A 57,301-nucleotide genomic window follows, 5' to 3' on the forward strand; every position below is an offset into this window, starting at 1 on the left:
TGACGTTGGTAGTCTCGCCGTTGCTGGCGTTGATGCAGGATCAACTGGCCTTTTTGCAGCGACACGGTATTTCCGCTGGCAGCATCGATTCGGCGCAGAGTCGCGATGATGCCAGTGACGTGATGGCCCGCGCCCGCTCGGGTGAATTGAAGATTTTGATGATCTCGGTGGAGCGCTTGAAAAACGAGCGCTTTCGCAACTTTCTGCAGCAGGTGCCAATCTCGCTGCTGGTGGTGGACGAGGCGCATTGCATCTCGGAGTGGGGCCATAACTTCCGCCCCGATTATCTCAAGCTGCCGGACTATCAGCGCCAGTTCAACATCCCGCAAACTTTGCTACTGACGGCCACCGCAACACCGAAAGTCATCGCCGACATGCAGGCCAAATTCGCTATCGCCGCTGACGATGTGGTGACCACCGGCTTCTACCGGCCCAACCTCAATCTGCTGGTCGAGCCGGTACGTGGCCAGGACAAGCGCCGGCGGCTGGTCGAGTGGATGACCGAGCGTGCGGGGCAGCCGAGCATCGTCTACGTGACCTTGCAGAAAACTGCTGAGCACATCGCTGAACACCTTGAGCGCAACGGCATTCAGGCCGAGGCGTATCACGCGGGTTTAGCCCACGACAAACGCGAGGCGATCCAGAAGCGCTTCATGGCCGGGCAATCCAATTGCATCGTCGCGACCATCGCATTCGGCATGGGCATCGACAAGAGTGACATCCGCAATGTCGTGCACTTCGACCTGCCCAAATCCATCGAAAACTACAGTCAGGAAATTGGCCGCGCCGGGCGCGACGGGCAGCCGTCGGATTGTCTGGTATTGGCTAATCGCGACAGCCTCAATGTGCTGGAAAACTTCGTCTACGGCGATACGCCGGAGCGCGATGGCATTCGCTATGTACTCGATGAGCTAAAGGCCTCGGTGCCGGAAGGGCAGTGGGAGTTTCTGCTCGGGCCATTGGCTGATCAAAGCAACATTCGTGCACTGCCGCTGAAGACCTTGCTGGTGCAACTGGAACTGCGCGGTTTGATCGCGCCGCGCTACGCCTATTACGCCGAATACCGTTTCAAATACCTGTTGGAACCCGAAGCGCTGCTTGAGCGCTTCGACGGTGAGCGCAGGGATTTTGTCGGCGCAATCATTCAGACCTCGGCGCGCGCGCGCACCTGGGCCACGGTGAATTTCGAGGCGATGTATTCGCAGTATTCCGCCGAGCGCAATCGAGTGGTGAAGGCGCTGGATTACTTCCAGGAGAAGGGTTGGGTCGAGCTTGAAAGCAAGCAGATGACCGAGGTCTACAGCCTGCTGCACAGCGACTTCGACAGCGATGCCCTGAGTGCCGAGCTGCATGAGTATTTCACCCGGCATGAGCAGGCCGAAGTGGCGCGCATCCACGCCATGCTTGAAGTGTTCGCCACCGAACGCTGCCTGGGCAATCGCCTGGCCAAGTATTTCGGTGATCACAATGCGCCCGAGCAATGCGGGCATTGCTCGGTGTGTCATGGCCAGGTGGCGCGGTTGCCGGCACCACCGGAGTTGCCAGCACTTGTGGATAAAAACTTCGCGGCGCTGTGTGGTGATTTTATCCACAGGCATGAGCAGTACACCGGGGTGATTCCAACGGCTGAGCGGTTGACGCGATTTTTGTGTGGGATCAGCGTGCCGCTGTTCACCAAGCTCAAGGCGCGGACGATTACCGGGTTTGCCGCATTGGAGGAGTATCCCTATGCCGAAGTCCGCAGCTGGGCGCAAGAGCACCTCTGATCCTTGTAGGAACTGCCGAAGGCTGCGATCTCTTGCTCTTGAAAAAATCAGCATCAAAAGATCGCGGCCTTCGGCAGCTCCTACATTAAGTGTCATCAGGGAAGGGGCTCTATCCATCCGCTGAATGTCGATCATCACGGTAATAAACTTCAAAAAACGTCGATGGCTGACTAAGGTGAGACCAGCCTTTGGATCGCCAACAAGAGAACAACATGAGCCAGACAACCTTCGATATTCAGCAAGCCGCGGTGATCGGCGCGGGCACCATGGGCCGGGGCATTGTCATGTGCCTGGCCAATGCCGGCGTGACGGTACAATGGGTGGATAACAATCCACAGATGCTTGAGCAGGCACTCGCCACTGTGGCCGAGACTTATGCACACAACGTGCGCCAGGGACGGATTGATCAGGCCGAGGCGGATGCGCGTCTGGCGCGGGTCAGTGCGGCGGCGGATTATGCGGCGATTCGCAATGTCGATCTGGTGATCGAGGCGGTGTACGAAAATCTTGAGCTGAAGCAGAAGATCTTTCGTGAGCTGGATGGTTTGCTCAAGCCTGAGGCACTGTTGGCAAGCAATACGTCGGCACTGGATATCGATGCGATAGCCGCAGCGACAAAGCGTCCGAATCAGGTGTTGGGCCTGCATTTCTTCAGTCCGGCGCACATCATGAAACTGCTGGAAATCGTTCGCGGCGCACAGACCTCTGCGGCGGTGCTGGAGGCGGCACTGGCACTGGGCAAACGCATGGGCAAGGTCAGTGTGGTGTCGGGCAACTGCCACGGTTTTATCGGCAATCGCATGTTGCATCCGTATGTCCTGGAGGCGCGCAAAATGTTGCTAGAGGGCGCTTATCCACAGCAGGTCGACGCAGCGCTGCAAGGTTTCGGTTTTGCCATGGGGCCGTTCCGCATGTACGACGTGGTCGGCATCGATCTGGAATGGCGTGCACGCGAGTTGGCCGGCAAGGGCCAGGATGCGCCAGAGGTTCAGGTGGATAACCGTTTGTGCGAGATGGGACGGTTCGGGCAGAAGTCCGGCAATGGTTATTACCATTACGAGCCGGGCAGTCGTCAGGCTGAGCACGATCCTGAGGTCGATGCGCTGGTATTGCAGGTCAGCGAAGGGCTGGGCTTCCAGCGCCGCGAGATCGGTCCTGAGGAGATCCTGGAGCGCAGTCTTCTGGCATTGGTCAACGAGGGTGCGAAGATTTTGCAGGAGGGCATTGCCGAGTCTGCACACGACATCGATCTGGTGTACCTGAATGGCTACGGCTTCCCGGCGGACAAGGGCGGGCCGATGGCCTGGGCGGATCAACAAGGGCTGGCGGATATTCATTCGCGGCTGTTGGCGCTGGAGACGCGGCAGGGTGATCAGTGGAAGCCGGCGCGGTTGATTGGTGAGTTGGCGGCAAAAGGGAAGGGGTTTGCTCAAATGTGATGTCGCCGCCAGAATCGATCCCCCTCACCCCAGCCCTCCCGAAACGTCGGACCGCCCCCAAAGGGGGCGAGGGGAAAGGGAGCCGATCTGCGTGGGTTTCAAAACTTGAGTTCGACTCGACAGTTCAGGTCGGTGTATTTCGAGAGAACACCTCGGTCAGTCCCCTCTACCTCTGGGAGAGGGCTAGGGTGAGGGCAAGCAGCCTCACTGAAAAAACAAGAGAACCAGCACAACCATGTCCACCCCTCAGCGCACCGACTACCCTCACTTCCAGTCCATCACCACACGCTGGCACGACAACGACGCTTACGGTCACGTCAACAACGTTACTTACTACAGCTTCTTCGACACGGCCGTGAACACCTACCTGATTCAAGTCGGTGGTCTGGATATCCATGACGGCGAGATAGTGGGGTTTGTCGTCAGTTCGGCGTGTGATTACTTCGCCTCGATCGCTTTCCCGGATCTGATCGAGATCGGTTTGCGGGTCGGCAAGCTGGGCAACAGTTCAGTGCAGTACGAATTAGCAGTGTTCAAGGTCGGCGAAAGCGAGGCGTGTGCGGCCGGGCGCTTCGTTCACGTATTCGTCGATCGGGCGACTAATCAGCCGGTGCCGATTCCTGCCGAACTGCGGCAGGCACTGGAATACCTGGTGGTGTAAACGGCAAAAAAAATCGCAGCCCTTGGGCTGCGATTTTGCTTTACCGGCCAGCAAGGTGTTTGAGGCCTCAGTCGCGATAATACTTGTGATGTTTGCGGTGGCCGTAAGCGTGGCCGCGGCCCGGGTGACGGTCGCGGTAATAACCACGGTCACGGTCACGACGGCGATCATAATGACGATCATCGTCATCGCTCTTGTTACCCATGTAGTTACCCAGCGCGCCACCGGCACCGCCACCTGCTGCGGAGCCGATCAGGCTGCCGGTGGTGCCGCCCATGCTGCGGCCGACCACGTTACCGCCGGCTGCGCCCAGCGCACCACCGATGGCGGCTTCGCCACGGCTGCGTTTGTCGGCGCCGACCGCACTGCCACCCGCGCCGCCGAGGGCTGCGCCGATGGTGGAACCTGTATTGCCGCCTAAGGACTGACCGACGACCGAGCCAAGAACCCCGCCCAATGCGCCGCCCACACCTGCTTCGGTGGTGCCGCCTGCGGAAGCAAAACCACTGACCAGGCCAAGGGACAACAAGAGAATCGAGGAGAACTTCATAGATGAGCCTCAAAGGGATGACGGCGCCGATCCTGAGGCTGTGTGACAAGCGTGACAATCGAAATCCGACGAATAACACGACCTGTATACAATTTTGCAAGTTGCTGTTTTTTCAGCGGAACTTAACCGATTTTCGCCGGTCTTTAGCTACTTCGGACAGGCCGCTTTTGTGAAAAAGCGGCCTTTTTTGTGGGCGTTTGAAAAGCAGAAGCGAAAAGATCGCAGCCTTCGGCAGCTCCTACAGGAATCGGCGTAGGAACTGCCGAAGGCTGCGATCTTTTGATTTTGGATTAAGCCGACTTGGCCATAATCAACCCAGTCTCACTCGCCGCTTCCAACCGAATCGCAATGAACTTCGACGTCGGGGTATGGCTGCCATCCCCAGTGCTCTCCAGCGGCACCAGCGGATTCACTTCCGGGTAATACGCCGCCGCTTGCCCGGCCGGAATATCAAACGCCAGCAAGGTGAAGCCCTTCACCCGACGCTCACGACCATCGTCCCATATCGAAACAATGTCAGCCTTCTGCCCCGGCCGGAAGCCCAGACGAATGATGTCCGCCTCGTTGGCGAACAGCACATCACGCTGGCCCTTGACCCCGCGATAACGGTCGTCGAGGCCATAAATCGTCGTGTTGTACTGATCGTGGGAGCGCATCGATTGCAGGATCAGATCCGGCAGTTGTCCGGTGGCGCGGGTGCGTTCGTGCACGAGATCTTTCGGCAGCATATTGGCGCGGAAATTGGCCCGGCCCGACGGCGTGTTCCACTTGCGTGCGCCAGCGCTGTTACCGAGGTAGAAACCGCCCGGGTTCTTGATCTTCTCGTTGAACGCTTTGAAGTTGGGAATGGTGTCGGCGATCAGTTCGCGGATGCGCCCGTAATCAGCCACCAGCCAGTTCCAGTCCACCGGTTTACTGCCCAATGTGGCGGCAGCGATCCCGGCAATGATCGACGGCTCGGAACGCATCTGGTTCGACAGCGGCTGCAACTGACCGTTGGAGGCGTGAACCATGCTGAACGAGTCTTCCACGGTGACCGCTTGCGGGCCTTCGGTCTGGATATCGATGTCGGTACGACCGAGGCACGGCAGGATCAGCGCGTCTTTACCGTGAGCCAGGTGGCTGCGGTTGAGCTTGGTGCTGATCTGCACGGTCAGGTCGCAATTGCTCAGTGCGGCGAAGGTACGCGGGCTATCCGGCGTGGCTTGGGCGAAGTTGCCGCCCAGACCGATGAAGACCTTCGCGCGACCCTCAGCCATTGCGTGGATCGCTTCAACCACGTTGTGGCCGTTGTGGCGCGGCACCTTGAACTGGAAGCGTCGCTCCAGCGAATCGAGGAACGCCACCGGCGGACGCTCGTTGATGCCCATTGTGCGGTCGCCTTGCACGTTACTGTGGCCGCGCACCGGGCACAGGCCGGCGCCCGGTTTGCCGATGTTGCCGCGCAGCAGCATCAGGTTGGCGATTTCCTGAATCGTCGGCACCGAGTGGCGATGCTGAGTGATGCCCATCGCCCAGCACATGATTACGTTCTTGCCCTTGGCGTACATACGCGCGGCTTGCTCGATTTCGACGAGGGTCAGGCCGGATTGCTCGACGATCTGTTCCCACGGCGTATCGTCAACGACACCGAGGTACTCCAGCACATTGGCGCTGTGGGCGTTGAGGAAGTCGTGATCGAACACAGCAGGCTCGCCAGCCTTCTGCGCATCGCGCTCCCACTGCAGAAGGAACTTGGCCATGCCGCGCAGCAGCGCCATGTCGCCACCGAGGGCCGGACGGAAATACGCGGTGTTGGTTGGCTTGTCGCCGTTGGTGAGCATTTCGATCGGGTGTTGCGGGTGCTGGAAGCGCTCCAGGCCACGCTCTTTCAATGGGTTGATGCACACCACTTGCGCGCCGCGTTTCACTGCCTCACGCAAGGGTTCGAGCATGCGCGGGTGGTTGGTGCCCGGGTTCTGGCCCCAAACGAAAATCGCATCGGCGTGTTCGAAGTCATCGAAGGTCACGGTGCCTTTGCCGACGCCGACGCTCTGCGCCAGGGCAACACCGCTGGCCTCGTGGCACATGTTCGAGCAGTCCGGGAAGTTGTTGGTACCGTAAGCGCGCACAAACAGTTGATACAGATACGCCGCTTCGTTGCTGGCGCGACCCGAGGTGTAGAACTCGGCCAGATCCGGACTCGGCAGGCTTTGCAGGTGCTTGGCGATCAGCGTGTAGGCGTCGTCCCAACTGATCGGTTTGTAGCGATCGGTTTCGGCGTCATAAACCATCGGCTCGGTCAGGCGGCCCTGATACTCCAGCCAGTAGTCGCTCTGCTCCAGCAACGAAGTAACGCTGTGTTTGGCGAAGAACTTGGCATCCACGCGACGCTTGGTCGCTTCCCAGTTCACCGCTTTCGCGCCGTTTTCGCAGAACTTGACCATGCCGCTTTCCGGCGAGTCGCCCCAGGCGCAACCGGGGCAGTCGAAGCCGCCGTTCTGGTTGGTCTTGAGCATCATGCGCAGGTTTTTCAGGGCGTTGTCGCTGGTCAACCAGGCCTGGGCCACACTGATCAGGGCACCCCAGCCACCGGCGGCACCTTTGTAAGGCTTGTAGCGCGGGACAGGTTTCTGGTCGGCTTGATGATGTTGGCTCACGCTTGATTCTCCATCGCGGGGCTGTACACCCGCGGCGCACTTTTCTGCGGCAGGTGGATGAGATTGAGGTTGTGTCGACGGGCCCATTGCACGGCAAGGCCGGTGGGTGCGGAAAGGCTGACCAGGGTCTGGATGCCGGCGCGCAAAACTTTCTGGATCAATTCGAGACTGCAACGGCTGGTAACAATCGCCAGTCCGCCATCTGTGGATATCTTCTGGCGGATCAGTCCGCCGATCAGCTTGTCGAGGGCGTTGTGCCGGCCGATGTCTTCGCGCCCGAGCAACAATTCGCCGCTGGCGTTCATGAACACCGCCGCATGCACCGCGCCGCAGTGCTGACCGAGCGGTTGAAACGCGCCGATGCGCTGACGCAGACCGTCGAGCCATTCGCTCGGTGGCAGCGGCGCGCCGGACAACACCTTGAGGTCGGGCAATGCCTGCTCCACCGCTTCAACACCGCACAACCCGCAACCGCTGGTGCCCGCCATTTGCCGGCGCTGTTGCTTGAGATTCCAGAACGCACGGTTGGCGATGGTCACTTGCGCGTATTGCGCAGACCCGGCGCCGGTCAGTTGCAGGTCATAGATGTCGGTGGCGTCCTCGATGATGCCGCTGCCGAGGCTAAAGCCGACGATGAAGTCTTCCAGGTCGGTCGGTGTCACCAGCATCACCGCCTGACTGATGCCGTTGTAGGCGATCGCCAACGCGACTTCCTCAGCCAGCGCAGTGCTGGCCGATTCCTCACGGGGTAAATCGCTGTAACTGTAGGTCTGGCTGGCGGCAGGCGCGGGCGTTTCAAGTGCAGGCGCCGCGCAGGCAGGGCGCTTGGCGTTCATGGCATCACCGACGGTTTGATCAACGTTAAGACTAGGCGCGGCAAGTTGTCGCGTCTAATCGCTAGTGTCGATCTATCGATAGAGGCCGTCGATCAAGGCACCGTTGGCGATTTCTGATACAGCGCGAAACAGGCCTCGGCTAACGCTGAACGCGGGGCGCCACGGCGCATGATCAGGCCCAGCGGGGCGAGGGTTTGAGCGTTTTCGATGGGTTGCAGGCGCAGGTGGTCGGTGAGTTTTTCCAGGCCGCCGTCGAGCGGCATGATCGCGCAGCAAAAGCCGCCGTGTACTGCTTGTAACAATTGATGCACGGCGTCGGTTTGCAGCAACGGTTGCGGAGTCAGGCCGCGGCTGTGGAAGTTGTGGTCGATGGACTGGCGAAAATGCATGCCGCTGGTGAGCATGCCCAGCGGCAGTTCGATCAGCGATTCCCAGCTCAGCGGAGCTTCACCGAAGGTAAAAGTGCGCTGGTCGTACAGCAGGCCCATGCGGGTTTCGTCGAATGCCAGTGATTCGAAACGTTCGTGATCCAGGCGGTCGAGATAAGAAACACCGATGTCGATTCGGTTGTTCGCCAGATGCTCGAGGATCTGCTCAGAACTCAGTGCCGACATTTCAAAGCGCAGATTCGGGTGGGCGCTGTGCAGGCGTTGCATCAACGGCAGCGGATCAAAACTCGACAGCGGCACCACGCCCAGCCTCAGCGTGCCGATCAGATTGCCGCGACACGCCGCCGCTTCCGCGTGCAAACCGTCATAAGCCGCCATCACCGAGCGCGCCCACGCCAGCACGCGCTCGCCCGGCGCGGTGAAACCTTCGAAACGCTGGCCACGGTTGACCAGTGGCAGGTCGAGTTCTTCTTCAAGACTGCGCAGGCGCATCGACAGCGTTGGCTGGGTGATATGGCAACGCGCGGCGGCCTGGCCGAAATGGCGGGTTTCGTCGAGGGCGATGAGGAATTTCAGCTGCTTGATGTCCATCTTCGCTCCAGGCGCTGGCAGGGGTGGCAGATTCTACCGCTTGCGCGGTGGCAGGGTCATTGGTCGGCTTGGAACCGGGTTTGTCTGCGGTGGTCTAGGCTTGGACGACTGAACCTTTATTCCATGGAGAGAACCACGATGAGCCTTTTTAGTTTTGTTAAAGAAGCCGGTGAGAAGTTGATCGATCTGCTGACCCCGGGCAACGCCAATGCCAGTGAGCAGTTGAAGGAACACATCAGCAAGGTCGGCCTGGGCAATCCGAATGTGCAGGCGACGGTGGACGGCGACAAAGTGACCGTCACCGGTGAAGTCGCGAGTCAGGAAGAGAAAGAGAAGATTCTGTTGGCGGTGGGTAACATTGCCGGGGTTGGCAGTGTTGATGATCAGATCACCGTGACTGGCCCAGTTGTCACTGCTGCACAATTTGTCGTGGTCAAGTCGGGTGACACCCTCAGCGCGATTTCTCTGCGTGTGTACGGGGATGCCAACAAGTATCAGAAAATTTTCGATGCCAACAAACCGATGCTCAAGGATGTGAACAAAATCTATCCGGGGCAGACACTGCGTATTCCTGAGTAAAACAACACCTTTGTAGGAGCAGCCGAAGGCTGCGATCTTTTGATTTTGATTTTTCCAAACAAGATCAAAAGATCGCAGCCTTCGGCAGCTCCTACAAAGATCAAAGTCCTGTAATCAAACTGCGATAATCCTCAACCGCCGCAAACTCCGCCGTGTCCTTCGGCCCCTTGCGGCTGTCCGGCTCTTTCACCGCCAACAAATGCACCACACCAAAATCCCGCGCACTGCGCAGAATCGGCAAGGTATCGTCGATGAACAGACTGCGCGCCGGATCAAAGCCGATGTCCGCCTGCAAGGCATCCCAGAACTGCGGATTCTCCTTGGGGAAACCGTAATCGTGGGAGCTGATCAACCGCTCGAAATACGGTGCCAATTCAATCCGCTCCAGCTTCAGCGACAGTGAATCGCGGTGCGCGTTGGTGATCATGATCACCCGCTTACCGGCGCGTTTGATCGCTTCCAGAAAGGTATCGGCATCTGGCCGCAAGGCAATCAGGTGCGCAGTTTCCAGCTTCAGTTCACGCACCGATAACTTCAGTTCGGTACTCCAGAAATCCAGGCAATACCACTGCAACTGGCCGGCATGGCGTTCGAACAGCGGCTGCAATTCCATTTCGGCCATGGCCCGGCTGACCCCGTGCAGTTCGGCGTAACGCTGGGGCAGGTGTTCCAGCCAGAAGTGATTGTCGAAGTGCAGATCCAGCAGCGTGCCGTCCATGTCCAGCAGAACGGTATCGATGTCGGACCACGGTAATGAAGGCATGGCAACGTCTCGAACGGTAGAAAGATATCCGACATAAACAATCGGGAAAGCCGCGTTATAGTAGCGCGTTCACGCCAAGGAGCTTTGCATGCGCCAGAAACCCACCGTACTTGCCCGCGAGATCGTCGCCACCAGCCGTCTGTTTTGCGTCGAAGAACTCAAGCTGCGCTTTTCCAACGGCGTGGAACGCACTTACGAACGTCTGGTTGGTAAAGGTGCGGGCTACGGCGCGGTGATGATCGTGGCGATGCTGGATGCCGAGCACGCGGTGTTGGTCGAAGAGTATTGTGGCGGCACCGACGAATACGAATTGTCCTTGCCCAAAGGTCTGATCGAACCGGGCGAGGATGTGTTGGCCGCAGCCGAGCGTGAGCTCAAGGAAGAGGCCGGTTTTGGCGCGCGGCAACTGGAACATCTGACCGAGCTGTCGCTGTCGCCCGGTTACATGAGCCAGAAGATTCAGGTGGTCCTGGCGACTGATTTGTACGAGGAACGTCTCGAAGGCGACGAGCCTGAGCCGATGCGTGTCGACAAAGTGAACCTGCGCGAACTGTCGTCGTTGGCGCTCAACCCTCAGTTTTCCGAAGGCCGTGCGTTGGCTGCACTGTATCTGACCCGCGATCTGCTGACCGAGCGCGGGTTCTTTCCAGCATGAGTGAGATATCGATGACGTTTCCCCACCCGTTGATGGCGCCGGTCGTTGAGCTGGCATTGCAGGCCGGCCAGGCGATTTTGCCATTCTGGCGCGCCGGCGTTGAGGTCACGGCCAAGTCCGATGACTCGCCCGTGACGGCGGCGGATCTGGCCGCGCATCACCTGATCCTCGCCGGGCTGACGGCGCTGGACCCGAGCATTCCAGTGTTGTCGGAAGAAGACGCCAACATCCCTCAGAGCGTGCGCGCCGGCTGGCAGCGCTGGTGGTTGGTCGACCCGTTGGACGGCACCAAGGAATTTATCAGCGGCAGCGAAGAGTTCACCGTCAACATTGCGCTGATCGAAAACGGCCGCGTGGTGTTCGGCGTGGTGTCGATGCCGACCAATGGTCGTTTCTACGTTGGCGGCGCAGGCCTCGGTGCCTGGCGTTGCGACAAGGGCGGCACGCCGGTTGCGATTCAGGTGCGCGATGTACCGGGGCCGGGCGAGGCGTTCACCGTGGTCGCCAGCCGTCGCCATTCGAGTCCCGAGCAGGAACGTTTGCTCGCCGGCTTGAGTGCGAGTCTGGGCGAGTTGCAACTGGCCAATATTGGCAGCTCGCTGAAATTCTGCCTGTTGGCTGAAGGCGCGGCGGATTGCTATCCGCGACTGGCGCCGACTTCGCAGTGGGACACGGCGGCGGCTCAAGGTGTGCTGGAAGGTGCAGGCGGTGAGGTGTTGGATCTGCGCGGGGAGGCGTTCTGTTACCCGGCGCGGGAATCGCTACTCAATGAGTTCTTTTTGGCATTGCCGGCCAAGGCGGCCTGGCGTTCCAGATTGTTGGAGTTGGCTCGCGGTTAAGTGGGCTGATCCGAAATCTCCCTCACCCCAGCCCTCTCCCCCAGGAGAGGGAGCTGATCGCGGGATATTTGAGAGTAGCGCCGACCTGGTCGAGCTTTGCTGAATCCACAATCGCTGCGGTCTTTCAGGTCGATGTATAACGCAAGACACCTCGGTCAGTTCCCTCTCCCTCGGGGAGAGGGTTAGGGTGAGGGGCTCTTGATCTTTACCGGTGCAAAACGTACTGCCCGGTAAATCTCACGGCATCCTCATCGCTACCCGCATTGACGATCCGCGTGTTCAACGTCAACCGCGCCCGCCCATAACGCCGATACATCGCCAGAAACCTCTTCCACTCCTTCGCATCAGGCGCCGGGCAAATCGCCGTAGCGTCCCCGGTGACCGGAAGCGGATAACTGATCTGCCCTTCCTGAATCACAATGTGCCCGTCGGTGATTCCTTCCTCTTTCAGACGCAAATGCAACCAGCCCCAACCGGCCAGCACCGCGCCGCAGTAAAGACTGCCGCCGAACATCGTGCTCTTGTGGTTGACGTTCGGGTCGAGTGGCAGATGCAGGCTCAGTTGCTGTTCATGCCAGTCGAGCACCTTAAGGCCCATGTCTCGGGTCAGCGGGATATCGTGATGCAGGACCGATTCCAGATAGCGACTGTCTGTACTCATTCGTTCTCGTCCCCATGGCTGCTATCGCCAAAGTTGAGGCCATGCTTGCGCAATTTGTCATGCAGGGTCTTGCGCGGAATGCCCAAGGCTTCGGCGAGGCTGCGCACCGAACTGTGGGAGCGCGCCAGTTCAGCAGCGATCAGCGATTTCTCGAAATTTTCCACCTGCTCGCTGAGCCCCCCATTGATGACTTCGACCGTGGTGCTGCCACCGCCCTCGACGTCAGCGTTATCCAGCGCCAGTTCCAGGCCGAGGGCGAAACGTTCGGCGGCATTCTGCAGTTCGCGTACGTTGCCCGGCCAGGTGTGGCGCAGCAGCAAGGCGCGTTGCGCCGGTTGCAGTTCATGGGGCGGCAAACCGTGGCGGGCGCTGGCTTCATCGGCGTAATGCTGGAACAGCACCAGCGCATCTTCACCGCGCTCACGCAGTGGCGGAATGCGCAGTGGCGCGACGTTGAGGCGGTAATACAAGTCGGCGCGGAAACGGCCCTGGTCAGCGGCCTGACGCAGGTCTTCCTTGGTCGCGGCGATGACGCGGATGTCCAGCGGGATCAGTTGATTGCCACCCAGACGCTCGACCACGCGCTCTTGCAGCATGCGCAGCAACTTCACCTGCACATCCATGCTCATGCTCTCGATTTCATCGAGAAACAATGTGCCGCCATTGGCGAATTCGAATTTGCCGATCCGCCGTTTTTGCGCGCCGGTAAACGCGCCGGGTTCGTGACCGAACAGTTCACTTTCCACCACCGACTCGGCAAGGGCGCCGGCGTTGATCGCGACGAACGGGCCGTTTCGGCGGCTGGATAAATCGTGCAAGGCGCGGGCGACCACTTCTTTACCGGCGCCGGTTTCGCCGAGGATCAGCACGTCAGCCTTGGTCGCGGCCAGCGCGCCGATCTGCTCGCGCAGGCGCAGCATTGGGGTCGAATGGCCGACCAGCCGCGCGCTCAGTTCATTGCGATCGCTGAGGGCCAGCCGCAGGCTACGGTTGTCCAGCACCAGTCGGCGCAAGGCCAGGGCGCGGCGCACGCTGTCGAGCAGCGCATCGCTGGCGAAAGGTTTTTCAAGAAAGTCATAAGCGCCGGCACGCATGGCCTGCACTGCCAGCGGCACATCGCCGTGGCCGGTGATCAGCAACACCGGTAGTTCGGGATCCTGCGCGTGCAGTTCGCTGAGCAATTCGAGACCGTCCATGCCCGGCATGCGGATATCGCTGACCACCACACCCGGCCAGTCACGCTCAAGCTGTGCGGCCAGGCCTTTGGCTTCGGACAGCGGCAGAATTTTCAGGCCGGCCAGATCCAGGGTTTGGCCGAGGGCCTGACGCAGGTGCGGATCGTCGTCGATCAACACCACCTGAATGCGATTGTCGATGGTCATGCACTTCGATCCTCGGACGGTTGCAGGCTGACCCCGGGCGCACCGGCGCGCAGCCGCAGGGTAATCAAGGCGCCACCTTGCTTGTGGTTGGCGAACGACAGTTCACCGCCGAAGGCGCGCATCAGCGTTTCACAAATGGCCAGCCCCAGGCCAAGGCCTTGAGTGCGGGTCTTGGTGGTGTAAAAGGGCTCGCTGGCGCGGCCGAGGGCTTCCATGCAAAAGCCCGGGCCGTTGTCGCGAATGTACAGATTGACGCCTTCGGCGGTGGATTCGGCACTCAGCCAGAGTTTGCGCGGCGGACCTTTCTCGGTGAGGGCGTCGAGGGCGTTGGCCAGCAGGTTGCCAAGCACCTGACGCAGGCGCGTTTCCCCGGCCTCGACCCACAGCGTGGCGGCGGGCAGATCGCGGATCAGCTCGACTTCCATGCTCCGGCGACGCTTGGCCAGCAGGGCAAGGGCATCGTCGAGCGCCGGTTGCAGGGCAACGCTTTCCGGCGCGTGGCGATCGCGGCGGGCAAACGCGCGCAGGTGGGCGATGATCGAAGCCATGCGCCCGGTCAGTTCGCTGATCAGTTTGAGGTTGCCGCGCGCATCGTCGGTGCGCTGATGATCGAGCAGCACTTCGGCGTTTTCCGCGTAGCTGCGGATCGCTGCCAACGGCTGATTGAGTTCGTGGCTGATGCTCGCTGACATCGTCCCGAGCGCCGACAGCTTGCCGGCCTGGACCAGGTCATCCTGGGCACGCACCAGTTCCTGTTGGGCTTGTTCACGCTCCAGCACTTCCTCCTTCAAACGCCGGTTGAGGCCTTCGAGGTCGCTGGTACGTTCCGCCACGCGGCCTTCCAGTTCACGGCGTGCCTTGGCCTCGAACGCGATGCGTTCCAGATAATGCCGACGGCGCTGCATCATCAGACCGAGCAACAGCATCAGCACCAGGAGCGTGGCGCCGCCGATGGCAACCACGGTGCGCACTGGACGGTCGATCAGCGTGCGCGGGGCGAGGATGCTGACGCTCCAGCCGGTTTCGGCGATGTCGTGGGTCTGGATCAGCCACGCAGTCGGGCTGAGGTTCAGGGGGCGCGGCTCGCGGGTCGGGTAAGGCTGGATGGCGGTGATCGCCGAGCGTTCGCTGTCGCTCAAGTTACGGGTCGAACGGAAGCGCCATTCCGGGCGCGAGGTGAGGATGACCACGCCGTTATGGTCGGTCACCAGCAGTTGTTCCGGAGTTTTGCCCCACAGGCTTTCGGTGTGGTCGAGGTCGACCTTGATCACCAGCACGCCGATGATTTTTTCGCCGTTGCGCACGGCGGCAGCGAAGAAGTAGCCGCGTTTGGCCGAGGTCGTGCCGAGACCGAAAAAGCGTCCGAGGCGTCCGGCCATGGCTTCACTGAAGTACGGACGGAACGAGAAATTGCGGCCGACGAAACTATCGTGTTTGTCCCAGTTCGACGCCGCCAGCGTCTGCCCGCTGGTGTCCATCAGGTACATGACTTCGGCGCCGGTCTGCGCGGCGATGTTCTTCAGCAGGCGATTGGCATTGCCTTGGCTGACGCCGTCGTCTGGCGCGCCGAGTACCGCGCGCAAGGCCGGCAGGTCGCCGAGAATTTGCGGCAACACTTCATAGCGGTGCAGGGTGCCCAGCAGGTTGGCGACGTACAGATCGAGGGTCTGGCGGTTCTGTCCGGCCAGTTCGCTGCGGTAATAGCGCTCGGCGAGATGTTCCAGCGGCCACAGCAGCGGCGCCAGACACAGGGCCAGCAGCGCGAGGCTGCGCCAGCGGGGTCTGCGGGGGAGGGTTGGTTTCATGAGCCGGATGCGCCTGAGATGTCAGGCGCATTATGCCTAGGCTCAGGCGAAGACGTCAGCGTCCTTGAGCAGCACTGCGGCTTGATCCTTGGCGGACAGCTTCGGCGCTTCGTCCAGCTGCCAGTCGATGCCCAGCGCGGGGTCATCCCAGCGAATGCTGCGCTCGGACGCTGGGTCGTAGTAGTCAGTGGTCTTGTAGAGGAATTCAGCGAACTCGCTCAGTACCACGAAACCATGGGCGAAACCTTCCGGCACCCACAGTTGACGATGGTTTTCGGCCGACAAGCGCACAGCCACCGATTTTCCGAAGTGCGGCGAGCTGCGGCGAATGTCCACGGCGACATCCAGTACTTCACCGACAGTTACCCGGACCAGTTTGCCCTGAGTGTTTTGCAGCTGGTAATGCAGGCCACGCAGTACGCCTTTTTGCGAGCGCGAGTGGTTGTCCTGAACGAATTGCGTGTCCAGACCGGTAGCGTCCTGGAACGCCTTGGCATTGAAACTCTCGTAGAAAAAGCCGCGCTCGTCACCGAACACCTTCGGTTCGATGATCAGGACACCGGGCAGGTCGGTGGTGATTACATTCATGGGGAGTTCCATAGGCAGGTGTGAATGGCGAACATTCTTGCGCGAAGTGCCGGAGGGTGCGAGTGCTGCAAGACAAATAGCCCGTATACCTTTGCGCGGTTGGGGGTTGCGGATCCCGTCCAGCAATGGCGATATAGGCGCCTAATAACATTTAAGGGGTCGTTTCATGCCGCTCGCCACGTTGATTCATCGCGCCAGTTTGCCCAGCCCGCAGGTTTCTGCCGAGCAGGCCCGGCAATGGCTGGCGGAGCATTACGGGCTCAGCGGCACGTTGCAGGCTCTTGGCAGTCAGCAGGATCTCAATTACCGCGTCGACAGCCCGCGTGGGCGGTTCGTGCTGAAAATCTGCCGTGGCGATTACGCTCTGGTGGAGCTGCAAGCCCAGCATGCCGGGCTCAAGTATCTGGCCGAGCACTCGGCGGTGACGGTGCCGCGGGTGATCGCGGCTAATAACGGCGAGGATCTGCTGTCACTCGAGGTCGGCGGCGAGGCCGTCCATGTGCGGCTGCTGGATTACATCGAGGGCCAGCCGCTCACGCATCTCGAACACTTGGGGCGCGACGTGGTGGCGGGGTTTGGCCGGCTCTGCGGTGAGATGGATCTGGCGCTGGCCGGGTTCGATCACCCGGGCCTTGAGCGCACGTTGCAGTGGGATGCCCGTCACGCCAGTGCCCTGATCAGCCATCTGCTGCCGGTGATCAAGGATGAGCAGCAACGCTCAGTGATTGCCGATGCGGCCGAACAGGCCGAGCGCCGTTTGCAGCCGTTGCAGGCCAAGCTGCCGGTGCAGGCGATCCACATGGACATCACCGACGACAACGCCGTCTGGGCGCGCGATGCCCTGCGTCACTGGCAGTTGCAGGGCGTGATCGACTTTGGCGATCTGGTGCGCACCTGGCGCATCACCGATCTGTCGGTGACCTGTGCGGCGTTGCTGCATCACGCCGGTGGCGATCCGTTTGTCATCTTGCCGGCCGTGCAGGCCTACCACGCGGTCAACCCGCTGCAACATGAAGAGCTGCAGGCGCTGTGGCCATTGATCGTCGCGCGCGCGGCGGTGTTGGTACTCAGTGGCGAGCAACAGGTCAGCATCGACCCCGCGAATACCTACAGCCGTGACAACCTAAGCCATGAGTGGGAAATCTTCCGCGTAGCGACATCGGTGCCACAGGCACTGATGGAAGCGGCGATCCTCACCGCCGTCGGTCACGCATTGCCGGTGATCGATAGCGAAGGTTTTGCGCCCTTGCTGCCCGGTCTGGTCGGACGTGAATTTGCGCTGATCGATCTCGGTGTACTGAGTCCGCATTTCGAGGCCGGCAACTGGGAGCAGGCCGGCATCGATCAGCACCTGTTGAACGAAGCGGCGACGGCGCATGGTTTGGCGGCGAGCCGTTATGGTCAGTACCGTTTGTCGCGCACCCGTCCCGACAGCGCCGTTGAACCGGATACCTTCCCGCTGCACGTGGAATTGCGCGTGCCCGATGGTACCGCCGTGGAAGCGCCGTTCGCTGGCGTCGTGCATCAGCCAGCAGACAGTGTGCTGCAACTGGATGGCCCGCAACTCAGCGTGCGCCTGTGGGGCGTGACACCTTCGCTGCACAGCGGCGCGGCGCTGGTCAAAGGCCAGGTGCTGGGCGCGGTCAGCGGCCCGTTGCGGGTGCAGTTGTGCCGGGGCGCGCAGATTGATGCGCCGTTGTTTTGCACCCCGGCGCATGCAGCGGCGTGGCAGGCGCTGTGTCCTTCGCCGGCCGCATTATTGGGTCTGGCCTGCGATGCCGAGCCGGAGCTGGACGCGAAAACCCTGCTCGAACGCCGAGACGCCAGTTTCGCTCGCACGCAAAAACACTACTACGTCGACCCGCCGCGCATCGAACGCGGCTGGCGCAATCATCTGATCGACATGCAGGGTCGCTCCTATCTGGACATGCTCAACAACGTGGCGGTGCTCGGTCATGGTCACCCGCGCATGGCCGCGGTCGCCGCTCGGCAGTGGTCGCTGCTCAACACCAACTCGCGATTCAACTATGCGGCGGTGGCGGAGTTTTCCGAGCGCTTGCTGAAATTGGCGCCGGAAGGCATGGATCGAGTGTTTCTGGTCAACAGCGGCAGCGAGGCCAATGACCTGGCGATTCGTCTGGCCTGGGCCTACAGCGGCGGGCGCGACATGATCAGCGTGCTTGAGGCCTATCACGGCTGGACGGTCGGCGCCGATGCGGTATCGACGTCAATCGCCGACAACCCGAAAGCCCTGGAAAGCCGCCCGGACTGGGTGCATCCGGTGCCTGCGCCAAACACTTATCGCGGGGAGTTCCGCGGTCTCGACTCGGCGCCGGATTACGTGCGCAGCGTTGAGCATCACCTGAAAAAACTCGCCGAGCAGAAGCGCCAATTGGCCGGGTTTATCTGCGAGCCGGTGTATGGCAATGCCGGCGGTATCTCGCTGCCGCCGGGATATCTCCAGCAGGTATACGCGCTGGTGCGCGCGCAGGGCGGCGTGTGCATCGCCGACGAAGTGCAGGTCGGTTACGGGCGCATGGGCCACTTCTTCTGGGGCTTTGAAGAGCAGGGTGTGGTGCCGGATATCATCTGCATGGCCAAGGGCATGGGCAACGGTCAACCGCTGGGCGCGGTGATCACGCGACGGGAAATTGCCGAGGCGCTGGAGGCCGAGGGCTATTTCTTCTCGTCGGCGGGCGGCAGTCCGGTCAGTTGTCAGATCGGCATGGCGGTACTCGATGTCATGGCAGAAGAAAAGCTCTGGGAGAACGCGCAGGTGGTCGGTGGCCACTTCAAGGCGCGTCTGGAAGCGTTGATCGATAAACATCCATTGGTGGGCGCGGTGCACGGTTCCGGGTTCTATCTGGGACTTGAGCTGATCCGCAATCGCGAGACGCTGGAGCCGGCGACCGAGGAGACGGTGTTGCTGTGTGATCGCTTGCGTGAGTTGGGGATTTTCATGCAGCCGACCGGGGATGATCTGAACATTCTCAAGATCAAACCGCCGATGGTGACGTCGCGCCAGAGTGTGGATTTCTTTGTCGACATGCTCGACCGAGTCCTCACCGAGGGCCTATAACGCAGCTCCTACAGGAAGTGCGACAATAGTTCGATTTGTATCGGCTTTTATTGAATCTATTTAGACGAAAGGCATTTAACAAGCTTCTAAAGCCGATATTTATCGGCTATAAAGTCGCCATTGCTCCGGCATGGCGATCTCATGTCCGGCGCGCGCGTTTTTCTTTTCGGTCGAATTTTCGACCGCCAAAGCACTTGCCCGGAGATGATTCATGAGCCGTATCGTTACCGTTGCCGCCACTCAGATGGCCTGTTCCTGGGATCTGGAAGCCAACCTCGAAATCGCTGAAAGGCTGGTGCGTGAAGCCGCCGCTAAAGGCGCGCAGATCATCTTGATTCAGGAGCTGTTCGAGGCGCCGTACTTCTGCCAGAAGCCGAACCCGGACTATCTGCAACTGGCGACGACGGTGGAAGAAAACGTCGCGATCAAACATTTCCAGAAAGTCGCCAAAGAGCTGCAAGTGGTGCTGCCGATCAGCTTCTATGAGCTGGCCGGCCGCGCGCGTTTCAACAGCATCGCGATCATCGACGCCGACGGCAGCAACCTCGGGATTTATCGTAAAAGCCATATTCCTGACGGCCCGGGCTACCACGAGAAGTATTACTTCAACCCCGGCGACACCGGTTTCAAAGTGTGGAACACCCGCTACGCAAAAATCGGCGTGGGCATTTGCTGGGATCAGTGGTTCCCGGAAGCCGCACGCAGCATGGCGTTGCAAGGCGCGGAGATTCTGTTTTACCCAACCGCGATCGGCAGCGAGCCGCACGACAAGACCATTTCGTCGCGCGATCACTGGCAGCGCGTGCAACAGGGTCATGCCGGCGCCAACCTGATGCCGCTGATCGCCAGCAACCGCATCGGCAACGAAGAACAGGACGGCTACGACATCACGTTCTACGGCTCTTCGTTCATCGCCAACCAGTTCGGCGAAAAAGTGCAGGAGCTGAATAAAACCGAAGAAGGTATTCTTGTGCACACTTTTAACCTCGACGAGCTCGAACACATTCGCAGCGCGTGGGGTTCATTCCGTGACCGCCGTCCGAACCTGTACGGCGCGTTGAAAACCCTCGACGGTTCCCTGGAGTCCTGATCCCGATGACAACTTTGAAAAGTACCCCGCGCGCCGACGGCTTTCACATGCCGGCCGAGTGGGCGCCGCAAACGCAGACCTGGATGATCTGGCCCGAGCGCCCGGACAACTGGCGTCTGGGCGGCAAACCGGCGCAAGCTGCACATGCTGCGGTGGCCAAGGCCATCGCGCGTTTTGAACCGGTCACCGTGGCCGTGTCCGCTGGCCAGTATGAAAACGCCCGCGCGCGCCTCGACGTGCCGAATATCCGCGTGGTCGAGATGTCCAGCGATGACGCTTGGGTACGCGACAGCGGCCCGACTTTCGTCATCAACAATAGCGGCGAAGTGCGCGGTGTGAACTGGGACTTCAACGCTTGGGGCGGCTTCGACGGCGGCCTGTACTCGCCGTGGAATCGCGATTCGCAGGTCGGCGGCAAGATCCTCGAGATCGAGCGCAGCCCGCGTTACCGCACTGAAGGTTTCGTGCTTGAAGGCGGCTCGATTCACGTCGACGGCGAAGGCACGCTGATCACCACCGAAGAGTGCCTGCTCAACCGCAATCGCAACCCGCACCTGGGCCGCGAAGAGATTGAAGCGGTACTGAGCGCCAATCTGTCTGTGGATAAAATCATCTGGCTGCCGGACGGTCTGTTCAACGACGAAACCGACGGCCATGTGGATAACTTCTGCTGCTACGTGCGTCCGGGCGAAGTGCTGCTGGCGTGGACCGACGATCCGCAGGATCCGAACTACCCGCGCTGCCAGGCTGCGTTGAAAGTTCTGCAAAGCAGCACTGACGCCAAGGGTCGCCCGTTCACGGTGCACAAAATGCCGATTCCGGGGCCGCTTTACGCGACTGAAGAAGAGTGCGCCGGTGTCGACCCGGTGGACGGCACGCAGGAACGCAATCCGTCTGTGCGCCTGGCTGGTTCCTACGTGAACTTCCTGATCGTCAACGGCGGCATCATCGCGCCGAGCTTCGACGATCCAATGGACGCGCCGGCCAAGGAAATCCTGCAGAAGCTGTTCCCGCAGCACGAAGTGGTGATGGTGCCGGGTCGCGAACTGTTACTGGGTGGCGGCAATATCCATTGCCTTACCCAACAGCAACCCGCGCCGCACAAAGAGTGAGTTGAGTCGTAACACCTTGAGTTGATTAACAAATCAGCCGGGTAATGATTAGCTCGCTATGCATCAACTGAGGCCCGCAGCCCGACAGGACCGCGGGCTTCTTTGTATCCGCTTGTCGACAACTAAGAAACATTGGCATAGCTCTTGTATTCATCACCCGTGCACTAGGGAGGGGGGAGAACTTCAACAGTTCTGTCATAAACCTTGGATAACGTAGCCGCTCACGAACGGGGAGAGAGCGCTGAAATGAACGCCGAAGTGAACGTAGTCAGCGAGCGGACGTTGCATCCCGTGGCCGTTAACGGCGAATCGCTCCAGATTGTCGCGCACTGGTTGAAGTCCAATGGAACGCGTCAGATCAGGGAACCTGATCCGCGCCGGATGATGATCGAGCGTTACCCCGCTGGCCTGTTCAGCGAGGCCGAACTGGAAGCATTGTGGGCTGTGATGGAAGGATAAGAAGCACAACAGGGATTGGTAAAAGCGCTGCCGGGATGGCGGCGCTTTTTTATGCACGGCTATTTTGTACACACCCAATCAATGTGGGAGCGAGCCTGCTCGCGAAAGCGGTGGATCAGTTAACGAAGATGCCGACTGATCCGACGCTTTCGCGAGCAGGCTCGCTTCCACAGGATTGGTGTGAAATCAGAAGCTGTAGGTGCCGGTCATTACGACGCTACGTGGCGCACCCGGTTGAATCTGATACTGGCTGGTCGCCGACGCGTAGTACTCACGATCGGTGATGTTGTTCAGCGCCGCGCGTAAATCCCAATCCTTGAAGCGGTAACCGACCAGGGCATCCCAGCGGCCGTAACCCGGCAACACGGTGGTGTTGGCGTTATCGGCATAGCGTTGGCCAACCAGGGTCAGGCCGGTTTCGCCGTACCAGCCCATTTCCGGTTTCCAGGTCAGGAACAGGCTGCCGTTATGCTTGGCAACGTTGTTGATGCGTTTGCCTTCCAGGCCGTTGTTGTCCTTCTCGATCTTCGCATCCTGCAGACCGACGCCACCGCGCATGTACCAATTGCCGACGAGATTGCCGGTGGCCGTCAATTCGATCCCGCGCGAGCGCTGCAGACCGGACATCACCGTCAGGGTCGGATCGTTTGGATCAGTGGTGCGGCGGTTGTAGAGTTCCAGATCGTAGATCGCCAGCGTGGTGCTCAAGCGGTCATCGAACCAGTCGCTTTTCACGCCGATTTCTTTCTGCTTGGTCAGCTCGGGACTGAGGTCGTTGGTGTTGCCGGCCGCACCCGGAGTGATGCCGATCAAGCCACCGCCCACCGGCGAAAACGTCTTCGACCACGAGGCGTAGAACGAATGGTTTTGTAGCGGCGTCCAGACCAGGCCGACGCGCGGGCTGGTGCTGTGGCTGTCGCGGTCTTCGGAGATGTTGCGCAGTTTGTTGGTCGACTCGATATCGAAAGTGTCGTAACGCAGACCGGCGAGCACTTGCCATTGATCGTTCAAGCGCAGTTGATCTTGCACATATACCGCACGGCTTTCGACTTCGGTGTGGCTGCTGCTGGAGACCTGCATGCTGCCGGTATGGCGCAGATCACGGTTCGGGTTGTACAGGTCGAGCGACGGTACGGGCTGCGCGCCCGGGGTTCTGCCAGAGGCCGCGTTGTACAGCGTCGGGTCGCGGCGCTGGCTGCCGATCTCGATGCCAGTGAGCAGGCGATGCTCAAGGCCCAAGGTATCGAATCCGCCCTCAAGTTCAACGTTGTTATAGACGTTGCGAGTGGTCAGATCCTGCTGCCAGTGCTGGCGCGTGACCTTGTTGGTCGCCGGCGTGTAACCGGTGAGGTAGGTGTTGTCGAAATCACTGTCGAGCTTGAACACGCCGAGGGTCTGGCGCAGTTGCCAGTTGTCATTGATTTCATAAGTGAGTTTCGAACGCAGCGATTGCGACTTGTCGTCGATGAAATCGTGATCGTTGCCGTAGGTCGTATCGCGCCCGACATCGGCCGGGCGCCCGTTGATGCCGGGGATGCCGCGATCCGGGGTGCGGTTGTAGCGGCTGTATTCGTACTGCACCAGCCAGTTCAGGTCCGGCGTCAGTTGCCAGCTCATCGACGGCGCGAACAACTGGCGATTGCCACTGACACCGTCGCGGAAGCTGTTTTCATCCATGTTGCCCATGTTCAGGCGCAGGCTAATGTTTTCGCTCGGGTCGCTGCTGAGGTCGGCGTAAAGACTGCGCAAATCTTCGCTGCCAGCCTGGGCTTCGATAGTCGAGCGCCGGCCGAACTCGGGCATTTTGCTCACGCGGTTGACGATCCCGCCCTGACTGCCACGGCCATACAGTACGGCGGCCGGGCCTTTGAGCACTTCGACGCGTTCAATATTGTGCAAGTCGCGCTTGTATTGGCTGTCGTCGCGGATGCCATCCAGATAGAAATCGTTGCTCGCGTCGAAGCCGCGGATGCGCAGGCTGTCGAAACGGGTGTCGGCGCTGCTGCTGACGTTAGGCATGCCGCTCAACGCGTCGCCGATGTCATTGGTGCCGTAGCTGGCGACGTTCGAGGTCTTGATCGAATCGATCGCCTGCGGCACATAACGTACGGGCGTCGAGGTCCGAGTCGCGGTGCTGCTGAGCTTCACCCGAGGGTCATCGGCTTGCGCTTCGGCGCTGATTGCGGTGGCGGGTAACTCGGTCGCGGAGTAGGCAAAACCGCTGGACAGAAAAGCAGAAAGCCCAAGGGTGGCGGGCGTAAGACGGGACGGGGCAGGCATTGAACAGCGCATCCGAAAGGGTGGAAGAATTCGATCGCGCGAATGGTAATGCTTTGCATTTACTTCCGTTAACTATTCCTTATAAGTTCCCTTGGCTGATTGTTTCAATTTGTGTCCTGATCGGCACAATCTGGCTGAACGAATCATTCGACCGATTCATGAAACAGACTGAAAGCCATTCCGGCGTTTTTCCGCAAGAGTGCGAGGACTAATCTGCCGCCATCGATTTTCCTGACTTTCTCCCGGAGTTTTTCCATGATTCTTCACTACATCTACGATCCGCTGTGTGGCTGGTGTTACGGCGCCAAGCCGCTGGTGGAAGCGGCACAGTCAGTGTTGCCGGTGAATGCCCATGCCGGCGGAATGATGAGTGGTGCCAATCGCCAGCGTGTTTCCCCGCAATTGCGCAATTACGTCATGCCCCATGACCGACGCATTGCCGAGTACACCGGCCAGCCTTTTGGTGAGGCCTATTTCGAAGGTTTGCTGCGTGATCACTCAGCGGTGTTCGATTCGACGCCAGCGATTGCTGCGGTCATGGCGGCTGAAGCCATCGACGGCGGCGGTTTGCGCCTGCTGGGGCGGTTGCAGACGGCGCACTATGTGGAAGGGCGACGCATTGCCGATTCAGCCGTGCTGTTGGAATTGGCGATGCAGATGGGCTATGCACAGGCAGATTTCCACGTTGCGCTGGAGTCCGTTGACAGCGAGAGCCATATAAAAGCCAGTCGCCGGTTTCTGGCGCAATTGGGCGGTCAGGGTTTTCCGACCATGGCTCTGGAGCAGGACGGCACATTCCAGTTGGTCGACATCAGTCCCTGGCTGGGCAAGCCGCAGGCTTTTGCCGATTGGTTGAGACAAGCCATCGTGCTCGATGAGCCAGGTAAAGCCTCTGCGTTTTGTTCTATCGACGGCTGTGCGTGATACGCACGGGATTCACTGGTTGCGTGCATTTCCCAGCAAGGACTCAGCGCAAAATTTACGTTTCTTAGACGTTTTTCGCCTATTTAAAGACGATTCTTGAAATTGACACATTGTTCAGGGCACGGCTACGATTCGGCCCAACGCCTGTGGCCAACCGCCATGACTCAAAATAAGGAGCAGGCCCGCCATCACATTATCGTGGGCGGGCCTTTTTGTTTCGGGGTGAATAAAAGAGTGCAAAAGCGCCGTTTCCGCCGTTCGACACAGCGCGTTTCAACCCGTAATAAGGAAAACAAAATGTTGAACAAGCGAATCAGTCTGATCGCACTGGGGATGTTGAGTGCCACTCAGGCCATGGCTAACGACCAGGCCGAGTCCAAGGGGTTTGTTGAAGACAGCAGCCTCAAAGTGCTGCTGCGCAATGCCTACATCAATCGTGATTACAAAAACGGTAACGACGACAAGGCCGAATGGGGCCAAGCGGCCATCGGTACGTTCTCGTCCGGTTTCACTCAAGGCACCATCGGTGTCGGCGTCGACGCTTTCGGTCTGTACGCCCTGCGTCTGGACGGCGGCAAGGGCCGTAGCGGCGCCGGTGGTATCGACTTCTTCAAGCAAGAAAACAGCTATCAGGAAGGCCACAACGGCAGTGCGGCCAACGACCTGGCCAAGGCCGGCGCGGCGGTGAAGTTTCGCTTCTCCAACACCGTGCTGACCTACGGCGACCAGATGCCGGCCCTGCCGGTGCTGAACTACGACAACTCGCGCCTGCTGCCGGAAAGTTACACCGGTACCCTGATCACTTCCAAAGAGATCAAAGGCCTGGAACTGAACGCCGGTCGTTTCACCGCTGAATCGCGCAAAAGCGATGAAGGCCGTGACAGCGGTGGTCTGAAGTCGATCAACGTATTGGGCGGTAGCTACCAGTTCACTGAAAACTTCAAAGGCGCGCTCTACGCTTCCGACGTCGAAGACGTATTGAAGAAACAATACGTGAACGCCAACTACGTGTTGCCGTTCAACAAGGATCAGTCGCTGACCCTGGACTTCAACGGCTATCGCACCAAGCTGGACAGCTCCTACGTGCGCGAAAACACCGTGCCTGGCAAAAGCATCGTCACCGGTCAGGACAACAAGATCTGGAGCCTGGCAGCCACCTTCGCCACCGGCCCGCACTCGTTCACCGTGGCGCACCAGCGCTCCACTGGCGACAGCAACCTGGGCTACGCCTACGGCGGCTACCAGAAAGATCAGCAGCGTGTCGGCGATGGCGGCAACACCATCTACCTGGCCAACTCCTACTGGTCGGACTTCAACGCTGAAGACGAGCGCAGCTGGCAGTTGGGCTACGGCCTCGACTTCGGCGCATTCGGCGTACCGGGCCTGAGCTACAACTTCGCTTATGTGCGTGGCGACAACATCACCACGTCCACCAGCGAAGGCGGCACCGAGCGTGAGATCTTCAACCAGTTCAAATACGTAGTGCAGTCTGGCCCGGCCAAAGACCTGAGCGTGAAACTGCGCAGCTCGATCCTGCGTGTTTCGCAGAAATCCAGCGAGTACAACGTCAGCGGTAACGAACTGCGCGTTTTCGTGGATTACCCGATCAACATCTTCTGATGCCTGATCCAGTGTAAGAAACATGAGAAAAACCCCGACTGGTTCGGGGTTTTTTTTCGACGGTTATTCGATGAAAACCGGAAAAAACCCGAGTTTTTGTCATGTAAAAATTGTTTTTAAGCGCCTGCAAACGCCGTTTCAAACAGTGCTTTAAATGCCTGAAATTCTTTCTCATGGACGCAAATTCTCCACCCAATAGATTAGGCCGTTCAACGCAGCGGAGAATTTGGTAATGATCGTTTTGAACAGAGAAGTGGGCGAATCGCTACGGCGCGACAAATATGTCAACGTCCAGGGTGGTGACTTCAATCTCTACGGTCATTTTGCCGACTTCGTCAGACTGACCAAAAGTTGGGAAAACATGGAGCCTGACAGCTACTACGGTCAGGCCGAAGCCGGCATGCGTTACCGTCGTTACAGCGACTTTGAGTACAACCCGAAAACCCGCGAGCTCAAGCAACTCGAGCATCGCGCCTACGTGCAGTCGAAAGAGAACAACGCCTATGTTGGCGGCCTGGTACGACACTTTCAGGACTTCTCCGATGAAGTAATTACTTCACCGGTGATGCGCAGCCTGATCGACACCGATTTCGAAGTGTACAAAAGCGTACTGCCGGAAGAGCTGCACGATGAAATCTGGCAGTGCCAGATCCATCAGATCCGCATCGAAATCAAACCCGGCAAGCAACTGGAAATCACCCCCGAAGGCATTCACTGCGACGGCTATCCGTTCAGCGGTGTGCACTTCTGGGGCCGCAATAATGTCGAGGGCGCGGAGAGTCGTTTGTACGACATCCACGAGCATCAACTGGCGTCGACCACTTACCAGGAAATTCTCGACACCACCTACTTCCTCGATCGCGACATGCGCCACTACGTGACCCCGGCCCGCAACACGCACACCCATGCGATGGCGTACCGGCAGATTCTGGCGATCTCCTTCTCGCGGCCCGGGACCGCTTTCGACATTGTTCGCTAATCAGATCACCCCAATCGACGGCGTCGAGTGCTCGACGCCGGTGGTGCTGCGACGCGCCACGGCCAAGGATGCGCAGCGCATGGAGCGCTTCTTCCGCCAGTTCGACGAAGTGTCCTTCTGCGAGTGGCAGGACGCCAAGTGCCTGCGTGGCGTGCTGATCCAGAAAACCACCACGGCCTATCTCGCCTTTGACGTGGCGGGCGAGATCGTCGGCGCGGTACTCGGTGGCATGCTCGGCAGTCGCGGCACCATCAATCATCTGGCGGTCAGCCCGCGCTATCGCAGCCAGGGCGTGGGTCAACGACTGGTTGAAGCGGCGTCGTCCGATATGAAACGGGTCGGCGTGTTACGGATGTTTCTGTTCGTCGACGATGCTAACCTCGCGGGCAAGCGATTCTGGACTGCCCAGGGTTTTTGCGAGCCCCACGGCGAGCGGACATTTGAGAGGGATCTATGAATGAAACGTCCGGCAGTGCGCCGCTGATGGCTGCCCATCAGCCGTCGCGCACGTTTGCCGAAGCCAGCCCGGTCGTCGCTGGCTACTTCACGGTGTCATTCGTGTTCGGGCTGATGGCCGTCAACGCCGGGTTGCCGATGTGGCTGCCAGTGGCGATGTGTTTGTTCGTATATGCCGGCGCTTCGCAATTCGCCGCGCTGGCGCTGATCTCTAGCGGCGCCTCGCTGACCACCATCGTGCTGACTACGTTCCTGATCAATGCGCGGCACATGCTGATGTCGGTGTACATGGCCAAGGCCCTGCGGGCGCTGGGGCTCAGCCGCATGGAACGCTGGGCTTATGCCGGTGGCCTGACCGATGAATCCTTCGCGTTCCACAGCGTCAAACTTGGCACTGGCGCACCGGTCAACGTGCGTTATCTGATCGGCTTCAACCTGTTCTGCCACACCTCGTGGGTGCTCGGTGGTTTGCTTGGCGCGGTCTGCGCACAGTACGCGGCGCACCTGATCAAATATCAGCTCGACTACGCCCTGACGGCGATGATGCTCTACGTGCTGGTGTCGCTGTGCAACACGCGCAACAAACTCATTGCCGCTGCGGCCGCTGTGCTGTGCATGGGCGCGTTGAGTCTGGTCGGCAGTTCGCCGTTCAATGTGTTTATCGCCACGTTTGTGGGCTGCGGAGTGGGTGTATGCCTGACCAAACGTTCCTGATTCTGGTGGTTGCGCTGATGATGGCCGTGACTTTCCTGCCACGCGCGCTGCCACTGCAAGTCAACACCGAGCACTGGCCGCCGTTCGTTGCGCGGGCGCTGGAATACTTGCCGGTGGCGATCGTCGCTGCGATCAGCCTGACACCCTTGTTGATCAAGGATCAGCACATACAGCTCGATCGCCCGGAATTCTATGCCGCGATTCCGACGTTGTTATGTGCGTATTTCAGCAAAAACCTCTTTCTCAGTGTGGCGGTTGGGACGGCTGCGTACATTGCGCTCGGCTCGTTCATGTAGCGGCAAGTCGACGACATCGTTGAGTGCCTGGTTCGACAACTCCGGATTGTTCACCGCCAGACGCACTTCGAGAAAATCCTCGAACCCGGGGAAAATCGTCAGGCCGTTCTTCTGCGCAGCTTCACGCGAGACCATGCCCACCGCATCCATCTGCGTGATCAGCGACAGCGTCAACGTTTCACTGCACGAATAGACCATGCGCTGGCCGTTCTCGTGATTGCCCAGCCCAGCGTCGAGAAAACGCAAAAAGCTGTGGGAATACGGACAATCTTCTGCAGGACGTACCTGAAACTTGTTGCCCAGCAACGTCAGTGGATCGTTTTCCTGCCCGCAATGCGCGCCGACCACTTGCACCTGCACATCCGGCAGGACGATGCTCGGTAAGCCCGGTCGTTGTGGGCCGATCAGCACCGCAAGGTCGAAGTCTTCGTTCTTCAGCTTGCTGAGATTTTCCATCGACTCGGCGTAGCTGAATTCCATCTGATAATCGGGAAACACCTCGATCAGGCGCCCGATCATTCGCCGGTTGAAGTCAGCCGCCAAGGTGTTGTTCAGCGCAACCTTCAACGTACGCTGGCCCGGCACTTTCAGCGCCTCGACTTTTTCTTCCATCTGTCGCGTGGCAATTAGCACTTTGTCCATATAGGGCGTCAGCTCAGTGCCTTGCGGCGTTAGCGTCAGCCCTTTGTTGGAACGTCGAAACAAGCGGAAACCGAACTGCTCTTCGACCTTGTTCAACTGCGCGGCCAACGCCTGCACAGTCAGGCACGAATGCTCGGCTGCGGCCGACAACGAGCCGGTCTGCACGATGCGCATGAGGTTGCGTAAGGTTCTGCTATCCATGGGTAATGCCCTCTAAAGTGGGCTGGGTATTGTTGTTTACGAGACTGCCGGTCAGGCGCCATATGCTGGCTATATTCCTGTACCTGAGCATAGTTGTCGCGGGTTTAGTAGCGAATTGATGTCCTCGCCGATGGCTGGAGGCTGACACAGGATCGGGGTTTTTGGTGACGTGGGGGTGATGGGGGTCAAAAAAAGTGCGTGGTTTTGGTGCGTGGGGGTGATTTTTCACGGGGAAATGGCTGACAACGTTAGTGGTTTTGGCCTGCGAAATACGTGGATGCATCCTAGGCGAACTTGCGACCGAGCTGATAGCGGCGACTTGTTAAAGCAGATGAAGTGGCAGCGTCGAGACATCGAGTCTCTGTGGCTACAGTTCTGAGTGAGGTAAGCGAAGTGATTGCATCAAAAGAAGCGGCCGATATGGAGTGCCAAGTTGGCAACAGGCTTCATCACGTTATTGAAATTCAGGAGCAGCCGTCCATTGCACGAATTCCTACGGACAAGACTGCCCAAGCCATGTTGGAAGCACGAACTATTCGGCAGCGGTTCGATTCGGTCGACGAAATGCTCAAATCCGGTCATATCCGAATCCCAATCAATGGGGAATGTGGTAACCAGTAATACGCTTACGGAGCTTTTTTATCGATTTATTCGTATATGTACTAGTATCAAAGCAAGACAAATCTGGAGAGGCTCAATGACTACCTCATCCCCAGCCCTCACCCCACGCGAACAACTAGACGCCCCCGAAGCCGGCCGCGTCGCGCTGAAGTTCTTCTTCAACCTCATGGAGCGCTGGGGCTGCAGCGCCGAGCAGCAACGCACACTACTCGGCGGCGTTGGCAACACCACGTTCTATAAATACAAACACCTGCCGAACATACGTCTGCCTAACGACACCCTTGAGCGCATCTCCTACCTGATGGGCATTCACAAGGCTTTGAGCATCATCTTCAGCAACAGCCGTGAGCGTGCCTACACGTGGGTCAGTAGTCCGAACACGGCGGCGCCGTTCAATGGGCAAACGGCGCTGGATTACATGCTCGCCGGACGCGTGGTCGATATCGCCGATGTGCGTCGTTACCTCGATGGGGTGCGCGGTTGAAGGCGCCAGAGATGGCTGATGTGGCTTGGCCGAGAGCCTATCGGATCGTCAACAGCAGCTTCCCGCCGATTGCGCTGTTCGAAGACGTGCTCGATCCCGAAGACCTGGAAGTTGCCTACGCAATTGAAGCGCTGACCAATGATCGTCTGATCGAGCAGGCCGGGGTTCTCGCCCGCGTGAGACCCGAAGATCGACTCTCTGGCCCCGGTTCGACTCCGGTGATGGCTGCGTTCACCCACATCGGCAAACGCAGTCGTTTCTGCGATGGCACCTTCGGCGTTTACTACGCCGCGAGCAGTCAGGCTGCTGCCATCGCCGAGACCTGTTATCACCAGGAACGATTTCTTGCGGCGACTCAGGAAGCAGATCTTGAGTTGACCATGCGCACTTACGTCAATCGGGTGGTTAAACCGCTGCACGATATCCGCCACGATCACCCCGAGCTGCACAATCCGGATCCGGAGGCTTACGGGCCGTCTCAGCTATTCGCCCGTCAACTGCGCGAAACCGAGTCGTGGGGACTGCTTTACAACAGCGTTCGCCTGCCGGGCCATGAATGTGTCGCCGCGTTTCGACCTCCAGCGGTATCGATTCCGAAGCAGGGCAAGCATTTGCGGTATGTGTGGAGTGCGAGTCAGCAGAAGATTTCGTTTGTGCTTGAGATCAGTCAGGTCTGAAACGCAAAAGCCCTCGTATCAGCGAGGGCCTTAAAGCGTTGTTTACAGCAACGGCTTGTCCGACGGCGCATCCATCACTTTCACGACATCATCGATCAAGGTCGTTCCTCAGAAACGTCGTTTTGCCTGTGCGGCGCAGGCCAAACAGAAAGACCCCTGAACGCAGACTTTCATCGAGTACATCTGGATTGAGAAGCTGGCGTGCCATTGATTCAGCCAATACAGGGCGCTGTAAAATGCGGCTCATACGATTACACCTCTTTATGCCCACACAATAATTATCGCCAGCTCATAATTTGGCATAAAGACTGAAGTGTGAACTTATGAGGCAAAGCGATGCTTTCGGGGTTTGTAAGCGGAAGTGTGGCGAGTACGGGGAAGAAGGGAGCAATTTCTACTGAAGCAGAAACACTGCCAAAAATATGACCACCCCAGAAACAACAAAGCCCCTGCATTTCTGCAGGGGCTTCGTTTTGTATGGTGCGGCACCAGGAGTCGAAAATTTCCATAACATTTTGTAAGTAAAAAACTTTTATCCAGTTGTTTTAGCTTTCTATCCCTAAACCTATCCTTATCGTTAGGCCGCGCTTCTGTGCCGATCGTCGGAGAGGAGTTCTCGCTCGGAATGTAGTCATAGACGATTTTTGCGGATTGATCTGGTTCAGGTGATTCTCCAGGGGAGCAGAATTGATAATTCACAAGCCGCTGGGCCATTGATCTGTTCTAGAAATCATATGTGAAGATCAATTTCAATGCAGGGGTGATCCATGCCCCGCAACCATTTTTCAGAATCGTATGCGCACGGACCTCGCCGAAGTAGGAGAACCACGAAATAGATTTGGCGATGGCTCACTCAGTTTGAATTCGACCGAGTAGGTTAATGTGATCTGGCTTACAGCTGTTACTGATGCGTCGCCGTCGAACATTAGGAGCATTGAAGCCGTCTGTCTACGATCAATATTACACCAGCCCTGCGAACTCTTCCTTAGAGATGTAAGGGGACAGACAACAAATATCCCCTTGACCATCTTAAACTCTCCCAGGCTACTCGTTTAGCTCGCGTATCCGAGTAAGTGGATGACATGTAGGCGCATGCCTCAAACCGGTTTTCAGAAATACAAAACATTTCTTTGGCAACGATTGATATCGCGCAACCAAATTGGTTTTATTAATTTCCTCGTCTATATTTGACTTTGACTTTTTGAAGGTGGGTATTACATCAAGATGATCGAGAAGGTTCTGCATGGACTCTTGGTCCCTAAGGATGTTGCGAATTAGATCTTTATCCTGTTCTCCTATTCGGCTCGTAGTGCCGAAGAGCGCGTTCTCACCGATATCTTTTCCACAGATAACATTTACCTTTACGGCTTCATTCATCGCGCTTTTTAGAAATGTTTCGATGTTTCTAATCGCATTTGCTGTATATAAAATTGTACAGATGTCAATTGATTTTAATTTTTTCAAGTTTGATATCAAGGCTTCCCTGTGTTCGACTGGGATTAGGAAGTTATTTGAGTTAGATTTGGTTTCTATGCCCGTCAAGTAAAAATTCATTGAGGAAATTATTTGCGATCCTGTGATGATTGTGTCGGTTATAAGAGTCGCTCTTTCGGAGTCAATTGCAATACTTGCCGGAGAGAGACTCTCGATACTACGACCAATATCGTTGTCCTTAAATAATACTCGGTGCGTACCATTGTAGTCGCCGATGTGCTTTATTAGAAAAGGGTTACTACCTTCTTCACTTAGTAAATGCTCGACTTTTTTTGTAAACTTAAAGATGTCCTCTTTATGCATCACTGTGTGAGCAGATATTAATGTTACTAACGCTTGGTGGAATTTTTTTGGCAGGGAGCTAAGCCACTGTACTAAATTTGAATGCGCATCGGTTTTGGATATGTCTCGGTGTATTGAAACTACATCCACGGCAGAGCTAAAGCCATTTAAGGACAATATATTTTTTTCGTCAAAAATAGTGGTTGGGTAACTTTTGAAGTGATTTCCTTTGGAGGAATAAATGTCCAGTCTGCTTGTTATGGATTTATATATTTTACTTATAAAACTGTGCATGGCAGCAATATATATGCCGGACGAATCCTCGTAGAAGTAAACGTGCTCAGACGAGCTTATAGCTATGGAGTGTTTCGTCTCAAATTGATGAATTTCATTAGTGGTTATGTTTACTAGCTGTACCATGTTGAATGGATAATCTTTTCCATCGAAATGTAGGGACTCGCTGATTGGAGAAACTATAGGTCTGATGCGCTTGAACTGAACTGTGTCTAAGGTTGAAGTTTCGGAACTGTGCCGCTCTACGAGTTCGCAAAAGTTCTTCCTGTATTGCTCAATATCGGTATGAAGATATAAAGCTAACGAAGGGGTCACTGTTGTAGGGATTAATTTTAAAGCTGCTTCTATAGTGTTTAATAGGTGTATTGGTGTGCTATCAGTGGGGGTCGTACTTTGATCGATGGCGTATATATGACGATCACTGTCCTTTTGATTAAAGCGATGGTATTGATCAACAAATTTGTCGATTCTTCTTGCCGGCTCAGTTTCGTCGATCGAGAGATATAGAGCGGCTGCTGCAGCTAAGTCGAAGTAAAACGGATCCTCAGATCCATTTATTTCTTCAATCTGTAGTAGCAAGTGTTTTATAAATTCGACAGCGTCAATAGCGTCGCCCAAGTTGTCAATATACTTATCTTTAATTATAAGTATGTTGGCGTCGTGGCTTGAAGTAGATCGAAAGTAACTTTTAATAAAGTTTTTCTGGTTGTTGACTAGTGTCTCGATGTTTCCGTCCCTATCTTCAAGTATTATTGTTCTTGAGTTTACAAGTTCTTGGCTAAAGGGCAATAATGTATTGTCGGTAAGTAATCGATCTTTACAGAATATGTTGGGATACGCCCCAGAGGCTTTGCACACATTTATTATGTCGAGGAGTTTTTTTAGCTTTTGCCCTGTGGTCTGTTCTGAAATAGTCTCAGTCAAGGTTTTTAGAATTTCCGGTGTATAATCGACAACTATCTCACTATAGCCATTGTGTTCGTTTAGAGGGGTACTTGTTGAATGAAAATTAGTGGTTGGCTTCCTGAAAAGAATAGATCTTTCTCTTTTTAATACGATCGAACTGTTTTCGATAATATTTTTTTCAAACCATGACTTATTCGTGGTCGGAAATATTGATGTCTGGTCTTTGTCTATAAGCCACTTGTAGAAGTCGGCTTTATCTTTGAGTTCGTCAAGCGCTTTCTCAATGCCTGCGCTTTTTAGATCGTTGTCTTGGAGCGTTATGTATATTAGTAGAAGGCTGTGGAATTTCTCAAAAATTTTTCTTTTGTCAATAAGTCCGCGGAATATATTACCGTCAACAATTGTTGATATTAGAAGTAGTGCGTTATCTTGGCTGTATTCAATGTCGCTTATTTTTTTGAACCAGTCAGGTGCCCTGTGAGCTATTTCTGTTTCATAGGTATTGAAGATATGTGCGCAGTATTTCCACGAACTTCTCAATAGATCGGTTGACTTATTTTTGCTGGATATAGAGAACAGGCATAACAGGTAGTAGTATTTGGACGCAGTTGAAGGAGCACATATCTCTGGGGGGGAATCTATCGATAGTTTGCCATTTCTTTCATCAGTCGAAAGTTTTGCATAGAATGTAGCAGCTAGATCATTGAGATCTTTGCGTTGAGTTCTCGAGCTTGCACAGAGGGGGTATATAGCCTCAATGAATCTTGGTAATTCTTTTATATCGTTCAGGGCGGTGTTGAGCTGTTCGACTAATCTTGTATTTATTTCTAGGTTTTCATTCTCTGGAAGGCTTATTAAGCAGTTTATTATATGTGGTGAAGGGATATCCTTTAAGCTAATTTCCACGCCAAAAACTAATGCTAGGTAGGTAAGGTTTTCATTGGTTAACTCGGATTTTGATAATTTTTTCTCAAATCGAATTATCAGTTTTTTAAGATCGTCTGAAGCTGACTTGCTAGACTCAAGTGCAGTTATAAGGCTCGCAGTGAATACTTCTGATTGAAGCTCGTCTAGGTGATCTACTGACTCAAGCGCGTCCCAGTTTTCGGGTGAGTCTAAGACAAAATTAAATAAGTGTTTATATAGACTTCCTCTTCCAATTTTAGCGTTCAGTGTAGGTTCAACCTTTTCTCTTTTTAATGGGTCAAGGGTTGGTACGCCTGCCAAATGGGAAAATATAAAGGCCAAGTCATCATTGCAACTGTCTGACTGAACGAGCTTAATGAACTCATTTATCGCTAGATTTTTTTGTGTAGTAGTCGAGTCAGCAAAATTTCTTGAGACTCTGTCAACAGCATACTTTGATTGAGAGCGATAAGTGTTAAAGTCCTTGGAGAAATGTCTTATTTTAGTAATACTGGTTTTTTCATTGTTTATATCTAGTCCTAGCAATTCGAGTTCTGCACGAAGCATTGCAAGTGCTGATTTGGCAGAATCTTCGGAGGGGGCAATAATGAAAATATCATCTACATAACGTTGGTAGAGCTGAATTTCCTCTAGTTGCAATTTCGAGTCGAGGTTTAGATCAAGATTATCAAGGTATAGCTCTGCTAAGTACCTTGCATAAGCTGGGCCTTGAGGCAAGCCAACTTTTGAGTTAACAACTCTTTCCGTTATTTCAAAGAGTGTATCAATGTGCGATTGGTATGAGCTTTTTGATTCTGCTGATAACTCACTTAGCTTCGCGTCGATCCGCGGGTTAACGCCTCCAAGTAACATCCTTTTGAGATTGTCATGAGGGATAGTGTCGTAGAAACTTTTTATGTCTGTTTTAAGGATGTAATAGTTTTGATTGTCTGGATCTTCGATTGCGCTGCTTATGTTAGATACGAATTTGATCCATAGATACAACCATGGCTGAAATATGTAGCCGTCACTAAAACCCTTGTTTGGTTTGTATCCGTGGGAGTTGCTGCTTGGGGGGATATTTAAAAAATAAATGAGCTGCTTCAATATGCAAGAGGTTGCAATTCTTTCAGGCGCTTTTAGCGTAATGAGCGTTCGAACTTTGTTTTGTTCGTTCCGTAGATGCTTATAAAATTCTGCTGATTTAGGGGTTTGTATTACTTTATTTACTAGGGTTAGTAATCGGTAGCTATCGGTGGAAGACAGTTCATTTATTATTACTTTTGACTGAGCTTCGTCGTTTAGAAATAAGTAGCTAAGCTCGGCTGTTTTAGTTATTTCAATGTCGGATTTTGATATCTCAAATGTGGCGTCTGTAAAGTGCGTGTATGTAGGAATACAAGCCTTTATCAGATCTTCGACTGTTAGTGAGCTTGTAAATTTTACATTCGTAGTGTTTTCTATCTGTTCTTGTGATGGAAAATTGAACGATGACAATTTCTTTATGGATCGAATCGTTATCTCAGGATTGTAGTTTTCGCTCTTGCTAAATATATCTATCAGGATTTTTTGTCCTGCATCTTCTATATTTTTTGCTTTGATGTTGTAGAGCATGCCTACAAGAAGTTTCCTTTCCTCGTGGTTGAGGTTTCCGCCGTCTATTATTTTATTGCCTAGAGTATGGAGCGGCAAGTGATCTTTCCAGTGTGCCTGCAACATATCCAGTGTGAAGCCGTTGTTTCGTATTCCTATTGATTTTATTCTTGCGGGGCGCAATGTTTCATCATGAGTGAAGTTGAAAATAACCCCTAGGGCCGTTTCTAATTCAGATTTGCTTGTGCTTTTATGTTGTTTTAGAATCTCTAGGTTGGCATTTATAGTTTCGCTATCAAGCTCTGTGGTTTGTTTGAATGTGCAAAGTTCTGATTGTGTTTTTAATAACACAGCGTAACGCTTTGATTTGGTATGTTTTGAAAGTGGAACCTTTACACCTAGTCCGGTGCCATCTGTTGGAGTACCTGAACTTGGAAAAAGGTCTACTCCTATCAGATCTTTATTATAGAAAAGTTGTGTGCTCTCGATCAAGGCTTGTTGGATTTCGTAGCCTGTACGATAGCTTGTTTTCTCTTTAAATGTTATCCAAACGTGAAAGCCTCTGTTTCCAGAGAACTCTAGTAGATAAGGTACATTTAGCTTACTAAGTGATGTGCAGAAGCTATTGACCGTGCGCTCAAGCTCAGCTTGTGCGATCGGCCTAAGTTCATTCTCTAAGTTTGGTTTTGAAATGTCAAAATCAAAACAGATCCATTTGATTGTTAGGTCGTTATTCTTTTGGTAAATTGCAAGTGATCCGGAAGTACTTAAAGTCTTCTCCAAGAGTTTTTTCGTAACTGCGCCAGGTTTTCTCCTGTACTTCCCATCGGGCTGATGCTGTGCGTGGGAAGCCTGATCTGTGGCGAAAAATTCATGTAGTAGCGCTGCTAATTCGTTCAACATAGTCGACTCCATAATTAAGTATAAAACAGTATTTGGATATTTATTTTGTCAAGGTTATGTGTGTCAGCTTGACAGAAAACATCATGTTCGGATCGTACTGCATTTATGTTTGGTTTTTTTAAGATCATGCAATGTGTGCCCCATGAATAAGTATGCTTATCTGGGGCAGAATATTTAAAATATGTTTTTCAACCAGCCTTTCAAACGGATTCTTTTGACCAAAATAGAGCGCTAGAGCTTCCTTATAGAAACATCGAGCGTTACTAAGGGTATCTACGAATGCAGAGGAAGCTAAAGAAGGCCAAATACTAATTCCGCTGCAATACTCCATCTCGGCAATACTAATGAGTTCCCCCTCTTTTCTGAACAGAAGGACAAGGTGTAAACAGGTACTCCTCGTTTCGGGTAGAGGGGTAATATACCTAGCTATATACACTGTGTCGGAAATCAGTTTGATTATCATACGGCAACACATCGCGGTCTAATTTGCGAAGGCTGCCATCTTCGAAAGTTAGGCTGATTGGCAAGCCGATGTATTTTTTTTTGTCCATTGGGATGTTTATACGCCCACCTCCCGTATTTAGGCGTGCAGAAATCTTCTTTGAAGATTCTTCTTTTGTAGGAGGCATCGACGTTTGAGTTACGGATTAGTTCGATTTGGTTACTCAAGCACTCTAGGGGGCGCTCGTTGCTTACGTCTAAGCACTTAATTCTTGCAAAAACGTGGAATTCCAAGCGGTGGTGTAGCTTGGTTTGGACATGTGAGAGTTCTAAGGCGTTGCAGCGTTTCTTTATGAACTTATTTTTATCATACAACTCCAGCTTGCTGAAGAAGTAGGCTTGAGCTTCATTGCCGCCGACGTACACGCTCTCGTCCATTACGCGCTCTATCATAGTCGCCCAGCTTTTTACTTACGTCTGGGTATTGAATGTGCGGGTTTATTGGGACCACCCGTGACGTCTGATTTGGACGTCTCAATGCCAAGGGCTTTCATCCTGAGCGTCGCCATCTTTAACCCCACGGTGCCACATATGTGGAGGCAATCCTAGCACTGCGTGATATCACAATAGAGGCAATCATTCGGATTTTTATGAGATCAAAGGCGTTCGCTTGAGTCAGTAGAGAGGCATCGCTTAGCGACGCTTGAATTGCCCCTGACTTCGTCGACAAAGTGATTGCGCGGTTGGCGTCAGGCAGTGAAGGGGCGAGCCATCGAGTGAGCATGTGTTGACGTGACTGTTTTCACGGTCTCACCCGGGGCATTTCCTGCCGGTTTCTCCTTTGTATGGAATGGTCAACGCTGTGTTTACCATTTATGCCGACCTCGTCCTCTCGCTATGAACTGCCATGGTTTTGCTAGGCGGAGAGCGAGTAAATTCATGGTCAGCAGATAGTAATAACGCGTCGACTCAGCGTGCTGATTCAAGTGCTGATTTAGAAACCAGTCGAGATGCTTTCTCTGCCAGTTCCATGGGGTATCTCGGTTCCAGCGATTAAAAATCGCCTGTTGAATGGCCTTTGCCTGGCGAAGGTGACGCTGGCGTGTGGCATGCGACCCGCTCAGCACCCCTGTCAGAAAAACCTCCATATCGAATGGCTTGCTCATGCTCGACCACCAATGTAAGCCGACACCACGTCGATACGGCCGTGTCCGAGTTCATAGCTGATTTGCACTCGGGCCTCCTGATCGAGGCGTCGGTCGAGTTGGTAGCAATGGCCATCGTTGATAGGCGCGGGATGCTGGGTAATTTGCTCATAGCGTTCGCACGCATAGGCCGTCCGTAATTCATGAAAGCCTTTCAGGCTGTACAGATGGAGGAGGTCCCGTGCGGATCGGACGATTTTCCGTTGGAAATCGAGGTAGCTTTCGTTCGGCGCAAGCAGGTTGTGACTGCCACCGGGTGAGACCTGTTCGGCGAATCTTAGCGCTTTGCGAATATGATCATCCACCCTGATCCAGCGAGGAGCCGAGGCACTTGAGCGGCCCCCTTTGGTGCCATCCTGGATGTTGATCTTGCCGTAGTGTTCTGCCTCACGTTTTAAGCGCGGTAGGTCGGCCAAAATGGCCTCGCGTAAGCGCATGCCGGTGGCTCACGCCAACTGAGCGATGGCCGCCGCGCGAGGCATTTGGTGTTCGCAGAGTACCTCGACGATCTGCTTCACGTGTTCGCGGTCTTGGCCTTGTGGCACCGAATGACGAACACTCGTGCGCCGCATTCCCAGCGCCTTGCTCGGACTAGGCACTTTCACAGACTGATCACCGCGAAGCGCCGCTATGGTTCGGTTCACGCTGGACAACCGGTTTTGCGCGGTGGCAATGCCGATAGCCCCTTGTTCAACTTGCTGACGCAGATACCCGGCGTAGCCCCGCAAAGTCTGCCGATCAATCCGCCGCGCATCGTTGAACCCTGGTCCATCCTCCGAACGACACCACCGTACAAACGTCTGCCACCGATCACTGTGCGCCTTCACCGTGCCGTAATGCCCGCCGCCAAACAGATCGCGCAACGCCTGTGGCCCGGCGTAGCTCAGCTGTCGCCCATAGCCAAAATTGCGCCCATCTCGTCTGCCCACCAGCGCCATGATCGAACTCCTCTCGAAGCCAAAATTTTTAAAACTTTCCCCACGTCATCCCGCCAAGAATGTTGAGTGTTATCAGGGATCAAGGCCCCTGCGACCTGTGAGGTTGTCCACTAACGCGGGACTGGCGGCTCTTTACGACCGGGAGCATGGGCATCTCATGATCTGGCCCCCTGAGCACCGTTACCGGTGGGCGGGTGGAGGCTGCATTGGCTGACGAGACCAGCGCCGCGAGATCTTGAGTCGGGTTAAGGCAGTGAAGCGATGACCGGGGCATGCCTGACTGTCAGTCAGGTGCAGTCCATTCCGTGGACTGCGGCACCATCATCTGCATCGCTGTTGCTGGTGACTTCGGTGTTTGTCACGCCGATTGTCACGAGGGGAAATGCCGCAAAGCCTTGTACGAGGTGGGCTGCAGCGGTGGTAGGAGCGCCCGTCTCTTTCCGGGAGAAAGAGACGGGCGCAGGTTGGCGTAAGGAAATGGCCAAGCGGATAGGTTGCTGCAGGGCAACTATGAAAGGGGATGAGTTGCCGCAGTGGGCACACTGATAAAAGTAGGCATCCATCACATCGCTGTGACCGTGCGAGCCGCCGGACGCTAATCGCACTTTGGGCGAACCATCACTGTGTTGCGTAGCCTTAAAGGTTCTGGCTACCTGGGTTGCTGTCGGCGACAGCGCTTTGCCCGATCTTTTCTACGTCTGTGGATAGTTCGTCATCTTGATCTTGGAGGAGTGACGTTCGCCCGGAACTGGCTCACTGAGATGATTGCGTTAACTGCACGGCAGAAATGCCGTCACTGAAAAAATCAGCCCGCGGTCTAACTCCCCTCAATCAAAGCCCGCTCTTCCAGCCAGATCTCTTGAACAAACTGATCCGTAATCGCGTAAATCCCGTGCCCGCGTCGCATGATGATGTTCTCGGCAACCAGCGCAATCACCACCGGTTGAATCTCTTCGACCCGCACCTCTCGCCCGACTGACTTTGAATACTCAGCCGCTGCGTCAGTGGAGAAAATTCCGCGAGCATCGCCTTCTGTAGATGCGATTTTGTTGAAAACGGCTTGAGCCAAGCTACCCAGTTGCTCGACTTTTTCCAGCTCGATGCTCGCCGCGGCCGAGCGTAATGTGCTGGCTATTACGGGTAGGAAAACATCGGGCTCGCCCTCTTGCTGCAAGAGTTGGCGTAGGGCCTTCAACATTTCTTCAGGGCGATTTCCCAAAGTGTTGAACGCTTCGACAGCGGCTTCGAGGGACGGCAACTTGTCCTTCTTCACTGTCATTGCGAGTCGGTTGAGTAGGAATTCAACGTAATCGCCTTTCAGCAATGGATAGGCTGCTGACGTGGCTCCGGAAAAGGCGTGGTTGCGTTTGGCGGTCAGTTCGCTGACTTGCGCTCTGTGCGAACCTGTTCCGATAAATAGAAAGTATCCCGGCGTTTTCGGACGAGGGTTGATTGCATCGCGAGCGGCTTTGAGTGCCAGGAGCAGCTGATTGCCGTCGTCTGAGGAAATGGCGTGCTGCACCTCGTCAATGATCAACACCAGATCCGTCCTGGCTTGATCTACGACTTCGGTGAGTGCTTGCGCCAGTGTTGGGCCGTCGACGTTGCCAATGCTGTCGAGTTTGAAGCCGAACTTGAATCCCCCGGCGCCGATTTCAACATTGCTGACTCGCTTGAATGTTTCCAAGGCAGAGGAGCCCGGCGTTTGCAGATCTTTCAGGGTTTCCCGGATGGCGTTGTGCACAAGCGTTGCCGGGTTGGCCAGAGTGTCGCTCCATAAGTCGACGTAGATGACCAAAGCACCTGCTTCTTCCAAGGCCGGGATAAGGTCGTTCCTCAGAAACGTCGTTTTGCCTGTGCGGCGCAGGCCAGATAGAAATAAACCTGAGCGCAGACCTTCGTCGAGCACACCTGGATTGAGAAGCTGGTTAGCCATTGACTCGGCCAGTTCTGGGCGCTGAAAAATGCTGCTCATACGATTACACCTTTTTATGTGTACACCATAATTATTGCTATTTCATAATTTAGCATAAAGATGGAAATGTGAACCGTTGGTTCAAAGTCCGCGCTTTCGAAGTGTGTAAGAGGAAGTGTGGCTAATCGCGCGAAGTGCGAGGGGAGAAGCTATTTTCACCGAAGGTAAAACTGCCAAGAATATAAACACCCCACAAACAACAAAGCCCCTGCATTTCTGCAGGGGCTTTGTTTTGTATGGTGCCGGCACCAGGAGTCGAACCCGGGACCTACTGATTACAAGTCAGTTGCTCTACCAACTGAGCTATACCGGCGTTGTGGGCGACGATTATAGCGATTGGGAAGATCCTGTAAACCCCTGAATTCAGACTATTTTTGCATCGCGGCAAATTAAGCACTGCGCAATGCGTAACGCAGCATTTGTGCCTTACGCACGATAGGGCTGTTTTGCAGGACAGGCAGTGGAGTTTCGGCTTTCGCGAGGGCGAAATTATTCGCTCGGCGAGCGCCATTATTCGGCGGTTATGTCGTTTTGATTGGCAGCTTATGCACAACTGAGAGGCACGAAGTCATACTCAGGCGAGGTTTTGTGAACCCATTCTCATTTTGTTCGCAAATCCCTGTTTTACAGGTTTTTTATTTATGTGAACAAAAAATGACCAGTGTTGTTAAGGCGACGAAACAGGCGCAGATATTGGATCCACGGCAAATCCATCAACAGAGTTATCCACAGGCTGTAACGTTTTGAGCGCGTTCGGCGAGCAGCAGTAAGTTACGCGGTGTGAGTGAGGTGTCGCAAAAGGTGCCGAGGCGTACGACGTATCCCTGTTCTTCGAGGAAAAGCGCCCGATCCAGATTCAGCCAAAGCTCCAGCGGTCGTCGGAACAATCCGCGAAGCAATTCGAGGTTGCGAACTTCGGCCAACCTCTGCCAACCGGCGGCTTCCAGTGTCGACCAATCTGGCGAGCCGATTGTGGATAACTCTTTCAGCGCTGCCAGATCGCGGCAGTAATCGGCGAAGGTTTTGTCCAACCAAGCGCTGGGCAGGGACGGGGTGGGCAGGTATTCGTCAATTCCACGTACTTGCCGTTGCAGCAAATCGAAAGCCAAGCGCCGGGCCATGGAGGTGTCACGCTGACGTCGGACCCGTGCACCGGCGGTGACAGTTTCGCTCATGGGTAGAGCCAGATCTTCGAGCGAGAGCTGTAGGACGGATCGCAAACCGACAGAGGACAACGCCTGGTACTCGTTGCGACTGATGCGGTTGTAACAGCAAGGCGCGATCGCCATTTGCTGGCAGTCGGCAGCGCTGGCCAGTTGCATCAAGCGCACATGCAGATCGCCGCAGGCGTGGAGGGCGACGGGTGTGTGGGCGGCGCTCAATACACCTGAAGCATTCGCTGCCAACACATCCTGCTCGACATGCAGCGCGTGTAAATGATGGCGCTGACTCAACGCCTGACCGCTGGCGACCAATGCCGGATCGTATTCAACGCAGGTCAACTGTTGGCCATCACTCAACAACCGCCGGCCCAAATGCCCCTTGCCGGAACACCAATCGAGCCAGTGCGTCGGTTGCGAGGAAAAAGACAAACGACTGGCAAACGCTTCAATCTGCTGCCACTTGCGCCCCGGTACATCGACATTCAAGCGATGCACCGCAGCTTCCAGCGCATGCCCCGGCAACTCACCGACCGCGCTCAGCTCAGCCGACAGCGTCGCCAATGAAGCAAACGGCTGCGGCGCATCGGCCAGATCAGCGGGTTGGTTGTGAGCACTTTCCGCGTCTTCCAGTGAGCGCCCGCGTAGCCACAAGGCCAGCTCCGGGTAGGACGCTTCCCAGGCAAGCGAAAGATGAGTGAACGGACGAGGTTTCCACAGCGCCTGATGCGTTGTCAGAAATGCATCCAGCGCGGTGAAGCGGGCGAGTAACTCCTCGCCCGTCAGCACGCAGGAGGAGTCAACGCCCTTGGCAGGCATCGACGCGCAACCATCGCTCCAGCTGTTTGAATGCCTGAACGAGAACAAACGACATCAGCAGGTAAATGACGCCTGCGGTGAAGAACATATCCACGTGGAGGTAGTTGCGGGCAATGATCGTGCGGGTAATGCCGGTGAGCTCGAGCAAGGTCACCGTGCTCGCCAGAGAACTGGCCTTCAACATCAGGATGACTTCGTTGCTGTAGGCCGGCAGGCCGATGCGCGCGGCGCGCGGCAGGACGATATAGAACAATGCCTTGGCCTTGGACATGCCCAGTGCACGCGCGGCTTCGATCTCGCCCGGCGGGATCGCTTGAATGGCGCCACGCAGGATTTCGGCGATATAGGCGGCAGTATGCAGGGTCATCGTGGCGACAGCGCACCAGAAGGGTTCTCGCAAATACGGCCACATGAAACTGTCGCGTACGGCGTCGAACTGAGCCAGGCCGTAGTAGACCAGAAACAGTTGTACGAGCAACGGAGTGCCACGAAAGAAAAAGATGTAAGCGTAAGGAAATGCGCGAACAAACCAGAGCTTGGAGGAGCGCGCGATGCCCAGAGGAATCGCCAGCAACAACCCGAGAATAACGGCGATGCCCACCAGTTCGAGTGTCAGGACGGCGCCCTGAAAGAACTTCGGCAGCCACTTATAGATGACTTCCCATTCCATTACGTCGTCCTCACGAAGCCACGGGCGGCGCGTTTTTCCATGAAGTGCATGGTGGCCATCGCCAATATGGTCAGGCCCAGATACATGACGGCTGCGACCAGATAGAAGGTGAATGGATGCTTGGCGAAGGTCACGGCGTTCTGCGCATTGCGCATGATTTCTTCCAGGCCGATGACCGACACCAGAGCGGTGTCTTTCATCAGGATCATGAACAGATTGCCCAGGCCGGGCAGGGCGATGCGCCACATCTGCGGCATGATCAACCGGGTGAAGATCCGCCATTTCGACAGGCCCAGGGCCTGACCGGCCTCACGGTGTCCTTTCGGAATGGCCAGGATGGCGCCACGAAATACCTCCGTGGCATAGGCGCCGAAGCACAGTCCGAGTGCGGTTACGCCCGCCACAAAGGGGCTTAGCGCCAGGTCTGGATTGCCAAAGTATTCGCCAATGGCATTCATCGTCTTGACGGTGCCGAGGTAGATCAGCAGAACCCAAAGCAGTTCCGGCACACCACGTACGATGGTCGAGTAGGTTTCGCCAAGCCATTGCAGCGGCTTGTACGGGGAAGTCTTGGCCAAGGCGCCGAGCAGGCCGAGCACCAGTCCCAGGCATAGGGCGGTGAGAGCCAGTTGGACGGTCATCAGCGCGCCGGCAGCGAGGGCCGGGCCGAATCCGTAGAGGTCGATAATCATGGGTTTCTGTTCAAATTGCGGCAGGCAAAGTCGGGAGCCGGCGCCGTGCAATCACGGCGCCAGTCCCACAGGTCAGGATCAATAGATGCTGAACGGGAAGTACTTGTCGTTGATCTTCTTGTAGGTACCGTCGGCGACGATTTCCTTCAGGGCAGCGTTCAGCTTGTTGCGCAGTTCGTTGTCACCCTTGCGCACAGCGATGCCGATCTTGTCGCTTTCTACAACCGGGTCGCCCTTGAACTCGTAGTTCTTGCCCGCGTCGCTTTTCAGCCAGTCGTAGTTGGCGTACTTGTCGGCGAGGATCGCGTCGACACGACCGGACGTCAGGTCGAGGTAGGCGTTTTCCTGGGTGTCATAGAGTTTGACGTTGAGATCGCTGCCGTAGTTGTCTTCCAGCCAGGTGCCGGCCAGCGTGGCACGCTGGGTACCGATGGACTTGCCCTTCAGCGAGTCCTTGTCGGTTTTGAAGTCGACGTTTTTCGGTGCGATGAACTGCAGCTTGTTCGAGTAGTACGGGTCGGTGAAGTCGACCGCGCCCTTGCGCTCGTCGGTGATCGACAGCGAGGAGATCAGGAAGTCGAATTTATTCGCGTTCAGGGCCGGGATGATGCCGTCCCAGTCGGAAGTGACCACGGTGCACTCGACTTTCATCTTCGCGCACAGGGCGTCGCCGATGTCTTTGTCGAAGCCGACCACGTTGCCGCTGGCGTCTTTGTTGTTGAACGGCGGGTAAGCCGCTTCGATGCCCATCTTCAGTGTTTCGGCCATGGCACCGGCGCTGAACGCCAAGGTGACGGCGGCGGCCAGGAAGACCTTTTTAAAATTCTGCATGCATGTTGCTCCGTTAGCGGTTGCTGGACATGAATTGTTTGCAGCGCGCCGAAAGCGGGTTTTCGAACACCTGCTGAGGCGATCCTTGCTCTTCTATAAGGCCCTGATGAAGGAACACCACTTCGCTGGAGACCTGACGGGCGAAACCCATTTCGTGGGTCACGAGCAGCATGGTGCGGCCTTCTTCGGCCAATGCGCGGATGACACTAAGTACTTCCTGAACCATTTCCGGGTCAAGCGCCGAGGTGGGTTCGTCGAACAGGATCACCTTCGGTTGCATCGCCAGCGTGCGGGCAATCGCTGCGCGTTGTTGCTGGCCACCGGACAATTGCGCCGGGTACGCGTGGCGCTTGTCGGCGATGCCGACCTTGGCCAGCAGCGCTTCGGCGACTTCGATCGCCTCGGCCTTGCTCTGGCCGAGCACGCGCCGCGGTGCCTCGATGATGTTGTCGAGGATGCTCATGTGCGGCCACAGATTAAAGTTTTGAAACACAAAACCAATCTCGGAGCGCAGGCGGTTGATCTGTTTGCCATCGGCGGCAACCAGTTCGCCATTTTTGGCGGCCTTGAGCTTGAGTTCTTCACCGGCCACCAGAATCTGGCCCTGGTGCGGGTTTTCAAGAAGATTGATGCAGCGCAGGAACGTGGACTTGCCGGAACCGGAGGAACCGAGGATCGAGATCACATCGCCGTCGCGTGCGGTCAGCGAGATACCTTTGAGCACCTCAAGCTGTCCGTAGCGTTTATGCAAGTTGCGGATTTCAAGCGCGGGCGTGGCCTCAGCCATGTGCGTTCCTCATATATGTTGCGCTCCTGCTGTTGGATGGCCTTCCTGGCGAGGCGGCCAAGCTAGCATAGCGTTTCAATGGCAGCCAACAGCGCTACGAGCGGTTAACGGGTGGCATGTGGCAGGTTGTCGCATCGGCACAGCAGACTGTCGCCCCATCAACAACCGAACGGGTGTTTGATCGTGCAAACCCGTGGGTGTCGCGTAAAAAAAGGCGCGATGTTGCCAGCTTTGGCGGGGTGTTGGAAGCGCTATCCGGCCGAACGTTCCTGAATCGCCCTTTTATTGTGCATCCCACACTTTTTCAGTGTGTTTCTGGTGCGCTGTTTCGTTTGAAAAGTGAGTCGCAGGGTAACGCTCTGGCGGATTGCCATTAAATCCAAGGACTTGCGATGACTGTCCGGTCGCGCGCAAAGCCGCGGCACAGAAGAGTTTGAAACATTTTGGCGCAAAACTTGCGTGCAGAATAAGGAACGCCCCGTTGGTTTCTTTTTACGAGAAAGAAAATGCCAGACGGGCCGGACGCAATCGCTTTCCTTGCAAAGGTAGTTTCGATGAGCAGTACCCCAAGCTCCAATGGCCTCGAACAGGGGCTCAAACCGCGTCATGTGACCATGTTGTCGATCGCCGGTGTAATCGGCGCCGGTCTGTTCGTTGGCTCCGGCCACGCCATCGCTGCCGCCGGCCCTGCCGTGCTGCTGGCCTACGCCGCCGCCGGTACCCTGGTGGTTTTAGTGATGCGCATGCTCGGCGAAATGGCCGTTGCCTCGCCGGACACTGGCTCCTTCTCGACGTACGCCGACCGTGCCATCGGGCACTGGGCCGGGTTCACCATCGGCTGGCTGTACTGGTGGTTCTGGGTCTTGGTGATTCCACTGGAAGCCAACGCCGCCGCCACCATCCTCCATGCATGGTTCCCTGATGTCGGCATCTGGGCGTTCGCACTGGTCATCACCCTGTTGTTGACCGTCACCAACCTGTTCAGCGTAAAGAATTACGGCGAGTTCGAATTCTGGTTCGCGCTGATCAAAGTGCTGGCGATCATTGGCTTCATCATCCTCGGTCTGGCGGCGATCTTCGGCTTCCTGCCGAACAGCCAGGTCAGTGGCGTTTCGCACCTGTTCGACAGCGGCGGCTTCCTGCCTAACGGCATGGGCGCGGTATTGGGCGCGATCCTGACCACCATGTTCTCCTTCATGGGGACCGAGATCGTGACCATCGCGGCCGCGGAATCGAAGAATCCGGGCAAGCAGATCTCCAAGGCCACCAATTCGGTGATCTGGCGGATCGGCCTGTTCTACCTCGTATCGATCTTCATCGTTGTGGCCTTGGTGCCTTGGAACGATCCTACGCTGGCCAACCTCGGTTCCTACCAGACCGTGCTTGAGCGCATGGGCATCCCGAACGCGAAAATGATCGTCGACATCGTGGTACTCGTTGCTGTGACCAGCTGCCTGAACTCGGCGCTGTACACCTCGTCGCGCATGCTCTTCTCCCTCGGCAAGCGTGGCGATGCACCGGCCATGTCGACTCGCACCAACAAAAGCGGTACGCCTTACTGGGCGGTGATGCTGTCCACCGGCGCAGCGTTCCTGTGCACCTTCGCCAACTACGTGGCCCCGGCGGCGGTGTTCGAATTCCTGCTGGCCAGCTCCGGCGCGATCGCACTGCTGGTGTACCTGGTGATCGCCTTTTCGCAACTGCGTATGCGTAAACAACGCATGGCGCGCGGCGAGAAAATCGTCTTCAGCATGTGGCTGTTCCCGGGCCTGACCTACGCGGTGATCATCTTCATCGTCGCGGCTCTGACCATCATGTTGTTCCAGGAAGCGCATCGCGTGGAGATCCTCGCGACTGGTTTGCTGAGTTTGATGGTGGTGGCTGCCGGTCTGTTGGTGGCACGCCGTCGCAAGCTGGAAAAACGTGGTGCGGTGGTGTTGAACTGATCCGTTACGCGTAATGCAAAACGGCCGCTGTCAGTGATGACTAGCGGCCGTTTTTGTTTCTGCTAACGGTTTCGAAATATTCTGCGCTTCAGATCCGAATCAGCTTTGCTCTCGCGAGAGCATGAAGTCTGAGCTGCATTTCTCTCCGTCGAACCATTCATCCCAAGTTGGTTGTTTGAGAGATTTAACAGGGTCGCTCTCGAGGTTCGCTGCTGAGTCTTCTGCTTTCGGGATTTGCCCGTCCTCGCGTGAGTCTGCTGTCTTCATCTGACTTCCTTTTCCTGATCGTGCGTGGACGTGAAGCGGAAAAAATTACTCGGACTTGGGTTCGGTGTCTTCAACCGACTTGCCATAAGCATCCAGCGCAACCCCGAAATCGGTGATGAACTGTGGCTCGCTCAGCCAGGCCTGGGCCTCTTCGATCGTTACGCCTTCGGCCCACATGCGGTAGTCGATCAGCATGTCGGCGGCCAGGTGGGTGGCGGCCATGCCTTCGTTGTCGGCGTTTTCCATGTCCAGCAGCTCTGGATGGTCAACGATGACGAACGCCAGTTCGCGCAGCAGGGTCAGCAGCATCTCGTTGCGGCTGACGGCTTCGGCGTCGCGCATTTTGCTGAACATCGCCAGGGTGTATTCCGGGATCGGTTCGGCGAGGTGGTCGAGGTCTTCGTCCTGGTCCAGCGGCTTGCGGCCGACCATACGGATTTGTTTGGCTTTGGCCTTGGCGCGTTTGGCGCGTTTCTGTTGCTTGTTCAGGGATGCCATGGGAACTCAGTTCTTCTGTTGGGTTTGCGCGGCGATCGCGTCGGACGCCGCCACATAGTCGGCCTGGAAGGCCGGGGATTCGATCCATGCCAGCGCGCCGGCCTCGTCGGTTTCCTGCGACCACTGGCGGTACTCGATCAGTGCGGCGAGGATGAAATCCATCGCGCCTTCTTCGCCTTCCTGTTCGTAGACCAGCTCCAGCAGCGGGTCTTCGAGGAACGCGCTGCACAGCGCTTGCTGGCTGATCTTCTCGGCGTCGATCATTTTCTTGAACAGCTCGGTCAGGTCCACCGATTCGAAGTCGATACGATCATCGTTCGGGTCCAGCTCGACCGGCGCTTCGGCGCGTTTGGTGCGGTTCTGTTTGGCCTTGGCTTTGGCCCGGGTGGCGCGTTTTTGCTGCTTGTTGGCGGAGGCCATGATGTGTTCCGTCGTGCGTTGAGAGGGGCTCAGCTGCGCGGCACTTGCCGCCCGGGAGTATCGGGGGCCAGTTCTCCGGTTTGCAGCCAGGTCAGAGCGATGGGCCATAGTGTGGCTTGGTATGCGCTGCGAAAAAAGGCGAAATGTCCGACTTGTTGTTCGTTGATGTCCTGCGGTTCGATGCGCAAGTGGGTTTTTGCAGCGTTACTGAAGTAGTCGAGCAGGCGTTCGATGGCGGGAAGGGTGCCGTAGGGATCGTCGCTGATGCTGATCGCCAGTGTCTGTGCGCGGACGTTGGCGAAGGGCAGGGCGCCGCTCTTTTTCATCAACGCGCGACCACTGGGGCGCTGTTCGTAACGCGCTGCAGGCGTGCTCCAGTCGCGCACTACACCGGCCGGCGTATCCTCCAGCCAGCCAAGACGTTTGCCCGGGAAGTAACCGCAGACCAGCGTCAGCAGTGGCATCAACACATGCCATTTGCCGAACATGCGCCAGCGCTGTTCGGGGGCGTAATCGCGCCAGTAGGCGAACTGCGCACCGACGGTGACCAGCCGTCGGATAAACTTTCCCGACTCACCGAGGCCAGCGGCGCAGCCACCAAAACTGTGGCCGACCACATCGATCGGCTGGCCGGGAAATTGCCGTTGTGCGCGTTTTAGCATCGCCTCGAAATCCAGCGCGCCCCAGTCTGTCCACGAGGCCTCAAGACCTTTCATTGAGTCGGGTCGAGATTCGCCGATTCCACGGTAGTCGAAGATGATCACGTCGAAACCATTGGCGAACAGATACGCCGCGAAACGCGAGTAATGGCGACAGCGCACTGACGTGGCGGCGTTGATGATCACCACCGGGCGCTGAAGGTCGGGCAGGGCATGACGCCAGGTGAAACCGCCAAGGACAAAACCGTCGGCGGCTGTTTCCTTGAAGGCTTCATTTTGCAGCTCGGCGGCCAATAGCGGCTTGCGCTGCAGAGCTGGCAATGGAGGCGTGTCCTGAAAACTCATGGCGCTTGACCTTCGCGGGTAGCTGGCAACAATAGTCTCAGTGCATCCAGCGGACAATCCGCAGCGCTTATTCAGTGGACTCGGTGAGCAAGCGTTCCTCGATCAATGCTTGCTCTCTTTGCAGCTCCGCTCGCAGTTCTTCCACACTTGGCAGCACCGTTTTATAGCTGCTGGCAAACAGTTGCTCACTGCCTTTGAGTATTGAGTAGCGCGCGACGGCCTCGTTGTCCTGTGAACACAGAATGATCCCGACAGTGGGTTTGTCGCCTTCACTGCGCTTGAGTTCGTCGTACATGCGCACGTACATGTCCATCTGTCCGACATCACGCGCACTGAGCTGGCCGCGTTTGAGATCAATGATCACGAAGCATTTGAGCAAGTAGTTGTAAAACACAAGATCGATGTACAGATCCGAGCCATCGGCGCTGATGCGTTGTTGTCGAGCGACAAAGGAAAACCCTTTGCCCAGTTCAAGCAGGAAGCTCTGCAGGTGATCGATGAGCGCTTGCTCAAGTCCGGTTTCGTTGACCTTGCCCGGCGATGGCAGGCCGAGAAACTCGAGAATGACGGGGTCGCGAATGAACTCGCGTGGATGGCAGTTCAGGGCGGCAATGTTGGTTGTGGCTTCGTCGATCACACCGGCCTTGTCCCGGCTCATCAGCAGGCGTTCGTAGTAGAGCGTATTGATCTGGCGATCCAGAGCGCGGCTGGACCAGTTGAGGGTGGCGCACTCATCCATGTACCACTGGCGAGCCTTGTCACTTTCAACCCGCAGGAGCCTGCGATAGTGCGTCCAGCTCAATTCGGGACGCAGTGCGTCTCGAATTGGGAAGGTCTGATAGAAAAGGCGCATCTTGCGCAGGTTGGTCTCATCAAATCCCTTCCCGAATTGAACCGTCAGATCCTTCGCCAGTATGGCCAGCAACTGCTTGCCATACCCCGCTCGCCGGGCGCCGTCCTGTTCAAGCTCAACAATATGCCGGCCAATCTGCCAACAGGTCTGAACCTGAATCGTATCGACCACACGCAGCACTTTTTGCCGTGCCTGACGGATCAGTTCACCAAGATCGCCCAGCAATGAATCGATTTTCGGGTCTTGCAGGTCAGCAGGTTTCAGCTGGCTCATCGAATTTTCCGCATCATTGAAAACAGAAGCGTCAGCATGCCGAGAACCGCTTGCGAAGGATGTCGGCCGAGCCTGCGAAGCCAGCAGGAAGACGGGATGGGTGTTGCAGGAAGTTGCTGGCGAAGAGCGCTTTTGGTGGTTTCGGTCTGTAGTCCATTTCGCACAGGCCCCGAGCGATTAATCACGGGTGCCAGGCGCGGAGGTCGCGGTTGATTGTGCGTACAATCGCGGCCCTCACGCTTTATGGTCAGAAGGATGTTGGAATTGAAAGGGATTTTGCGTTTTGGCTCCGTGGCGAGCCTTGTTGCGCTGTTGGCCGGTTGTGGAACGATGACGGGGCGCTTGAGTGGCGCCTCGCCAGAGCCTTACTACAAGGGTGTCGACGGCAATTTACGCCTGCTCGGCGTGAGGGATGACGACGGCAAGCCAACAGCGGTGATCTGTTATGTCACGATCGTTTGCCCTTTGATAACTGTCGTATCGCTACCGGTAGATGCCGCCGTGGATACCGTTCTGTTGCCCATCGACTACGTCAATACGCTCTGAAACCGCTGACCTGATTATCGTCGTATGCGCTTGCCTTTGGGCTTCTCCGCCGGCTCCTGCACTTTGCGATAAATCCATAGGCCGAACACCCCGGCAGCCAGCAGAAACACGGTTCCTAGGCTTTGCGAGACAAACTCGATCCAGAACCGTCGTGGTTGCACAGCTAGGTAATAGGTGTGCTTGGGGCCACGGTTGGTGGTGGTGATGGCGCCGCTGATCCAGCTGTCGATCAGTATGTAGATCGATGCACACAGGGCGAAGGCAATCAGTACGCCGACGAGCACGGTCAGCCAGAAGGTTGTCCGGCTCTGGCGATACGGCGGCGGATGGGGCAGGGGAATGCGGGTTCTTTTCTGATTCATGAAGTGTTACTGCAAACGTCCTTTTGCGCTCAGGAAACGGCTGGTTCTTGATGTTGCTCAGTCAGGTTTTGCCGTCCGTCAGAGGGTCGCCCGGCGAGGTGTGCGCTTTCGGCAATCACCTTGAGGATCTCGATCACTCCCGGAGTCAGCGCAGTGCCAAGGCAGATGCGCACACCCGTGGTTGCATGCCCGTCGGCGAAGAAGATGCCGTTGCCGGCCACGTGGCAGCCGCGTTCGCTGGCTAAATCCTGCAATGCCGACATGTCGGTGTGTAGCGGCAGTTCAATCCAATGGATGAACCCTCCACGTGGCGGCACGTACACGGTGCCCGCAGGGAAATCCGTGCGCACCAGCGCTTCGACAAAACTGGCCAGCGACGACAGTTGCGAGCGGAGTCTGGCGCAGTGCTCTTCCATGTAGCCGCGCCCGATAAATTCGTTGAGGACATTTTGCGCAAGGCTGGAAACCGCCAGATTGCGCGAAAACATCTGCGCCAGAATGGCATTGCGGTACTTCCCAGCCAGACACCAGCCGACGCGATAACCCGGCGCGATGGTCTTGGAGAACGACGAGCAGTAAATCGTCTGCCCGCTGGTGTCGTAGCTCTTGATGGCGCGGGGGCGATCGCCTTCCGGCACCAGGTCGAAGAAGATGTCGTCCTCGATAATCGGCACGTCCGCTTCGCGTGCGATCTGTGACAGCCGTGCGCGAGTCTCGTCGGGCATGATGAAACCTCGCGGGTTCTGCAGGGTTGGGTTGAGAAAGATCACCGCGACCTTTTTCAGCTTCAACGCTTCTTCGAGGTGATCGACATCGAGACCGAGTTTACCGTGCGTGCGGATGGGCAAGGCACGCATGCCCAGGCGTTCGATGGTCTGCAGGATGCCGTAATAAGTCGGCGTTTCGATAGCGACCGTAGCGCCTTTCGAGGCGACGGCTTCGAGGGCCAGTTCCAAGGCAATGGTGTCGCCCGACGTCACCAGAATATCGTCCGGCCCGCAGACCACGCCACGGGTCAGCATCAGCCCGGCGATGCGTCGTCGCAGTGCCGGCAGACCGGGCGGTGCGACCAGTCCGGTGAGCGAGTTGTCAGCTTTGCCAGCCAATACCGACAGGCACTTGTTGAGCAGCACGTTGGGTGTGAGGTCGCTGTGCAACACCGCTGAATTCAACGACGCGGTGGTGCGCGAGGCCGCTTGGGAGAGCATCGCGACCACCGCATGATTGACGTTGACGGTGACACTGGAGAAGTCAAAACTCCTGGTGGGTTTTGCTTGTCCGGAGGCTGAGACGAAGTAGCCGATGCGCGGTTTGGTCGAAACGTAAGCATCGGCTTCCAGATCCGCCAACGCGCGCTGAACGGTGGTGATGCTGGTTTCAAACATTCGCGCCAGCGTACGGATTGAGGGCAGTTTCGCTTCGGCTGCCCACTCACCGCTGTCGATCTGACGAATAATCCAGTCCTTGACTATCCGCCAGCGTTTGTCCGGTAGATCAAACCTGTCCATAAGTTCTCTGTGATGTTTCGAAACAATTCAGAGAAAGTAGAGCAAAACGATCCCCGTTGCAGCAACTATGACGATGTTGAGCGCAACCAGGCCGAAGGCGAATCGGATCAGGTTGTTTTCTTCATGCCGATTGGCGCCCGCCAGCCCGGTGATCAGCGACAGGATCGACAGCGACCCCAGTGCACCATGCCCGGCGGCACTGTTGACCATCGCGGCCAGCCATGCACCGTGTTCGCTGCTCAGCGCAGCAATGGACGGCATGACGAGGGTGTTGCCGCCGACGTTGGAACCGGTGACATAACCGGCAATCCCAGCCAGCAACGCGATGGTCGGGGCCAGGGAAATCCCGGACAACGATTGCAGTGTGCGCTGTGCTTCGACCAGGAAACCGGCGTTGACCATCACCTGCGAAAGCAGCAGGAACAGGAAAATTGTCGTGACCGGAAACTTCGCCCGGTTGAACAGCGCTCGCCACGGGAAGCCTGCGGCGGCGCTTTGCTTGATTGCCATCAACAGCGTGACGATCAGCAACGCCAGCCCCGGGGAGGCCAATGGCTTCCACGAAACATGCTCGCCTTTGATGATCCACAGCGCATCCCAGCCCGACAGGACGAACAACCCGCGCGACGCAACGATTACCCCCAGCAAGGCCAGATAGGGCCAGGCTGCGTTCGGCCAGCGCACCAGTTTCTTCCGTTGTGCATAAGAGATCCCCAGGCCGACGCAAGCCACTGCCAGACCGGCCAGCACACCGGAGACTTCCGGGCCGATCCACAGGTTGATGGAAAACAGCACCGCGACGAACAGCGCCGTCACCACGATCAGTCCAAGCCACGGCGAAACCTTACGGATGCCACCCTGCCACAGAGCAATCGCCGCCAGGCAGAGGAACACTGGCGCACTGATCAGCGCCGAATGACTACCAAGGGTTTGCGCCGGCAAGTGCGCCAATAGCGCGCCGATCACGGTGGCCAGACCCAGTGTGCCCCACGGCATGATGACCATCCCGGCGAGGGCGATTTTCATCCCCGACTGGCGGGCGAACAGCCCCATCAGCAATGGCACGGTTGCGATCAGCGAAACGCCGAAACCGGTCATCGCTTCAAGCAGCGGTGCGAGGCCCAGCACGATGAAGATGACTTGCGCCGGCGGCGTCCAGCCGAGTTCCTTGACCCAGGCGCCGATGGCCTGCGGCGCACCACCGCGCTCGACCAGGATGACGAAGGCCAGCCCCGGGATGATCACGCACGCCGTGCTGAGAAACAGGATGGTGGTGTCCTGAAAGATGGCCGTGCTGATTGCCGCCGACACAGGCCCGGCTGCGCCCAAGGCCCACAGCACGAGCACCAGCACTACGCCGGCCAGTGCCGCTTGCACTGGCGGTCGGCGGACGATAAGGATCAACGCGATCACCAGCGCGATCGGTGACATTTGCAACAAGAGAGAACTCATACCCGGTTTTCCTTAACTTAATCGTGAGTCTGCCCGCTGTACTCGGTCGCCCGCATGGACGCCCGCTCACAAAAAGTCTGATACCACTCGGTCAGGCGTGCTTGAGCGGAAAAGTCCGAGAGTTGGCGAAAGGCGATCCAGTCGAGCGCGGTCGCCAAGGCAATGTGGCCGAGGGTGATCGGGCCATTGAGGTCGACGTGTTCCTCGATGAAGCGGTAAGCCTCCTTGAGTTTGAACGCCTGGCCGTCGGCGTAGGCCGGATAGCGCAAGGCTTCGGGGCGGCGCTCGACTTCCCAGCGCAGCTTGATGCCGACATCGCACATGCCCTGCGCCAATGCTTGCAGGCGCAGCGCCTTGTAGCGCTCAGGGCCGTTTGCCGGGATGAGTTTTGGCCCGTCACTCAGGTCGTCGAGGTATTCACAGATCACGATGGAATCGAACAGCGCCGTGTCGTCAGGCAGGATCAGCACCGGCACTTTGCCCAACGGATTGGCCTTGT

48 protein-coding genes, 1 tRNA gene and 2 pseudogenes (2 of these 51 cut by a window edge) are annotated in these 57,301 nt (G+C 56.5%); 21 read left to right on the forward strand and 30 right to left on the reverse strand.

The features are described from left to right. From LOY43_RS01300 to LOY43_RS01310, 3 genes are all read left to right on the forward strand, one after another. Positions 1-1,766, forward strand: partial view of an ATP-dependent DNA helicase RecQ gene (locus tag LOY43_RS01300; RefSeq protein ID WP_258709090.1) — the 3' portion only. 163 nt of this gene lie to the left of the window's left edge; the window shows 1,766 of its 1,929 coding nt (coding positions 164-1,929); its start codon lies off the left edge, out of view; it ends in the stop codon at positions 1,764-1,766. Between the two features lie 212 nt (positions 1,767-1,978). Next, on the forward strand, positions 1,979-3,205 hold the full coding sequence (locus tag LOY43_RS01305) for a 3-hydroxyacyl-CoA dehydrogenase (protein WP_258709091.1): 1,227 nt from the start codon (positions 1,979-1,981) through the stop codon (positions 3,203-3,205). A gap of 235 nt (positions 3,206-3,440) precedes the next feature. Next, positions 3,441-3,866, forward strand: coding sequence for a thioesterase family protein (locus LOY43_RS01310; RefSeq protein ID WP_220557320.1), 426 nt, complete (start codon positions 3,441-3,443; stop codon positions 3,864-3,866). Positions 3,867-3,933: 67 nt separating this feature from the next. Here the strand turns inward: LOY43_RS01310 and LOY43_RS01315 are convergent, their stop codons facing one another. The 4 genes from LOY43_RS01315 to LOY43_RS01330 all read right to left on the reverse strand — a co-directional run bounded on the left by LOY43_RS01315 (position 3,934) and on the right by LOY43_RS01330 (position 8,871). Continuing rightward, entirely contained in the window at positions 3,934-4,416 is a 483-nt protein-coding gene (locus LOY43_RS01315) for a glycine zipper domain-containing protein (RefSeq protein WP_095047118.1), read from the reverse strand. Between the two features lie 290 nt (positions 4,417-4,706). Further along, positions 4,707-7,055, reverse strand: a complete 2,349-nt coding sequence (locus LOY43_RS01320) for an FdhF/YdeP family oxidoreductase (protein WP_186620742.1) — start codon at positions 7,053-7,055, stop codon at positions 4,707-4,709. Further along, entirely contained in the window at positions 7,052-7,891 is an 840-nt protein-coding gene (fdhD, locus tag LOY43_RS01325) for a formate dehydrogenase accessory sulfurtransferase FdhD (RefSeq protein ID WP_095047120.1), read from the reverse strand. Before fdhD ends, LOY43_RS01320 begins: the two co-directional genes overlap by 4 nt. A gap of 92 nt (positions 7,892-7,983) precedes the next feature. Continuing rightward, complete coding sequence (locus tag LOY43_RS01330) at positions 7,984-8,871, reverse strand: LysR family transcriptional regulator (RefSeq protein ID WP_095047121.1); 888 nt, start codon at positions 8,869-8,871, stop codon at positions 7,984-7,986. A 138-nt stretch (positions 8,872-9,009) separates the two neighbouring features. Between LOY43_RS01330 and lysM the strand changes: the two genes are divergently transcribed. After that, the gene (gene lysM, locus LOY43_RS01335; protein WP_095047122.1) at positions 9,010-9,450 is read left to right on the forward strand and encodes a peptidoglycan-binding protein LysM; all 441 of its coding nucleotides are present in this window, start codon (positions 9,010-9,012) and stop codon (positions 9,448-9,450) included. Between the two features lie 100 nt (positions 9,451-9,550). On the opposite strand, the gene yrfG is transcribed toward lysM, so the two are convergent. After that, positions 9,551-10,213 (reverse strand): GMP/IMP nucleotidase, encoded by a 663-nt coding sequence (yrfG, locus tag LOY43_RS01340; protein ID WP_258709092.1) that lies wholly within the window; start codon positions 10,211-10,213, stop codon positions 9,551-9,553. Between the two features lie 88 nt (positions 10,214-10,301). Here yrfG and nudE point away from each other — a divergent pair, with 88 nt between their 5' ends. Beyond that, entirely contained in the window at positions 10,302-10,868 is a 567-nt protein-coding gene (nudE, locus tag LOY43_RS01345) for an ADP compounds hydrolase NudE (protein WP_034151897.1), read from the forward strand. A gap of 11 nt (positions 10,869-10,879) precedes the next feature. Continuing rightward, positions 10,880-11,707 (forward strand): 3'(2'),5'-bisphosphate nucleotidase CysQ, encoded by an 828-nt coding sequence (cysQ, locus tag LOY43_RS01350; protein ID WP_220557332.1) that lies wholly within the window; start codon positions 10,880-10,882, stop codon positions 11,705-11,707. 205 nt (positions 11,708-11,912) lie between these two features. On the opposite strand, the gene LOY43_RS01355 is transcribed toward cysQ, so the two are convergent. Genes LOY43_RS01355 through rfbC form a run of 4 tightly spaced genes read right to left on the reverse strand, consistent with a single transcriptional unit; the run spans position 11,913 to position 16,143 of the window. Beyond that, positions 11,913-12,368, reverse strand: a complete 456-nt coding sequence (locus tag LOY43_RS01355; RefSeq protein WP_095047125.1) for a YiiD C-terminal domain-containing protein — start codon at positions 12,366-12,368, stop codon at positions 11,913-11,915. Continuing rightward, complete coding sequence (locus tag LOY43_RS01360) at positions 12,365-13,750, reverse strand: sigma-54 dependent transcriptional regulator (protein WP_095047126.1); 1,386 nt, start codon at positions 13,748-13,750, stop codon at positions 12,365-12,367. Before LOY43_RS01360 ends, LOY43_RS01355 begins: the two co-directional genes overlap by 4 nt. Then, the gene (locus LOY43_RS01365) at positions 13,747-15,555 is read right to left on the reverse strand and encodes an ATP-binding protein (RefSeq protein ID WP_095047127.1); all 1,809 of its coding nucleotides are present in this window, start codon (positions 15,553-15,555) and stop codon (positions 13,747-13,749) included. The genes LOY43_RS01360 and LOY43_RS01365 overlap by 4 nt, the downstream gene beginning before the upstream one ends. A 42-nt stretch (positions 15,556-15,597) precedes the next feature. Further along, entirely contained in the window at positions 15,598-16,143 is a 546-nt protein-coding gene (rfbC, locus tag LOY43_RS01370) for a dTDP-4-dehydrorhamnose 3,5-epimerase (RefSeq protein ID WP_095047128.1), read from the reverse strand. Positions 16,144-16,309: 166 nt separating this feature from the next. Between rfbC and LOY43_RS01375 the strand changes: the two genes are divergently transcribed. From LOY43_RS01375 to LOY43_RS01390, 4 genes are all read left to right on the forward strand, one after another. Next, the gene (locus LOY43_RS01375) at positions 16,310-19,222 is read left to right on the forward strand and encodes an aminotransferase (protein WP_258709093.1); all 2,913 of its coding nucleotides are present in this window, start codon (positions 16,310-16,312) and stop codon (positions 19,220-19,222) included. A 211-nt stretch (positions 19,223-19,433) separates the two neighbouring features. Next, positions 19,434-20,312 carry an N-carbamoylputrescine amidase gene (gene aguB / locus LOY43_RS01380; RefSeq protein ID WP_095125287.1) on the forward strand — a complete coding sequence of 293 codons (879 nt, stop codon included), beginning with the start codon at positions 19,434-19,436 and terminating at the stop codon, positions 20,310-20,312. Between the two features lie 5 nt (positions 20,313-20,317). After that, a complete protein-coding gene (aguA, locus tag LOY43_RS01385) occupies positions 20,318-21,424 on the forward strand; it encodes an agmatine deiminase (protein WP_095047130.1) in 1,107 nt (368 codons plus the stop codon). A gap of 246 nt (positions 21,425-21,670) precedes the next feature. Then, positions 21,671-21,883 carry a hypothetical protein gene (locus LOY43_RS01390; protein ID WP_095047131.1) on the forward strand — a complete coding sequence of 71 codons (213 nt, stop codon included), beginning with the start codon at positions 21,671-21,673 and terminating at the stop codon, positions 21,881-21,883. A 186-nt stretch (positions 21,884-22,069) separates the two neighbouring features. Here LOY43_RS01390 and LOY43_RS01395 read toward each other — a convergent pair whose 3' ends face one another. Next, the gene (locus tag LOY43_RS01395) at positions 22,070-24,163 is read right to left on the reverse strand and encodes a TonB-dependent siderophore receptor (RefSeq protein ID WP_258709094.1); all 2,094 of its coding nucleotides are present in this window, start codon (positions 24,161-24,163) and stop codon (positions 22,070-22,072) included. A 255-nt stretch (positions 24,164-24,418) separates the two neighbouring features. Between LOY43_RS01395 and LOY43_RS01400 the strand changes: the two genes are divergently transcribed. The 6 genes from LOY43_RS01400 (at position 24,419) to LOY43_RS01425 (ending at position 29,152) form a co-directional block, all read left to right on the forward strand. Further along, positions 24,419-25,087 (forward strand): DsbA family protein, encoded by a 669-nt coding sequence (locus LOY43_RS01400; RefSeq protein ID WP_258709095.1) that lies wholly within the window; start codon positions 24,419-24,421, stop codon positions 25,085-25,087. 297 nt (positions 25,088-25,384) lie between these two features. After that, the gene (locus tag LOY43_RS01405; RefSeq protein ID WP_220557336.1) at positions 25,385-26,707 is read left to right on the forward strand and encodes an OprD family porin; all 1,323 of its coding nucleotides are present in this window, start codon (positions 25,385-25,387) and stop codon (positions 26,705-26,707) included. 232 nt (positions 26,708-26,939) lie between these two features. Continuing rightward, positions 26,940-27,686 (forward strand): 2OG-Fe dioxygenase family protein, encoded by a 747-nt coding sequence (locus LOY43_RS01410; RefSeq protein WP_034151909.1) that lies wholly within the window; start codon positions 26,940-26,942, stop codon positions 27,684-27,686. A 79-nt stretch (positions 27,687-27,765) separates the two neighbouring features. Then, entirely contained in the window at positions 27,766-28,143 is a 378-nt protein-coding gene (locus LOY43_RS01415; RefSeq protein ID WP_008080517.1) for a GNAT family N-acetyltransferase, read from the forward strand. Further along, positions 28,140-28,856 carry an AzlC family ABC transporter permease gene (locus LOY43_RS01420; protein ID WP_007909125.1) on the forward strand — a complete coding sequence of 239 codons (717 nt, stop codon included), beginning with the start codon at positions 28,140-28,142 and terminating at the stop codon, positions 28,854-28,856. The genes LOY43_RS01415 and LOY43_RS01420 overlap by 4 nt, the downstream gene beginning before the upstream one ends. Further along, positions 28,835-29,152, forward strand: a complete 318-nt coding sequence (locus LOY43_RS01425; RefSeq protein WP_007952614.1) for an AzlD domain-containing protein — start codon at positions 28,835-28,837, stop codon at positions 29,150-29,152. Before LOY43_RS01420 ends, LOY43_RS01425 begins: the two co-directional genes overlap by 22 nt. Here the strand turns inward: LOY43_RS01425 and LOY43_RS01430 are convergent. Continuing rightward, positions 29,069-29,995 carry a LysR family transcriptional regulator gene (locus tag LOY43_RS01430; RefSeq protein WP_093430009.1) on the reverse strand — a complete coding sequence of 309 codons (927 nt, stop codon included), beginning with the start codon at positions 29,993-29,995 and terminating at the stop codon, positions 29,069-29,071. The two genes, LOY43_RS01425 and LOY43_RS01430, sit on opposite strands and share 84 nt — an antisense overlap. Positions 29,996-30,358: 363 nt before the next feature. Between LOY43_RS01430 and LOY43_RS01435 the strand changes: the two genes are divergently transcribed. From LOY43_RS01435 to LOY43_RS01445, 3 genes are all read left to right on the forward strand, one after another. Further along, complete coding sequence (locus LOY43_RS01435; protein WP_258709096.1) at positions 30,359-30,616, forward strand: hypothetical protein; 258 nt, start codon at positions 30,359-30,361, stop codon at positions 30,614-30,616. Positions 30,617-30,692: 76 nt separating this feature from the next. Beyond that, positions 30,693-31,100 carry an MbcA/ParS/Xre antitoxin family protein gene (locus LOY43_RS01440; protein ID WP_016986313.1) on the forward strand — a complete coding sequence of 136 codons (408 nt, stop codon included), beginning with the start codon at positions 30,693-30,695 and terminating at the stop codon, positions 31,098-31,100. Positions 31,101-31,111: 11 nt separating this feature from the next. After that, positions 31,112-31,777, forward strand: a complete 666-nt coding sequence (locus LOY43_RS01445) for an RES family NAD+ phosphorylase (protein WP_258709097.1) — start codon at positions 31,112-31,114, stop codon at positions 31,775-31,777. 97 nt (positions 31,778-31,874) lie between these two features. Here the strand turns inward: LOY43_RS01445 and LOY43_RS01450 are convergent. The 11 genes and pseudogenes from LOY43_RS01450 to LOY43_RS01500 all read right to left on the reverse strand — a co-directional run. Continuing rightward, positions 31,875-32,024: pseudogene (locus LOY43_RS01450) on the reverse strand (ATP-binding protein); the annotation flags it as partial. A 797-nt stretch (positions 32,025-32,821) separates the two neighbouring features. Next, a complete protein-coding gene (locus tag LOY43_RS01455) occupies positions 32,822-38,155 on the reverse strand; it encodes an RNA-directed DNA polymerase (RefSeq protein WP_258709098.1) in 5,334 nt (1,777 codons plus the stop codon). Positions 38,156-39,462: 1,307 nt separating this feature from the next. Beyond that, positions 39,463-39,762 (reverse strand): hypothetical protein, encoded by a 300-nt coding sequence (locus LOY43_RS01460; protein WP_258709099.1) that lies wholly within the window; start codon positions 39,760-39,762, stop codon positions 39,463-39,465. Further along, a pseudogene (locus LOY43_RS01465) lies at positions 39,759-40,739 on the reverse strand (integrase domain-containing protein). Before LOY43_RS01465 ends, LOY43_RS01460 begins: the two are co-directional and overlap by 4 nt. A gap of 817 nt (positions 40,740-41,556) precedes the next feature. After that, on the reverse strand, positions 41,557-42,714 hold the full coding sequence (locus tag LOY43_RS01470) for an ATP-binding protein (RefSeq protein ID WP_258709100.1): 1,158 nt from the start codon (positions 42,712-42,714) through the stop codon (positions 41,557-41,559). A 237-nt stretch (positions 42,715-42,951) separates the two neighbouring features. Beyond that, positions 42,952-43,027 (reverse strand) — tRNA-Thr (locus LOY43_RS01475). A 409-nt stretch (positions 43,028-43,436) separates the two neighbouring features. After that, positions 43,437-44,693, reverse strand: a complete 1,257-nt coding sequence (locus LOY43_RS01480) for an SAM-dependent methyltransferase (RefSeq protein ID WP_258709101.1) — start codon at positions 44,691-44,693, stop codon at positions 43,437-43,439. After that, positions 44,674-45,363, reverse strand: coding sequence for an ABC transporter permease (locus LOY43_RS01485; RefSeq protein ID WP_095047148.1), 690 nt, complete (start codon positions 45,361-45,363; stop codon positions 44,674-44,676). The genes LOY43_RS01480 and LOY43_RS01485 overlap by 20 nt, the downstream gene beginning before the upstream one ends. Next, the gene (locus tag LOY43_RS01490) at positions 45,363-46,055 is read right to left on the reverse strand and encodes an ABC transporter permease (RefSeq protein WP_095047149.1); all 693 of its coding nucleotides are present in this window, start codon (positions 46,053-46,055) and stop codon (positions 45,363-45,365) included. Before LOY43_RS01490 ends, LOY43_RS01485 begins: the two co-directional genes overlap by 1 nt. Positions 46,056-46,133: 78 nt before the next feature. Next, a complete protein-coding gene (locus LOY43_RS01495) occupies positions 46,134-46,886 on the reverse strand; it encodes an ABC transporter substrate-binding protein (protein ID WP_095047150.1) in 753 nt (250 codons plus the stop codon). Between the two features lie 13 nt (positions 46,887-46,899). Beyond that, entirely contained in the window at positions 46,900-47,673 is a 774-nt protein-coding gene (locus LOY43_RS01500) for an ABC transporter ATP-binding protein (RefSeq protein WP_007909167.1), read from the reverse strand. Between the two features lie 554 nt (positions 47,674-48,227). On the opposite strand from LOY43_RS01500, the gene gabP reads away from it, so the two are divergent. After that, positions 48,228-49,619 carry a GABA permease gene (gene gabP / locus LOY43_RS01505; protein ID WP_160054943.1) on the forward strand — a complete coding sequence of 464 codons (1,392 nt, stop codon included), beginning with the start codon at positions 48,228-48,230 and terminating at the stop codon, positions 49,617-49,619. A 312-nt stretch (positions 49,620-49,931) separates the two neighbouring features. On the opposite strand, the gene LOY43_RS01510 is transcribed toward gabP, so the two are convergent. From LOY43_RS01510 to LOY43_RS01525, 4 genes are all read right to left on the reverse strand, one after another. Next, positions 49,932-50,384 carry a hypothetical protein gene (locus tag LOY43_RS01510; protein WP_095125292.1) on the reverse strand — a complete coding sequence of 151 codons (453 nt, stop codon included), beginning with the start codon at positions 50,382-50,384 and terminating at the stop codon, positions 49,932-49,934. Between the two features lie 6 nt (positions 50,385-50,390). Next, positions 50,391-50,804 (reverse strand): hypothetical protein, encoded by a 414-nt coding sequence (locus tag LOY43_RS01515; protein WP_016986326.1) that lies wholly within the window; start codon positions 50,802-50,804, stop codon positions 50,391-50,393. A gap of 29 nt (positions 50,805-50,833) precedes the next feature. Continuing rightward, a complete protein-coding gene (locus LOY43_RS01520; RefSeq protein ID WP_220557343.1) occupies positions 50,834-51,808 on the reverse strand; it encodes an alpha/beta fold hydrolase in 975 nt (324 codons plus the stop codon). 67 nt (positions 51,809-51,875) lie between these two features. Then, positions 51,876-52,934: a YhcG family protein gene (locus LOY43_RS01525; RefSeq protein ID WP_258709102.1), complete on the reverse strand. Its 1,059-nt coding sequence runs from the start codon at positions 52,932-52,934 to the stop codon at positions 51,876-51,878. 255 nt (positions 52,935-53,189) lie between these two features. Between LOY43_RS01525 and LOY43_RS01530 the strand changes: the two genes are divergently transcribed. Further along, positions 53,190-53,480, forward strand: a complete 291-nt coding sequence (locus tag LOY43_RS01530) for a YceK/YidQ family lipoprotein (protein ID WP_176471275.1) — start codon at positions 53,190-53,192, stop codon at positions 53,478-53,480. Between the two features lie 14 nt (positions 53,481-53,494). Here LOY43_RS01530 and LOY43_RS01535 read toward each other — a convergent pair whose 3' ends face one another. The 4 genes in view from LOY43_RS01535 to LOY43_RS01550 are tightly spaced (at most 29 nt apart) and all read right to left on the reverse strand, a layout consistent with a single transcriptional unit that may run on beyond the window. Continuing rightward, positions 53,495-53,842, reverse strand: coding sequence for a hypothetical protein (locus LOY43_RS01535; protein WP_095047154.1), 348 nt, complete (start codon positions 53,840-53,842; stop codon positions 53,495-53,497). 29 nt (positions 53,843-53,871) lie between these two features. Beyond that, entirely contained in the window at positions 53,872-55,350 is a 1,479-nt protein-coding gene (locus LOY43_RS01540) for a PLP-dependent aminotransferase family protein (protein WP_258709103.1), read from the reverse strand. Between the two features lie 27 nt (positions 55,351-55,377). Then, positions 55,378-56,802 carry an L-lactate permease gene (locus LOY43_RS01545; protein WP_258709104.1) on the reverse strand — a complete coding sequence of 475 codons (1,425 nt, stop codon included), beginning with the start codon at positions 56,800-56,802 and terminating at the stop codon, positions 55,378-55,380. Between the two features lie 17 nt (positions 56,803-56,819). Beyond that, positions 56,820-57,301: the 3' portion of a glutathione S-transferase family protein gene (locus tag LOY43_RS01550; protein ID WP_034153023.1), read on the reverse strand. 133 nt of this gene lie beyond the right edge of the window; the window shows 482 of its 615 coding nt (coding positions 134-615); its start codon lies off the right edge, out of view; its stop codon occupies positions 56,820-56,822.

Origin of the sequence: Pseudomonas sp. B21-041 (genome assembly GCF_024748675.1) — a bacterium.
GTDB lineage: Bacteria > Pseudomonadota > Gammaproteobacteria > Pseudomonadales > Pseudomonadaceae > Aquipseudomonas > Aquipseudomonas neuropathica.

What these genes read in the sequence shown, in the direction of transcription:
- LOY43_RS01305 (WP_258709091.1), top strand. Translation starts at nt 1,979, where the DNA reads ATGAGCCAGACAACCTTCGATATTCAGCAAGCCGCGGTGATCGGCGCG.
- LOY43_RS01310 (WP_220557320.1), top strand. Translation starts at nt 3,441, where the DNA reads ATGTCCACCCCTCAGCGCACCGACTACCCTCACTTCCAGTCCATCACC.
- LOY43_RS01315 (WP_095047118.1), bottom strand. Translation starts at nt 4,416, where the DNA reads ATGAAGTTCTCCTCGATTCTCTTGTTGTCCCTTGGCCTGGTCAGTGGT.
- fdhD (WP_095047120.1), bottom strand. Translation starts at nt 7,891, where the DNA reads ATGAACGCCAAGCGCCCTGCCTGCGCGGCGCCTGCACTTGAAACGCCC.
- LOY43_RS01330 (WP_095047121.1), bottom strand. Translation starts at nt 8,871, where the DNA reads ATGGACATCAAGCAGCTGAAATTCCTCATCGCCCTCGACGAAACCCGC.
- lysM (WP_095047122.1), top strand. Translation starts at nt 9,010, where the DNA reads ATGAGCCTTTTTAGTTTTGTTAAAGAAGCCGGTGAGAAGTTGATCGAT.
- yrfG (WP_258709092.1), bottom strand. Translation starts at nt 10,213, where the DNA reads ATGCCTTCATTACCGTGGTCCGACATCGATACCGTTCTGCTGGACATG.
- nudE (WP_034151897.1), top strand. Translation starts at nt 10,302, where the DNA reads ATGCGCCAGAAACCCACCGTACTTGCCCGCGAGATCGTCGCCACCAGC.
- cysQ (WP_220557332.1), top strand. Translation starts at nt 10,880, where the DNA reads ATGACGTTTCCCCACCCGTTGATGGCGCCGGTCGTTGAGCTGGCATTG.
- LOY43_RS01355 (WP_095047125.1), bottom strand. Translation starts at nt 12,368, where the DNA reads ATGAGTACAGACAGTCGCTATCTGGAATCGGTCCTGCATCACGATATC.
- LOY43_RS01360 (WP_095047126.1), bottom strand. Translation starts at nt 13,750, where the DNA reads ATGACCATCGACAATCGCATTCAGGTGGTGTTGATCGACGACGATCCG.
- LOY43_RS01365 (WP_095047127.1), bottom strand. Translation starts at nt 15,555, where the DNA reads ATGAAACCAACCCTCCCCCGCAGACCCCGCTGGCGCAGCCTCGCGCTG.
- rfbC (WP_095047128.1), bottom strand. Translation starts at nt 16,143, where the DNA reads ATGAATGTAATCACCACCGACCTGCCCGGTGTCCTGATCATCGAACCG.
- LOY43_RS01375 (WP_258709093.1), top strand. Translation starts at nt 16,310, where the DNA reads ATGCCGCTCGCCACGTTGATTCATCGCGCCAGTTTGCCCAGCCCGCAG.
- aguB (WP_095125287.1), top strand. Translation starts at nt 19,434, where the DNA reads ATGAGCCGTATCGTTACCGTTGCCGCCACTCAGATGGCCTGTTCCTGG.
- aguA (WP_095047130.1), top strand. Translation starts at nt 20,318, where the DNA reads ATGACAACTTTGAAAAGTACCCCGCGCGCCGACGGCTTTCACATGCCG.
- LOY43_RS01390 (WP_095047131.1), top strand. Translation starts at nt 21,671, where the DNA reads ATGAACGCCGAAGTGAACGTAGTCAGCGAGCGGACGTTGCATCCCGTG.
- LOY43_RS01395 (WP_258709094.1), bottom strand. Translation starts at nt 24,163, where the DNA reads ATGCCTGCCCCGTCCCGTCTTACGCCCGCCACCCTTGGGCTTTCTGCT.
- LOY43_RS01400 (WP_258709095.1), top strand. Translation starts at nt 24,419, where the DNA reads ATGATTCTTCACTACATCTACGATCCGCTGTGTGGCTGGTGTTACGGC.
- LOY43_RS01405 (WP_220557336.1), top strand. Translation starts at nt 25,385, where the DNA reads ATGTTGAACAAGCGAATCAGTCTGATCGCACTGGGGATGTTGAGTGCC.
- LOY43_RS01410 (WP_034151909.1), top strand. Translation starts at nt 26,940, where the DNA reads ATGATCGTTTTGAACAGAGAAGTGGGCGAATCGCTACGGCGCGACAAA.
- LOY43_RS01415 (WP_008080517.1), top strand. Translation starts at nt 27,766, where the DNA reads ATGGAGCGCTTCTTCCGCCAGTTCGACGAAGTGTCCTTCTGCGAGTGG.
- LOY43_RS01420 (WP_007909125.1), top strand. Translation starts at nt 28,140, where the DNA reads ATGAATGAAACGTCCGGCAGTGCGCCGCTGATGGCTGCCCATCAGCCG.
- LOY43_RS01425 (WP_007952614.1), top strand. Translation starts at nt 28,835, where the DNA reads ATGCCTGACCAAACGTTCCTGATTCTGGTGGTTGCGCTGATGATGGCC.
- LOY43_RS01430 (WP_093430009.1), bottom strand. Translation starts at nt 29,995, where the DNA reads ATGGATAGCAGAACCTTACGCAACCTCATGCGCATCGTGCAGACCGGC.
- LOY43_RS01440 (WP_016986313.1), top strand. Translation starts at nt 30,693, where the DNA reads ATGACTACCTCATCCCCAGCCCTCACCCCACGCGAACAACTAGACGCC.
- LOY43_RS01445 (WP_258709097.1), top strand. Translation starts at nt 31,112, where the DNA reads ATGGCTGATGTGGCTTGGCCGAGAGCCTATCGGATCGTCAACAGCAGC.
- LOY43_RS01455 (WP_258709098.1), bottom strand. Translation starts at nt 38,155, where the DNA reads ATGTTGAACGAATTAGCAGCGCTACTACATGAATTTTTCGCCACAGAT.
- LOY43_RS01460 (WP_258709099.1), bottom strand. Translation starts at nt 39,762, where the DNA reads ATGAGCAAGCCATTCGATATGGAGGTTTTTCTGACAGGGGTGCTGAGC.
- LOY43_RS01470 (WP_258709100.1), bottom strand. Translation starts at nt 42,714, where the DNA reads ATGAGCAGCATTTTTCAGCGCCCAGAACTGGCCGAGTCAATGGCTAAC.
- LOY43_RS01480 (WP_258709101.1), bottom strand. Translation starts at nt 44,693, where the DNA reads ATGCCTGCCAAGGGCGTTGACTCCTCCTGCGTGCTGACGGGCGAGGAG.
- LOY43_RS01485 (WP_095047148.1), bottom strand. Translation starts at nt 45,363, where the DNA reads ATGGAATGGGAAGTCATCTATAAGTGGCTGCCGAAGTTCTTTCAGGGC.
- LOY43_RS01490 (WP_095047149.1), bottom strand. Translation starts at nt 46,055, where the DNA reads ATGATTATCGACCTCTACGGATTCGGCCCGGCCCTCGCTGCCGGCGCG.
- LOY43_RS01495 (WP_095047150.1), bottom strand. Translation starts at nt 46,886, where the DNA reads ATGCAGAATTTTAAAAAGGTCTTCCTGGCCGCCGCCGTCACCTTGGCG.
- LOY43_RS01500 (WP_007909167.1), bottom strand. Translation starts at nt 47,673, where the DNA reads ATGGCTGAGGCCACGCCCGCGCTTGAAATCCGCAACTTGCATAAACGC.
- gabP (WP_160054943.1), top strand. Translation starts at nt 48,228, where the DNA reads ATGAGCAGTACCCCAAGCTCCAATGGCCTCGAACAGGGGCTCAAACCG.
- LOY43_RS01510 (WP_095125292.1), bottom strand. Translation starts at nt 50,384, where the DNA reads ATGGCATCCCTGAACAAGCAACAGAAACGCGCCAAACGCGCCAAGGCC.
- LOY43_RS01515 (WP_016986326.1), bottom strand. Translation starts at nt 50,804, where the DNA reads ATGGCCTCCGCCAACAAGCAGCAAAAACGCGCCACCCGGGCCAAAGCC.
- LOY43_RS01520 (WP_220557343.1), bottom strand. Translation starts at nt 51,808, where the DNA reads ATGAGTTTTCAGGACACGCCTCCATTGCCAGCTCTGCAGCGCAAGCCG.
- LOY43_RS01525 (WP_258709102.1), bottom strand. Translation starts at nt 52,934, where the DNA reads ATGAGCCAGCTGAAACCTGCTGACCTGCAAGACCCGAAAATCGATTCA.
- LOY43_RS01530 (WP_176471275.1), top strand. Translation starts at nt 53,190, where the DNA reads ATGTTGGAATTGAAAGGGATTTTGCGTTTTGGCTCCGTGGCGAGCCTT.
- LOY43_RS01535 (WP_095047154.1), bottom strand. Translation starts at nt 53,842, where the DNA reads ATGAATCAGAAAAGAACCCGCATTCCCCTGCCCCATCCGCCGCCGTAT.
- LOY43_RS01540 (WP_258709103.1), bottom strand. Translation starts at nt 55,350, where the DNA reads ATGGACAGGTTTGATCTACCGGACAAACGCTGGCGGATAGTCAAGGAC.
- LOY43_RS01545 (WP_258709104.1), bottom strand. Translation starts at nt 56,802, where the DNA reads ATGAGTTCTCTCTTGTTGCAAATGTCACCGATCGCGCTGGTGATCGCG.